The organism is Mesorhizobium sp. WSM4846, assembly GCF_055811415.1.
This window is the reverse complement of sequence record NZ_JBVVPZ010000054.1, coordinates 1-44,720: the sequence shown is the minus strand read 5'-3', so window position 1 is coordinate 44,720 and position 44,720 is coordinate 1. Positions and strand designations below refer to the sequence as shown.

Below are 44,720 nucleotides of genomic sequence, written 5' to 3'. Positions count from 1 at the left end.
CTCAGGCCGAGGCGCAGATCGCCACCTTGAGCAAGACGCTCGACCGTATCGACGCCCAGACCGAGGCGGCGCGCGCCGCGCGCGGGCAGGCGCACGCACAGCAAACCGCCCCCCACGCCCCCCCGCCGCGGGGCGGGGGGGGCGCGCCGCGCCGCCTTCGAGCCGCTGGCCAAGGAGATCCGCGCCACCGAAGCGCTGATGGACCGCATTCGCAAGCGCATCGACTTGATCGAGGACGAACTCGCCAATCCGGCGGTCTACGAAAAGGACCCGTCGACGGCGACGCGGCTGGCCAAGGAGCGCTCGCAACTGGCCCAGACACTGGCCGGCCATGAGGAAAAATGGCTGTCGATGTCGGCGGAGTATGAGGAAGGCACGGCGGAGTAGGGGAGAAGGGAAGGCGCGATCTGGCCCTACACGCCGTGTCCGGAACCCGCTAATCTCGCCCCATGAATCAGCACGCCAAGCTCAGGATCGGCCATTCGGCCTGTCCGCATGACTGCCCGTCGACCTGCGCGCTCGAGGTCGAGCTGCTCGACAGCAAGCGCATCGGCCGCGTCCATGGCGCCAAGGCCAACAGCTACACGGCTGGCGTCATCTGCGCCAAGGTCGCCCGTTATGCCGACCGCGTCCATCATCCCGACCGCTTGCTGAAGCCGCTGATCAGGGCGGGCGCCAAAGGTGAGGCCCTTTGGAAGGAAGCGAGTTGGGAGGCCGCACTCGACCTGGTCGCCGAAAAATTCATCGCGGCCGAGGCAAGATACGGCTCGGAGACGGTCTGGCCCTATTACTATGCCGGCACGATGGGACTGGTGCAGCGCGACGGCATCGAGCGGCTGCGCCACGCGAAAAAATATTCCGGCTTTTTCGGTTCGATCTGCACCAATCTGGCCTGGACCGGCTGGATGATGGGGGCCGGCGCGCTGCGCGGTCCCGACCCGCGCGAGATGGCCAAGTCCGACTGCGTGGTGGTCTGGGGCACCAATGCCGTGGTCACCCAGGTCAACGTCATGACCCACGCGATCAAGGCGCGCAAGGAGCGCGGCGCAAAAATCGTCGTCATCGACGTCTACGAGAACGCGACGATGAAGCAGGCCGATCTCGGCCTGGTGCTGAAGCCCGGCACCGACGGCGCGCTGGCCTGCGCGGTGATGCATGTGCTGTTCCGTGACGGCATGGCCGACCGCGCCTATCTGGAAAAATACACCGACGATCCGCATGGTCTGGAAGCGCATCTTCAGATGAGGACGCCGCAATGGGCGGCTGCTATCACCGGGCTTTCTCTCGACGAGATCGAGGCTTTCGCCCGTCTCGTCGGCACGACCAAGAAAACCTATTTCCGCCTCGGCTACGGTTTTTCGCGGCAGCGCAACGGCTCGGTCAACATGCATGCCGCCGCCTCGATCGCCGCGGTCACCGGCTGCTGGCAATATGAGGGCGGCGGCGCCTTCCATTCCAATTCGGGCATCTTCAAGCTGAACCAGGAACTGCTGGAAGGCACGCGGATGCGCGACCCGGCGGTCCGCCACCTCGATCATTCGCGCATCGGCCCGGTGCTGACCGGCGCTGAGGATGCGCTCTATGGCGGCCCGCCGGTGACGGCGCTGCTGATCCAGAACACCAATCCGGTCAATGTCGCGCCGGAGCAGCGGCTGGTGAAGCAGGGTTTTCTGCGCGACGACCTGTTCTCCTGCGTGCACGAGCAGTTCATGACCGACACCGCAAAACTCGCAGATGTCGTGCTGCCGGCGACGATGTTTCTAGAGCATGACGATGTCTACAAGGGCGGCGGCAACCAACACATCACGCTCGGTCCGAAGCTGATCGACCCGCCGGAAGGGCCGCGCAGCAACCATTTCGTCATCGAGGAACTCGGCAAAAGGCTCGGTGTTGGCGACAGGCCTGGCTTCGGCATGACCGAGCAGCAGCATATCGACATCATTTTGGGCAAGCGCGGGCTGGGCAGCTTTTCGAGCCTCAAGGAACAAAAGTGGCTCGATCTGCAGCCGGATTTCGAGGCCGCGCATTTTATTGATGGCTTCGGCCACGCGGACGGAAAATTCCGCTTTCGCGCCGACTGGACCGGGCAGGCGGCGCCCAACCGGCCGCCGAAAAGCATGGGCCTGTTCGGGCCGGTGGCAAGCCTGCCGGAATTTCCCGACCACGTCGACCTGATCGAGGTGGCGGATGCTGCGCATCCGTTCCGGTTGGTCACCTCGCCGGCGCGCAATTTCCTCAACTCGACTTTTTCCGAGACGCCGGTGTCGAAGGCCAAGGAGGGACGGCCGGAACTGCTTTTGCATCCGCACGATGCGGCAGCCTATGGGCTGGCCAATGGCGACCGCGTCGAGATCGGCAATACGCGCGGCGAAGTTGTGCTGCACGCAAGATTGTTCGACGGCCTCAAGCGCGGTGTCGTGGTGGCCGAAGGCATCTGGCCCAACAGCGCCCACGAGCGCGGCGAGGGCATCAACGTCCTGACCGGCGCCGACGCGCCGGCGCCCTATGGCGGTGCGGCGTTCCACGACAACAAGGTGTGGCTGCGCCCGGCAAAGTGAAGCGTCGGAACGATATGCCCAACCAGTGGAGACATGGTGATGGCAGAAGCGTTGGCAGCGCCGGCCCCGGTTGGAAGGACGCTCTCGCCCGGCGAACTGGTGACCACGATGGCGCATTTTCATCGCGCCGAGATTCTGCGCATGACGGGGTGGCGCGACCGCCTGGACCGGACGAGCAATTGGGCGATAACGGTTGTCGCGGCAATGTTGTCCATCTCGCTTTCGACGGCCACCGCGCATCACGGCGTGCTGCTTTTTGCCATGCTGCTTGTCCTGTTGCTGCTGTGGATAGAAGCGCGGCGATATCGCTTCTTCGACGTTTACCGGGCCCGCGTGCGCCAGTTCGAACGGCACTATTTCGCGCAGATATTCTCGCCTCAGCCGGACTTCGCGTCCGATTGGCTGTTGGTCGTCGGCGAAAGTCTGCGCACTCCAAAATTCCTCATTTCGCAACGAGCGGCGTTGGCGCGCCGTCTGCGTCGAAACTACATCCACATGCTGCTGATCCTGCTGTTGGCCTGGATCCTGAAACTGTCGACCCCCAGTCTTCTAACCGAAGGTGTCCGCATCGACTTCGTCAGTTCGGTGCGCGAGGCGGTTGCCGGCGCTGCTCTGGGGCCCATTCCCGGCCTGGTCATCGTCGTGCTGGTCGCCGCCTTCTATGCCGGCCTGCTGGTCACGGCGTTCATGACCGCCAGCGACGACGGCGAGCTCTCCTTTGGCGACGTGCACGTCTAGGGCGGCAGCGCAAACCGGTAGCTCTGCGATTTCATCTGCGCACGAAATCGAACCGATCGGTTCGTTTTTGTTGACGCGTTGTGCAAGACCAAGTGAACGTCGGCTTAGCAAATGGCCGGGCCACGGGGCAGAAATATTCGCCTAACGCATTGAGAGGAAAGTCAAAGATTGTGGCGAAGGAAGCCTTTTGGCGGATTTCAAGCACCCGGTTCAGGGGGTAGCCGGAACATCTTTGTGATTGGAAACTGCTGCATGGCCAACCCATCTCGGGGTGGTCCGAGCGACGCGAAATCCTCCCAAGGCACGCCACGAGATGGACAACAACACTGAAAGTATGAAAGTACTGGAGTACCTGAAATGACCAAGATTGCTCTTACCGCTGCCGCCATCCTCATTGCCACAGGCAGCGCCTTTGCCGGCAGCGACCATTATGGTTCGGACGGTGTCAACCAGCCGGCCGCGCCTGTTGGCAATGCGGCTGTTGGAAATATCGACAGCACGTTCACGGGTTCGATTCGCAAGCCGTTTACGCCGGAGCACAATACCGTCAATACCAACGCGACGACCCAGCCCGGCACGACTGAACCGGTCGTGCCTCAGTCCGGCCGGGGCAACTGGGGCCGCTAAATCCTCAAGCTGCGGAACGCAAAGAGCGGCGGGCTTGGCCCGCCGTTCTTGCTTTTGCATATCAAGTCACAGCCCTCGTTTAGCGCAGATCCTTCGGCCAGACGCAGTGTGTCAGCCGCGCATCGCCGAGGGCCAGCCGCGCCCAGTCACCGTCGAAAACGAAGCGGGCGAGGGCTGCCGTCGGGAATTTTTCTTCAAGCTTATTGAGTGCCGCGGCATCCGACCCGGCGCCGGCAAGTCGGCGCGCGAATTCCTCCAGGCCGGGATTATGGCCGAGCACCAAGAGACTGCTCGTTGCCGTATTTGCCTGCCGTACCTTGGCGAGAACGTCTGCCGCACTGGCCTCGTAGAGCGCCTGGACAAATTTGGCCGGCGTTTTCGCGGGCAGTTCCGCCGAAACCAGCCGCCATGTGTCGCGGCTGCGCAGCGCCGGCGATACCAGCGCCAGATCGGGCAGCCAGCCCTGGCTGGCCAGTTCGCGACCGACCAGCGGGGCGGCCTTCAGCCCGCGCCCGGACAGCGGCCGGTCGAAGTCGATAAGGTCAGGATCGTCCCAGCTCGACTTGGCGTGACGCAGAACAAGGAGTTGCTTCGTTGTCGCCATGCCGGCCTCCTCCTGCTCAGGGCGTGATGCGCGCCAGATGCTCGAGGTCGGTCTCCTCGCGCAGCGGATCGGGCGCCATGATCACGGAGGTGCTGTTGTCGGCATCGTCGGCGAAGTTGGCAAGCACGGTGCGGCCGCCTTCCATCCGCGCCTTGCCTTCGGCGACCAGCCCGAGCGCCAGCGGATAAAGCCGGTGCTCTGCCTTCAGCACGCGCGCGGCGAGCATGTCCTCATTGTCGCCGACCATCACCGGCACGGCGGCCTGGGCAATGATCGGGCCGTCATCCATGTCGAGCGTGACGAAATGCACCGTGCAGCCATGGATGCGCATGCCCGCGCGCAAGGCGCGCGCATGCGTATCCAGCCCCTTGAAGGCGGGCAGCAGGGCAGGGTGGATGTTGATCATCCGGCCCAGCCATTTCTCGACGAAGCGCGCGCCGAGAATGCGCATATAACCGGCCAGCGCCACGATCTCGGCGCCGAACGAGACTAGTGCGGCGTCGATCGCCCCGTCATGCGCTTCCTTGCTGCTATAGTCGGCCCGCGAAATCACCTTGGTGGCGATGCCGCGCGCCGCCGCGATGCCGAGACCGGCGGCATTGGCCCGGTCGGAAATGACGCCGACGATCTCAGCCGGATAACCCGGATAGGTGGCCGCGGCGATCAGCGCCGTCATGTTGGAGCCGCGTCCCGAAATCAGCACCACGGTGCGTATGCGCATGCTCATAGGCCGATCGCGCCCCGATAGATCACCCCGGCGTCGCGACGCGGCACGATGCGGCCGATCGGCGTCACGCTCTCGCCGGCCTCCTGCAGCACGGCCGCAACCTGTGCCGCCTGGCCGGAGGCGACGGCGAGGATCATGCCGACGCCGCAGTTGAAGGTGCGCATCATCTCGTCGGGCGCCACGCCGCCGGTCTTGGCCAGCCATGAGAACACGGCCGGCACTTCGATGGCGTCGAGGTCAAGCTCGGCCGAAAAATCCTTCGGCAGGACGCGCGGGATGTTTTCCGGGAAACCGCCGCCGGTGATATGGGCCAGCGCCTTGATGCCATGCGTGTTACGGATCGCCTTGAGGATCGACTTGACGTAGATGCGGGTCGGCTCGAGCAGCGCCTCGGCCAGCGTGGCTTCATCGTTGAAGGGCGCTGGATCGGTCCACGCAAGGCCGCTGGTGGCGACGATGCGGCGGACCAGCGAAAAGCCATTTGAATGCACGCCCGACGAGGCCAGCCCCAACAGCACGTCGCCCTCGACGATATCGTCGGTCGGCAGCAACTGGCCGCGTTCGGCCGCGCCCACGGCAAAGCCGGCGAGGTCGTAGTCCTTGCCGTGATACATGCCGGGCATTTCCGCCGTCTCGCCGCCGATCAGCGCGCATCCGGCCTGCCGGCAGCCCTCGGCGATGCCGCCGACGATCGCCGCACCGTGGTCGGGGTCGAGCTTGCCGGTGGCGAAATAGTCGAGGAAGAACAATGGCTCGGCACCCTGCACGACGATGTCGTTGACGCACATGGCGACGAGGTCGATGCCGATCGTGTCGTGCTTGCCCGCATCGATGGCGATCTTCAGCTTGGTGCCGACGCCGTCATTGGCGGCGACCAGCACCGGGTCGGTGAAGCCGGCGGCCTTGAGGTCGAACAGGCCGCCAAAGCCGCCGATCTCGCCGTCGGCGCCCGGCCGGCGCGTCGCGCGCACCAGTGGCTTGATCTTCTCGACCATGAGGTTGCCGGCATCGATGTCGACACCCGCTTCGGCATAGGTGAGCCCGTTCTTGCGCTTGCTCATCACTCTTTCCTGCTTTCCGGGGCTCTTCGCATGAACGGCTGCGCCTCGCAAGGATAACGGCTGGCTCAGGCATTTTCGGCATCACAAAATCGTGGACAGAGGCCTCGGGCAAATCTCCAACATTGGCGATGGCGAAGGCTTTGAAGATAGCCAATCTCTCCCCACGAGCGGAGACTGGCAGCTTCAGCGTCGCTCTCACTTGCCGTGGCCTCGCATCTTTATCATGTATCATCAAAACAGAAGCCACGGGACATGCGTTTGACCATCCCCAACATGATCACGATCATGCGTTTCGTGCTGGTCCCGGGCGTGGTGCTGGCCATGCTGCAGGGGCGCTGGGACTGGGCTTTCGCCGGCTTCCTGATCGCCGGCATTTCCGACGGCGTCGACGGCTTCATCGCCCGCCATTTCAACCAGTTTTCGCAGCTTGGCGCCTATCTCGATCCGATGGCCGACAAATTGCTGCTGGTCTCGGTGTTCGTGGTGCTGGGCTTCATCGGTGAATTGCCGCTGTGGCTGGTCGTCACCATGGTGTCGCGCGATGCGCTGATCGTCTGTGCCGTCGTTCTGTCCACCGTCATGACCCACCCGGTCGAGATGAAGCCGCTGTTCGTATCGAAGGCCAACACCGCCGTCCAGATCGGGCTGGCGGCGGTGGTGCTGGGCGAACTGGCCCTCGCCGTCGATCTCGATCCGCTCAGGCCGGCGCTCATATTGCTGTCCGGGGTCTTGACCGTGGCTTCGGCCGCGGCCTATCTCGTGGCTTGGCTGAGGCATATGAGCGGCTATGGCGAAGGCTCCAAACCGGATACCTGACCAGAACATCGACGCGGCAGCCGAAGCTGCCGCTGCCGATGCGGCCGCGTCTGGCGTGTTTCGGCGCCAAATCCGCTTCTGGCTGATCAGCGCCATCATCCTCGCGATCTTCCTCTATGTCTTCAGCGGCATCCTGCTGCCGTTCGTCGCCGGCATGGTGCTCGCCTACTTCCTCGACCCGGTCGCCGACCGGCTGCAGCGGCTCGGCCTGTCCAGGTTGATGGCAACGATTGTCATCCTGTTTGCCTTCATCGTCGTTCTGGTGCTGGCCTTCGTCATCCTCATTCCGGTGCTGGCTTCGCAGATGGCCGATTTTGCCAGCAAGCTGCCGGAATACCTGACCCGGCTGCAGAGCCTGATCACCAGCTTCGATCCGAGATGGCTGGAAGAGCAATTCGGCGTCGACGCCAATGGCCTGCGCGAAGGGTTGAACTCGCTGCTGACCTCCGGCTTCGGCCTGCTGACCACGGTGTTCACCTCGATCTGGAGTTCCGGCGTGGCGCTGGTCTCGGTGGTCAGCCTGTTCGTCGTCACGCCCGTCGTCGCCTTCTACATGCTGCTCGACTGGGATCGCATGGTGACGATTGTCGACAGCTGGGTGCCGCGCGATTATGTCCAGACCGTCAGGGCGATCGCCAACGACATCAACACCGCCACCGCCGGCTTTGTGCGCGGCCAGGGCACGCTGTGCCTGGTACTGGGCGCCATGTACGCCACCGGGCTGACCTTGACCGGCCTGAATTTCGGCATCCTCATCGGGCTGATCGCCGGGCTGATCTCCTTTATTCCCTATGTCGGCTCGCTGACCGGGCTGGTGCTGGCCGTCGGCGTTGCCTTTGTTCAGTTCTGGCCGGACTGGACCATGGTCGCGGCGGTGGCCGGCGTGTTCTTCGTTGGCCAGTTCATCGAGGGCAACATCCTGCAGCCGAGGCTGGTGGGAAAAAGCGTCGGCCTGCATCCGGTGTGGCTGATGTTTTCGCTGTTTGCCTTCGGCGCGCTGTTCGGCTTCGTCGGCCTGCTGATCGCCGTGCCGGCGTCGGCCGCTGTTGCCGTTCTGGTGCGCTTTGCCATCGCCCGCTATCTCGAGTCGCCGCTCTACAAGGGCCACAGCACCGAACCTGTGCCGCCGCTGCCGGCGCGTCGCCGCGGGAGCGGTGGGCCGCGCAGTTGAGCCAGATGCCGGACAACAAGATCGACCCGCCGCGCCAGTTGCCGCTCGATCTCGGCCACGGCACCGGCTATTCGCGCGACGAGCTCGTCGTCTCCGGCACCAACAGCCAAGCGGTGGCACGGGTCGATTGCTGGCCCGACTGGCCGTCGCCGGTGGTCGTGCTCGCCGGTCCGGCTGGCTGTGGAAAAACCCACCTGGCATCGATCTGGCGCGCCCGCGCCGGCGCAGTGAAGGTCGACGCCGGGCGGATCGGCGACTGCATGGCGAGCCTCGGCGCACGGCCGGCCCTGATCGACGATGTCGATGCCGGTCCGGTCGATGAAGAGGGGCTGTTCCATCTGATCAACGCGGTGCGCGGGGCCGGCTCGACCTTGCTCTTGACCGCGCGGCGCTTTCCGTCCGCCTGGGGTGTCAGGCTCCCCGACCTCGCATCGCGGCTGAAGGCGGCGGCGATGGTCGAGATCCACGAGCCCGACGATCTCTTGCTGGCCGGTGTCATCACCAAACTGTTCGCCGACCGCCAGGTCGAGGTCGAGCCGCATGTCGTGCAATATCTGGTGCGCCGCATCGAGCGCTCGCTGGCCACCGCGATGGGCGTGGTCGAGCGGCTCGACCGCACGGCACTGGAACGCAAGACGCCGATCACAAGGGCGCTCGCCGCCGAAACCGTCAGCGCCATGGATGAGGGGCAGGGCGAGTTCGAGATTTAGGCGGTGGGAGAACTTCCCTTCTCCTCTTGTTGTGGGAGAAGGTGGACGCGAAGCGGCCGGATGAGGGGTGCTGGAAGAAATGAGGCGCTGGCGATCCTGTCGCAGTGCGCCCGATTTTGGCCGAGGGTGTCCGCCAAGCTGGAACACCCCTCATCCGACCGAGCTTCGCTCGGCCACCTTCTCCCACAAGGGGAGAAGGAAAAAAGCTCCGGCTGGTGTCCCATTTCGGGAAAGGTTGACTGGCATCTCTCTTGCACCTGCAAGCTTGCCGGCTAACCCCGGTCCTGATGCGTATCAAATCAGGTTGTAGGCTCGCCGGGAGATGAGGCGGTTGGGGTTCTCTTCCCGGCGAGCTTGCCTTCAACGAGGTGATAACTCAGCTCCCTACGCCCACCACCGCCGCTCGTTCCGCGGCAAAGCGCCTGCGGTAATCGCCCGGCGCCAGGCCGGTTATCCTGGCGAAAACCTTGCGGAAGGAGCCGGGATCGTCATAGCCGACATCCCAGGCGATCTGGTCGATGGATCGGGTCGTCGCTTGCAGCATCTCACGCGCCTTGCCGACGCGCAGGTGCTGGCAATACTCGGTCGGCTTGAGGCCGGTTGCGTTACGAAAGCGGCGCAAAAAAGTCCGCTCCTCCAAGGCCGCATGCTCCGCCATGGTGGCAAGCGTTACATCGCGCGCGCCTCTCGCCCGGAGCCAGTGCTGCACCTTGAGGATGGCCTCGTCGCCATGGTTCAGCCTGGGAGCAAAGGGGCTGTAGAAGCGTTGCTCGCGTCCCGGCGGGTCGACCAGCATGAAACGGGCGGTGTCCATCATGACGGTCGGCCCAAGCACCCGGTCGACGAGTTTCAGGCCGAGGTCGGTCCAGGCCATATAGCCTCCGGCGGTGATGATGTCGCCGTCGTCGATGACCAGCTTGTCGGCATCCAGTGCGATGTCGGGAAAGCGTATCGCCAGCGCGTCGCGATAGGCCCAGTGCGTGGTCGCCGCACGACCCGACAGCAGGCCGGTCTCGGCAAGCACGAAGGCGCCGGCGCAGACCGAGCCAAGCGTCGCGCCCGCAGCGTGGCGGGCCCTGAGCCAGTCGGCATAGGGCGCAGCCGTCTCGCGAGCGATCGGATCACCCAGGGTCGGAGGCAAGATGACCATGGCAGGTCCATTGTCGGGGCCGGGCTCGCTGTCGAAGCTGCGGATGACGGTTTGGCTCGCCTCCTGCCATTGCCAATGGCTGACGCGAAGCCTCAACGCGTCCGGCGACCGGTCGGCAGCCAGCCGGTTGGCCAGTTGGAAGAGATCGGTGAGGCCCAGCACTGCCGCTTGCTGAACGCCGGGATACACAACAAGCCCGATTTCGACCCGATCACGCCCCGCATGCATCTGTCAATTTTGCCACGTTCAATGTCTGTTTTGCCAATACTCACCATGACTCCGTTGCAATAGCTTGTCCACAGAAGGAACGAACCTTCCCCCCACCAAGCCAGCCAACTGCAGCAAGGAGCACGACGATGAGCACATTCACCACCCAGGACGGCACCGAGATTTTCTACAAGGATTGGGGCACAGGCCAGCCAATCGTGTTCCATCACGGCTGGCCTCTGAGCGCCGACGACTGGGACAACCAGATGCTGTTCTTCCTCGACAAGGGCTATCGCGTCATCGCGCATGACCGGCGCGGGCACGGCCGCTCGACACAGACCGCGACCGGCAACGAGATGGACACCTATGCCGCCGACGTCGCGGCTCTGGTCGCGCATCTTGATCTCAGGAACGCCGTCCATATCGGCCATTCGACCGGCGGCGGCGAGGTGGCGCGTTACGTGGCCCGCTACGGTGGCGAAGGACGCGTCGCCAAGGCGGTGCTGATCGGCGCGGTGCCGCCGATCATGCTCAAGACCGACAGCAACCCCGGCGGCCTGCCGATCGAGGCCTTCGACGGCTTCCGTGCCGCTTTGGTCGCCAACCGCGCCCAGTTCTACAGGGATGTGCCGGCCGGCCCGTTCTATGGCTTCAATCGCGAGGGCGCCAAGGTTTCGCAAGGGGCCGTCGACAATTGGTGGCGCCAGGGCATGATGGGCGGAGCCAAGGCCCACTACGACTGCATCGAGGCTTTTTCCGAGACCGACTTCACGGAAGACCTGACGAAGATCGACGTGCCCGTCCTGATCATGCACGGCGATGATGACCAGATCGTGCCGATTGCCGACTCAGCCCTGCTTGCCGCCGAGTTGGTGAGGCACGGCACGCTCAAGGTCTACAGGGGCCTGCCGCACGGCATGTGCACCACCCACCCGGAGATCATCAATCCGGATCTCCTGGCGTTCATCCAGGGCTGACGCTTCGCAAGCTTCAGGCGGGCACCCCGGGAAGTCCGGGCTGCCCGTTGGTCGCTTGGGTGCTTCGTCAGTCGCAGATGCTGTCCGGCGCAGGTGCGCCGGCAGCACGGCCGATCATCGTGCCGCTGGACAGCAACCTGGGTGTCTGAGGTGGCACTGCCGCGAAACCGTTGCGCCGGCCGGCATTTCCCACCCCGCTCTCGACTCGGGCCTGCCGTTTGTTCCGTTTTCATCTTTTAGGGGTTGCGCAGCCAAGTCCGGAACCCTATACGCCGCCAAGGACTCGGAGTGTAGCGCAGCCTGGTAGCGCATCTGGTTTGGGACCAGAGGGTCGGGAGTTCGAATCTCTCCACTCCGACCATCCATTCACCACGCTGCCGTTAACCCGGATAAAACGTCCCCGCCGGGAAGATAACGCCCGGTGCGATCTCGGTCGTCCTGTCCACGGCCGTCACCTCGCGCCATCATCGTCGGTGGCCCGCCGTGAAGGGGTACGGCAGGCTCGGCCTTGCCGCCGGCAGCATTGCGCAGTAATGACGGGAATACAGCGGCGGTGCCGCTTGCACGTAGTAACGAGGTGTTCATGTCCGCGCGCATTTTCAGCCCAGCCAAAACCGCGATGCAGTCCGGCAAGGCCAAGACCGGCCACTGGGTGCTGGAATTCGATCCCGAGATGCGCAAGAAAATCGATCCGCTGATGGGCTACACCACGTCGGCTGACATGCGGAGCCAGATCAGGCTCACCTTCGACACAAGGGAAGAGGCGGTGGCCTATGCGGAGAAAGAGGGGCTGGCCTACCGCGTCGAGGAGCCGAAGGAATCAAAGCGCCGCCAGATTTCCTATGCGGAGAATTTCCGCTATGACCGCAGGACGCCCTGGACGCATTGACCGGCAAATGCCGGGCAGCCGTCCCAGCGCATGGATTAGCCGGCCCTTGGCGTCGGCAAGCGGTCCCGTAGCTCAGCTGGATAGAGCACCGGCCTTCTAAGCCGATGGTCACAGGTTCGAATCCTGTCGGGATCGCCAGCATTTTCGTTGTCCATTCCGGACTCATTGGATCGACGCTGATCGGCCCGCGTCCTCGCCAGGAGGCGCGGGCTTTCATTTTTCAGCCTGGTGCTAAGTGCGACTGGCTCCAGGTGCCTCGTCGAGGAGATTTGGCCCTTTGCTCACAGGCATCTGGCCGTCGGGAGTAAGCTTGTCCACCGCGTCGGGCAGTTCACTTGTGAGCCGGTCGAGAAGTTCCTCGCGGGACAAACCGGTTTGCTCCGCCAGATCGCTCAACGTTTGAGGGTCGATCGCTTTCTCGACTTGGTCGCGCGGAACGGGGCGATTCGATCCTGTACCAACCCAGGAATCGACTTGATCGCCCGCACCCGCATTCCTGAGACGCTCCAGGATGTCCCCGAGCCCGCCGGTGGAGCCAGCGTTTTTGGCATCTGTCGAGTTCCTGCCGGCGATTAACTCGCCGATCTTATCCTTATTCTTGTAGGCAAGCAGGCCAAGCAGGGCTATGGCGACTTTTCCTATGTCAAGGCTCATTTCGCACCTCCTTCCATGGAGAACGGACAAGGCATGCGGCTTTGAAAGGTTCCACGGTTATTTGCTGCTGGGCTGGTTTTCAGTTCGGTTAAGGGCGATGGGGCTTCCCGGACAGGCCTCGCGCGGGCGGACTTGGTCAGCCGTGATTGTGGACCACCCGCCAAAACTGAGGAATGGCGGGTAGTCCTTATCAGCGCAGGAAGGGACGTAGCTGCGCAGATCTCGGTTCATTCTTGGTCCAATCGTCAAAGTCCGGCCGGTTCCCTGGCTAACGACCGTTCGCCAGGAACGTGATGGAGACGGCGAAGACTGCAGCGAGTAACCAGCGGGCTTGGTGGACGCTATTTTCCATTGGCTCCTTGCGTGAGCTCACAGCTAGCAACTCCTACGAGCAGCCGCAGTTCCGGGTGGCGGGGTATCCGGGCTATTACGCAAAAACAGGTGAGACTTAGGTCCCGTCTCGAATCAGACCGAAGCCCAACCAAGGAACGTTTGCGGCTGCCTGAGGTTTGGTGAGCCTGGGCGCGAAGACGATGCCGTTCAGCGCAAGAGAGCTCACATCAAGGAGGCACTTATGAGTATGCGTCTTTCCACTGCAGCCGCTGGGTTTCTGTTGCTGGCCGGTATCGGCGCCGCTGCCGCTCAGGACGTAGTCATCGAGCCTGAACAGGAGACCGTCATCAGGGAATATGTCAAAAAGCAGCCGCTGGCATCGGTGAAAATCCCTGGAGTGGAGCTCAATATCGGCTCAACCTTGCCCGAAACCGTCGAACTTCATGAAGTCCCCGACACAAAATACCGTTACGTGGTGGTCGACAACCGGACCGTTGTGGTTGACCCGGGCACGCGCAAGATCATCAAAGTCATCGAATGAGCTAAGCGACTGGACCCGCCGTGCCGAAAGGGTGCGGCGGGAAGTCGAGCGACGAGGAATGTGATCACTATGTCGAACCGTGAGATTGGAGCGTCGCAGGCGCTGCGAATACGCGTGGCTGACCTCGCTGAGAGGATGCGCGGCGCCCGGATTACCGAAAACGAACTGAAGACCTTTCGAAAGGTCGCAGCAGTCCTGGAGGATGGCAAGGGTAGAATCGATGCCGACGATTTGATTGCCGCATCCTTCGTCGTCGATCCGCCGGACTGACAAGAAGTGCTGCAATGTCCCTGTCTCCCAGCCTATTCTCTGTTGGCCTGACTTTCCAATGCCCGCAGTGCAACTTCGCCGTCATCAAGAACGGCAGGTGGTTTCAGGTCGTTTCCCATTACAAGTGCGAGGGATGCGGACGCGAGATCCGGATTACCTATCCCGACAAGATTGCGATCTTCCACAAGCACGCGCACTTGGCCATGCCGCCGGGAGCGCGGTAGCTGCGGCAGATGTGCAGACCAACTCCTTCATTGCCAACTCCTTCATTGAAAGTGAGCTCGAATTGCCGGGCATGAGCGCGAGTCATGGCGACCTAGATAAACCAGGTCGCCACCAGCCCCAAAGACGCGGAAAAGATTGCGATCGTAGTAGCCCATCCCAGGGCGTTGGTTGTCCGGCTGTTGACCTTGTCTCCCATGATCCGCCGGTTGTTCGTCATCACCATGATAAGAAGAAGCAGTGGCGGCGTGGAAAAGCCCTGCACGATACCGGACCAGACGAGCGCCTTCATTGGGTTGAAACCCAGGAAATTCAGGCCAACAGCAATCAGCGTGAAGGCGCCGATAGCGATATAGAACTTTGGCGCCTCACGCGGCTTGGCATGAAGGCTGTGCTCCCATCCAACCGCCTGCGCCAGATCGTATGCCGCACCTGTCGTCATGACCGGAACGGCAAGGAACCCGACCCCGATCACGCCGGCCGCGAACAGTACGCCAGCGGCTGCACCAGCGAGCGGCTTGAGAGCTTCGGCTGCTTGAGCGGCGGTCTCGACGTCGTGCTCGCCGGCTTCATAGAGCGTAGACCCTGTCGACAGGATGATGAAGTACATGATGAGGTTGGAAAAAATCATGCCGATCAGGATATCGCGGCGGGAGCGGCGCAGTTCACCGTCGGTGGCACCCTTGCGCTTCTTCAGCGTCGTTCTCCCCTCGGCAATCTCTTCCTCCACCTCCTCATTCGACTGCCAGGTGTAGAGATACGCTGAAAGGGTGGTGCCGATGATGGCCACCAGTATGGACAGGAACTCGCGGCTGAACTGGATCTTCGGAACAAGGGTTCCCCACAGCACGGCTGCCGCATCCGGCTTCGCCATGATGGCCGAGCCGACATAGGCAAGCAGGGCCAGCGCGAGCCAGCGGAAGATGTTGCGTATGAGCGTGTAAGAGCCCCAAAGCTGGAGAGCAAAGATCGCGGCCGCGACTACAACCACAATGAGGGGAATCGGAACAGGAAGGAAGATGTTGATGGATGCAGCCATGCCGCCGAGATCGGCGGCTGCTTCGATCGTGTTGCCGATCAGCACGCCCACAAGAACAGCCCAGAGCAGCCACCGGGGGTAGAAGTCCTTGATCGCATGAAAGAGGCCGCGGCCCGAAACCTGTCCAAGCTTCGACGAGAGATACACGACAGTGTACATCATCGGCAGCGTTACAGGGGCGGTCCAAAGCAGGTCCGGGCCAAAGCGCGCTCCGGCACTTGCATAGGTACCGATCGCCGAGCAGTCGTCGTCAGCGGCGCCGGTGATAAGGCCGAGTCCAAGTGCTCGCCCTATGCCGTCCTTCTTGTCTTCCCGTGGTGAAGTGGCGTTACGATCGCGCTGCGTCATTGCGGCCACGCCGCGCCAGGAGCGTAATGCGCAAGCACGACCGAAACGCCGAGAGCAATCAGCCAATAAATGTACTGCAGCACGGGAGTAGATCTCATTCCGGCAAACCTCTACCGCCGTTCCAACTCCGCAATCGGCTGCTTGTTCCAGCGTCAGCAGGGTGTTCAGCGCTTCCCTTGGCCGAAGGCGCGTTCTTCGTCTTTGCTGGTCGGCCGGCCCAATGGTGGGGACAGTCTCGGTCTTGGCCATGATCGAGCCACGATTTCAATGAGCTTGGGCCTCTTCTAAGCCTTTCATCTTTTGACGGAACCCTACCCAACGTTTTACGAGATATTCTGCCGGTGTGATTGTCTGTTGGCCGATGGTGCGCCAGTCCAATGGTTCGACGCCGTGCGCGTCACATAAATGTTTGATGTTGCCAAAAGGCTTGCTCGATCGGATTGAGCTAGGGTGAGTATGGCGGCAGGAATCACAGCTTGCGCCGGCTGCCCTTATGGCCTTGGGCAGGGCGGATCTGAACGGGGCTTTTCCACGAATGACTTTGATGGGCGCGGCGGCACTGCTGATCCTGATCCTGACCTATGCCGGCGTCGCCGTCGGCAGGTTCCCCGGCTTGCGCCTCGACCGGGCAGGCATCGCGCTGCTCGGCGGTGCGGCGATGATCGCCATCGGCGCGCTCAGCCTGGAGGATGCCTACCGTGCCATCAATTTCGACACCATTACGCTGCTGCTCGGCATGATGATCGTCGTGGCGCATCTGAAAGTGTCGGGCGCTTTTCGCGCGCTCGGCGCCGTCGCCATCGAGCACGCGCACGCGCCGTTCATGCTGCTGGTGATGGTGACGCTGCTGACCGGCGTTCTGTCAGCGTTCCTGGTCAACGACGCGATCTGCCTGGTCATAGCGCCGATCGTCGTCCACGTTACCCGCGTCATCAACCGCAACCCTGTCCCCTATCTGATCGCTACCGCCACGGCGTCGAATTGCGGCAGCGTCGCCACCATCACCGGCAACCCGCAGAATATGGTCATCGGCGCGCTGTCGGGGATTTCCTATCCGGCCTTTTCGGCGGCCCTGGCGCCGGTCGCGCTGTTCGGCCTCGTTGCCGTCGTCGTCATCGTGCGCTTCGTCTATCGCGCCGAGTTCGCGCGCAAGGCCGAACTCAGCCCCGAAGTCTATCGCGGCCGCATGTTGCCCGGCCAGGTACTCAAGGCGGTGGTGGTCTGCATCGGACTGGCGATCGCCTTCTTTGCCGGCGTTCCGGTCGCCAAGGCGGCGCTCATCGGCGGGGCCATTCTTCTCGTGACCCGTGCCATAAAGCCGGCGCGCATCTACCGCGAGATCGACGGGCCACTGCTGTTCATGTTCGCGGGCCTATTCATCGTCGTCGCCGGCGCCGAGAAGACGCTGCTCACGCCCGACATCATAGCCTCGGCAAAAAGCCTCGGGCTGGGCGACGTCTGGCGGCTGTCAGGCTTCACCGCGGTGCTGTCCAACATCATGAGCAATGTTCCGGCCGTGCTGGCGCTGCGGCCGTTCATACCCGGCCTGGAAGACCCCGAGCGCGCCTGGCTGGTCGTCGCGATGAGCTCGACGCTGGCCGGCAATTTCACGCTGCTCGGCTCGGTGGCCAATCTGATCGTCGCTGAGTACGCGCGGGTCTCCGGCACGCCTCTGTCGTTCGCCGCCTTCTTCAAGGTCGGGCTGCCGCTGACGCTGGTCACGCTGCTTGCCGGGACGGCATGGCTGGCGCTTGGGTTTTAGCAGCAGGCAAGGCTGCTTCAGGTGCAGGCCTGGTCGGACTATTTGGCGTGCGTGGGCCAGAACGCCCAGATCAGCAAAGCTGCCAAAGCCAGCCAGAGCGCCACGACAATGAACATCCCCATCCTGCTTTGCGGCTGTTTTTCGAGCGCGGCAGCCCGCGCCCTAAATTCGGCCATCAGCGACGGCGGAACAAGCCTGATGGCCAGGACTACGCCGAGCGGAACGATGATCAGGTCGTCGATGTAGCCGAGCACCGGAATGAAGTCGGGGATCAGATCGATCGGGGAAAGCGCATAGGCGGCCACGATCCCGGCAACGAACTTCGCAAACCAGGGCACCCGAGGGTCGCGCGCGGCGAGCCACAGGGCGACGACATCAAGCTTGATGTCGCGCGCCCAGCGCTTTGCGGCTTCCAGCCAGGCTTTCATAGCGCTATTTTAGCACAGATTGTCCGCCGACACCCGAGCGACGGTTGCTGACTGGCAGGTTCGATCACGGTGAAGCCGTCAGCAACTTTTTCGAATCAGCTTGGCAAGCCTTAAGCGGCCGCCGCCGCGGCGAGGCCGCGCGCCAGATCGGCTGTGAGGTCCTCGACATCCTCGAGCCCGATCTGCAGGCGGATGAGCGGGCCGTCATAAGACCCCTTGGCGACGACGCGGTCGCCGAGGAAGACCGGCACCGCAAGGCTCTCATAGCCGCCCCAGGAATAGCCGAGGCCGAATATCCTGAGCGCGTCGAGGAAGGCATGCTGCTGTTTCTGGCCGCCGCCCTTGAGCACGATCGAAAAAATGCCGCTCGAGCCGCAGAAGTCGCGCTTCCAGAGATCGTGGTCGGGATGGCTGGCAAGCGCTGGATGCAGCACCCGCGCCACGCCCGGCTGGCCCTCCAGCCAGCCGGCGATCGCCAGAGCGCTGCGCTGATGGTGGTCGAGGCGCACACCCATGGTGCGCAGGCCGCGCAGCACCTGATAGACGTCGTCCGGCCCGGCGCAGCAGCCCATCGTGTAAAATGTCTCGCAAAGCTGTTTCCAGCAGGCCTTGTTGGCCGACGCCGTGCCGAGCAGCACGTCGGAATGGCCGGCCGGATATTTCGTCGCCGCATGGATCGAGATGTCGACGCCGTGGTCGAGCGGGCGGAAGTAGAGCGGCGTCGCCCAGGTGTTGTCCATCATCACGATCGCACCTGCGGCGTGTGCCGCGCTGGAAATGGCCGGTATGTCCTGCACCTCGAAAGTGTTGGAGGCCGGCGATTCGGTGAACACGACCTTGGTGTTGGATTTGATCAACGCCGCTATACCGGCGCCGACATGCGGATCGTAATATTCGACCTCGACGCCTAGCCGTTTCAGCATCGTGTCGGCGAAATTGCGGGTTGGGTGATAGACGGAATCGACAATCAGGACATGGTCGCCCGCCGACAGGAAGGCGAGCAGCGGCACTGTCACCGCCACCAGGCCGGAGGGCACCACAATCGTGCCGGCCGAGCCTTCCAGTCCGTCGATGGCGCTGGCAAGCGCGTCGGTGGTCGGCGTGCCGCGCGTGCCGTAGGTGTATTTCTGGCCGCGTGCCGCCATCGTCGCCGCGTTGGGAAAGAGCACGGTCGAGGCATGCACGACCGGCGGGTTGATGAAGCCGAAATAGTCATGCGGATTGTTGCCCGAGTGGGCAAGCCGCGTGTTGACGCCCATTTCATTGCCGTCTTTTGCCATTGCGCTTCGCCTCTGATGAAGCGCTAGCCATAGTGCGGCGGCATTGGCCGCGCAACCGTTCGCCAACCGCCAGCCGGCGGACTGGTTGTGCCAATCGCTCCGATGGCTTTCCGGCGCGGCGCTGCCTCCCCGAAGACGGATTTTAGAAGCCAGCTCCGATTCGCGTTGGCCGGACCTCGCAGTTGCTGGCTAATTTTCGGGCGCGTTTGTCTGCAATTCAGGCATTTGCGGCAAATGGTTTGAAACTCTTTGGGTTTCGGTCATTTTCCTTGACCTCACTGTGATAATCGCCTTCGATGCAGTTCGTGAATGGGAGGCAGCGCGTCGGTTGCGATGCGGGTTCCGGTAATGGGCCGGAACGGGAAGCTGCGTTCACACGGAAAAAAAAGTCAGGTTCGCCTGAAAAAAACAGAAAAGGGTCTGTGGGTTATGAAACACATTGCAATCGGCATTCTGGGCGCCGCCGCGCTTGGATTGGTGGCTTCGGCCGCGTCGGCGGCCACGCTCGACGACGTCAAGGCCAAGGGCTTCATCCAATGCGGCGTGTCGACCGGTCTGGCCGGCTTCTCGGCGCCGGACGACAAGGGCGACTGGCAAGGCATCGATGCGGACTTCTGCCGCGCTGTCGCGGCCGCCGTGTTCGGCGATGGCACCAAGGTCAAGTTCACGCCGCTCAGTGCCAAGGAACGCTTCACCGCACTGCAGTCAGGCGAGATCGACGTTCTGTCGCGCAACACCACCTGGACCATCAACCGCGATACGGCGCTTGGTCTGAACTTCGTCGGTGTCACCTATTATGACGGACAGGGCTTCATGATCAACGCCAAGAAGCTGCCGGGGGTGAATTCCGCGCTGCAGCTTTCGGGCGCGGCGGTCTGCGTGCAGAGCGGCACCACGACCGAACTCAACCTCGCCGACTACTTCAAGACGAACAAGATGGAGTACAGCCCGGTCGTATTCGAACAGCTGTCAGAGGTCGACGCGGCCTATGACGCCGGCCGTTGCGATGTCTACACCACCGACCAATCAGGTCTCTACGGCATCCGGCTGACGCTGGGCGCGCCCGCCGACCACGTCGTGCTGCCTGAGATCATCTCCAAGGAGCCGCTCGGACCGGCCGTGCGCCAGGGCGACGACCAGTGGTACCACATCGTCAAGTGGACCTATTTTGCGCTGCTGCAGGCAGAGGAACTCGGCATCACCAAGGCCAATGTCGAGGAAATGAAGGCCTCGGACAATCCCGAGATCAAGCGCGTGCTCGGCCAGGAGGCCGATACCAAGATCGGCACCGATCTCGGTGTCTCCAACGACTGGGTCGTCAACATCGTCAAGACCGTCGGCAATTACGGCGAAATGTTCGAACGCAATGTCGGGTCGGGCAGCCCGCTGAAGATCGCGCGCGGCATCAACGCGCTGTGGACCAAGGGCGGTCTGCAATACTCTCCGCCGATCCGCTGATCGAAATGTGATCCGGGAGGCAGATCGTCTGCCTCCCGGTTTCTCTTTCCAGGGGATGGTCGAATGGCATCGCAGGAAATTCTTCGCGAGGAGCCAAGCCGCGGCTCCTTCATCAATGATCCAAAGGTCCGCGGCATAGTCTTCCAGGCGGTGGTCGTCATCGTGCTGGTTGCGTTGGTCTGGTGGATCGTCCAAAACACCGTCGACAATCTGACGCGCCTGCGCATTGCGTCAGGCTTCGGCTTCCTCAGGGGTCGCGCCGGCTTCGACATCAGTGACAGCGCCATCGCCTATTCGTCGGATTCGACCTATGGCCGCGCCATCGTGGTCGGCTTTATCAACACCCTCATCGTTGCCGCCGCCGGCATCGTCACCGCCACCATCATCGGCTTTATCCTCGGCGTCGGCCGGCTTTCGCACAACTGGCTGATCCGCAAGATCTGTATGGTCTATGTCGAGGTCTTTCGCAACATCCCGCCGCTGCTGGTCATCTTCTTCTGGTATTCCGGCGTGCTTTCGGTGCTGCCGCCGCCGCGTGAAAGCATCAATTTGCCGTTCAGCTCCTTTCTCAACCAACGCGGCTTTTATTTTCCACGCGCCGTGTGGGGCGAAGGCTCCTGGCTGATCCTGGTTGCTTTGCTTCTCGGCATCGCCATGGCGTGGTTCGTCGCCCGCAAGGCGCGTCAGCGGCAGATGGCGACCGGCCAGCAATTCCCTGTGTTCTGGACATCGGCGGCTTTGATCATCGGCTTGCCGTTGCTGGCCTACGCGCTCAGCGGCTTCCCGCTGAGCTTCGATTATCCAAAGCAATCGACCTTCAACCTGACTGGTGGCTTTCAGGTCAAGCCGGAGTTCCTGTCGCTCTACCTGGCGCTGTCCTTCTATACGGCGGCCTTCATCGCCGAAATCGTGCGGGCCGGCATCATGGGCGTCAATAAGGGTCAGACCGAGGCAGCCGGTGCGCTCGGGCTGCGGCCGGGATCGATCCTGCGGCTTGTCGTCATTCCGCAAGCCATGCGGATCGTCATTCCGCCGCTGACCAGCCAATATCTGAACCTGACCAAGAACTCGTCCCTGGCCATCGCCATCGGCTACCCGGATCTGACGGCGACGACCGGCACGGTGCTGAACCAGACCGGTCAGGCTATCGAGTGCGTGCTGATCATGATGGTGGTCTATCTCGCACTCAGCCTGTTGACGTCGGCGGTCATGAACGTGGTCAACGCCAGAATGGCGCTGGTGGAGAGGTAGCGACATGCAGGAGCACGATCTTTCCTTCGTCCGCGTCGAAATGGCGCTGGCACAGTCGGCGCCTGCAAGCGAGCGCGGCCTGGGCGCCTGGATACGCAAGAACCTGATTGCGTCGACCGGTGACACGATCCTGACCATCATCGGCATCGTGCTGGTCGCGATGATCCTGCCGCAACTGATCAGCTGGGCCTTCATCAACGCCCAATGGACCGGCGCGGACCGTACCTTTTGCGCCACGGCGGCACAGGGCGGCGTCCAGCCGGACGGCTGGTCCGGCGCCTGTTGGGCCTTCGTCAACGCCAAGTTCGGCCAGTTCATGTTCGGCCGCTATCCGATCGATGAGCGCTGGCGGCCGATCCTGGTCGCCATCCTGTTCGTGGCGCTTCTGGTGCCGCTGCTCATCCCGAAGGTGCCGCGCAAGGGGCTGAACGCCATCTTGTTCTTCGGGGCGCTGCCGATCTTTGCCTTCATCCTGCTGGTTGGTGGCGTGTTCGGCCTGCCGCATGTCGAAACCCCGCTATGGGGAGGGCTGCTGGTGACGCTCACCTTGTCCTTCGTCGGTATTGCCGTGTCGCTGCCGCTCGGCATCGTGCTGGCGCTCGGCCGGCGCTCGAAGATGCCGATCGTCAAGATGCTGTGCGTCATCTTCATCGAGACGGTGCGCGGCATCCCGCTGATCACCGTGCTGTTCATGGCCAGCGTCATGCTGCCGCTGTTCCTGCCGGCCGGCGTCAGCTTCGACAAGTTCCTGCGCGCGCTGATCGGTGTTTCGCTGTTTGCCGCTGCCTATATGGCCGAAGTGGTGCGGGGCGGCCTGCAGGCGATCCCCAAGGGCCAGTATGAGGGTGCGGATTCGCTCGGCCTCGGTTACTGGCAGAAAATGGGCCTGATCGTGCTGCCGCAGGCGCTGAAGCTGGTCATTCCCGGCATCGTCAACACCTTTATTGGCATGTTCAAGGACACCAGCCTGGTTTCGATCATCTCGATGTTCGACCTGCTTGGCGTCGTCAAACAGAATTTTAACGACCCCAACTGGGCAACGCCGCAAACGGCCAGGTCCGGCCTGGTGTTTGCTGCCTTTGTCTTCTGGCTGTTCTGTTTCGGCATGTCGCGCTATTCGATGTTCACGGAACGCCGGCTCGACACCGGCCACAAGCGCTAAGAACAAAAAAGGGAACCTTCCATGACAATAGAAAATGCAGTCAGCGCGGAAGAGATCAAGGTCAATGCCGCCAAGATGCAGGTTTCCACCACCGATGTCGCCATCGACATCATCGCCATGCACAAATGGTACGGCGAATTCCATGTGCTGAAGGACATCAACCTGAAGGTGATGCGCGGCGAGCGCATCGTCATTTGCGGCCCTTCGGGCTCGGGCAAATCGACGATGATCCGCTGCATCAACCGGCTGGAAGAGCACCAGAAGGGCAAGATCATCGTCGACGGCAAGGAATTGACCAACGATCTTAAGAAGATCGACGAGGTGCGCCGCGAGGTCGGCATGGTGTTCCAGCACTTCAACCTGTTCCCGCATTTGACCATCCTGGAAAACTGCACGCTGGCGCCGATCTGGGTGCGCAAGACGCCGAAGAAGCAGGCCGAGGAAATCGCCATGCACTTCCTCACGCGCGTCAAGATTCCGGAACAGGCCAACAAATATCCAGGCCAGCTTTCCGGCGGCCAGCAGCAGCGCGTCGCCATCGCCCGCTCGTTGTGCATGAATCCGCGCATCATGCTGTTCGACGAGCCGACCTCGGCGCTCGATCCCGAAATGATCAAGGAAGTGCTGGAGACGATGGTTGGCCTCGCCGAAGAGGGCATGACCATGCTCTGCGTCACCCACGAGATGGGCTTTGCACGCAAGGTCGCCAACCGGGTGATCTTCATGGACCAGGGCCAGATCGTCGAGCAGAACACGCCAGCCGAGTTCTTCGACAATCCGCGCCACGAGCGCACAAAACTGTTCCTGTCGCAAATCCTGCACTGATTGCTCTCACGCGAATCAAAAGAGCCCGGCCGAAACCCTGCCGGGCTCTTTTGCGTCTGAGCCGTCAGCAGGCGATTGCGCCCCGATCTGCGAGGCCGTTCCTCATGAAAAAGCCGTCCCTCGTAAAAAACCTTGGGCGTTTTCTCGCCATTCTGGTGGTGGCAATCGTGCTTGCCGTGGTTCTGGGCACATTCATTCCACGGCCGCTCTTGCCGGCGGCCGCCGCCGATCCCGCCGCCACCAGGCACGTCCTGGTGCTGAAAAATCCGATCCACACTGATATCGCCATCCCGGTCGATGACGACGTGCGCAAGCGCTTCCATTTCCTGGTCGGTGGCGGCATTCCGGCCGACATGGCTGGGGTCCGCTACATCGTCTTCGGCTGGGGGGGCCGCGCCTTCTATCTGGAGACGCCGACCTGGTCGGAACTGAAGGCGGCGCCGGTGATGAAGGCGCTGACATTGGACGCATCGGTGATGCATGTCGATGTCGCCGGCAACATTGTCGAGCCGCACCCCGACGTCGCCGGCTTCGACATCAGCGAGCAGCGTTTTGCAGCGCTGCTCGACTTCATCGGGGCGAGTTTCCAGCAAGGGCCTAACGGTCCGATCCTGATCGAGAATGCCGCTTGTTCCAAGTTCGACCGCTTCTACGAAGCCAACGGCCATTTCAATGCGCTGGTTGGCTGCAACACCTGGACAGCGGCGGCTCTGCGTATCGCCGGCCTGCGGACAGGCTGGTGGAATCCGCTGCCGGCCTCACTCGACCTGTCGATGCGGATTTATAATTGATGCTCCGGGTAATCAGCGCCTCATTCCGGCGCGCCCCTCTGTCTTGCCGGACATCTCCCCCACAAGGAGGCACAAGGAGGGAGATATTCAGTTTCGGCGCCGCGCTTAATCCTGCAACGTTGGAGATTGGCAAAAGCCGAGGTGACGGCCGATCTCCCCCCAAGTGAGGGAGATGCCAAGTTTTTGGCAAAGAGGGCAGGACAGAGGGGGGCGCTGTCCCCCAACCGGTAGAGCTTTCATTGCCGATTGCTATCCGGCAGCCGCCAGCCATAGAGCCAGTCGAGATCGGCCGCGAGCTTTTCCGGCGAGCGCCACTTCAGGAACAGGTTGCGCGCGACGGCCACCGGCCCCGCTGCATGCCAGGCGAGCCGGTTGACCGCACCGCGGCGGGAGACCTTGGCGATGCGCGGGCGGCGCATCTTCTCCCAGGCGGCAAGCGCGCCCCACGGATCGGCGGGCGCGGCAGCGACAAAGCCGGCAAGGGTTGCGGCATCCTCGATCGCCATCGCCGCCCCCTGCGCCGCGAACGGCGTCATTGCATGCGCCGCATCACCGATCAGCGCGATGCCGGCGGGCGTCGTCCATGGCTGTGCCTGGTCGACCGTATGGATCGGCCACGCGGTCCACGGGCCGGCATCCTCGGCAAGCCGGGCCAGCGCTGCCGCCGTGCCACGCATGGCGCCGAGGAGGATATTGGGGTCGGCGTGGCCCGACCAGCGCTCGCCGATGATCTCGCCCCTGGTGAAGGCAGCCAGGTTGAACGCCGTGCCGTTGCTGACTGGATAGGCGACGAGGTGGAAGCCGGGATGCAGGAAGGTGGTCACGCAATTGGCGGCGCCGACCGCCGCAAGGGCTTCTCCTGCGACACTGCCTGCACTGATCGTAGCGCGCCAGGCAAGCTCGCCCGAAAACCGGCTTTTGGCCGCAAACCCGCCAAAAGCCCGGATCGCCGACCAGACGCCGTCGGCGCCGATCAGCAGAAAGCTGCCGGCTTCGACTGTCTTGCCAGCAATCTCGACTGTTGCCGTGGCATGGCGCGGTCCTGTGGCGATGCCGCCGACGCGCGCGCCGGTGACGAGACTGATGTCCGGCTGTTCGGCAAGGCGCGCCATCAGTGCGTCTTGCAGATCAGCCCGATGAGCGACGAGATAAGGCGCCTGCCAGCGCCTTTCGGCCGCTTCGCCAAGCGGCACCCGCGCCAGCTCACGCAGCGTGGCGGCGTCCTTGAGCACGACCGCTTCCGGCCGCACCGCCGCCGGCAACAGCCGGTCGAGAACGCCGAGCTGGCGAAGGATGCGCGTCGCGTTGGGTGAGAGCTGGATGCCGGCGCCGGCCGCTTCGAGGCGCGGCGCCTGTTCGAACAGCCGCACCAGATAGCCGCGCTCTGAAAACGCCAGTGCCGCGGTCAGTCCGGCGACGCCGGCTCCGGCGATAACGACCTGCCCGGACCGGGTGTCGTCCATCGGATGGTGTGCGCGTCAGGCGGCCTGGTGGATATAGAGGCATCCGGCAGGCTGCGTTTCCGTCGCCTTCAGCTTTGGCGAATAGCGATAAAGCGTCGAGCAATAGGGGCAGACCTTTTCATTGTCGTCGCCCATGTCGAGAAACACATGCGGATGGTCGAATGGCGGGTTGGCGCCGGTGCACATGAATTCCTTGACGCCGATGTCAATCGCCGCATAACCCGCATCGTTCTGGAAATGGGGAATGGAACCGCCTGCCATCGTCGTCTCCTATATTTGCCGCATGACCCCGGATCATGTGCAAAATCAAAATTCCACCGCGTCCTTTGCGCGTCCACAGGACGCGCCGCGCTGTACCTGGATTGCATCTGGATCATAAGCAGTCTCTTTGCAAGATCGATGAAATCAAACTGTCGTAAAAGCCTGTCACAGGATAAGCTAAGCCGGTTAAGGCATGGCCCCCAAACCGAATTCGGTTTTGCTGGGGATCATGCGTAGCTTAAGTGGCGGGAGCGTCCTTTTGCGCGTCTGCAAAGACGCGCGACGCTGTGGCCAACGGGTGCGAAACGAGCAGGACCATGAACGAACTAAAGCCGGTGCAGAGCGAATTCACCACTGTCGAGGTGGCGAGCCCAGAGGGCGGCAACCCGGACCGGTTCGTCAACCGCGAGTTTTCCTGGCTGCAATTCAACCGCCGCGTCCTCGAGGAATCGCTGAACGCCAACCATCCGCTGCTTGAGCGGGTCCGCTTCCTGTCGATTTCGGCCGCCAATCTCGACGAGTTCTTCATGGTCCGTGTCGCCGGTCTCGCCGGCCAGGTTCGCGAAGGCATCACGCTGAAGAGCGCGGACGGCCGCACCCCCGAACAACAGCTGGAACAATTGCTGCGCGAGGTCGAGCGCCTGCAGGAGGACCAGCAGAACAGCCTATCCGCTCTGATGCTGCTGCTCGACAAGGAAGGCATCGAGAGCATCAGCCGCGATGGGCTGACCAAGGACGAGAAGACCTGGCTCGAGGATCATTTCCAGGAGCAGGTGTTTCCGGTGCTCACACCGCTGTCGATCGACCCGGCGCATCCGTTCCCGTTCATTCCCAATCTCGGCTTCTCGATGGCGCTGCAGCTGCGCCACCGCAGGAATGGCGAGGAGATGAGCGCGCTGTTGCGTCTGCCGGTGGCGCTGAAGCGCTTCATTCGCTTGCCTGACCGCAAGCATCATGTCCGCTTCATTCCGCTGGAAGAAGCGGTCGGCCTCTATATCGGCAAGCTGTTCCCCGGCTACGAGGTCAAGGGCTCCGGTACGTTCCGCATCATCCGCGACAGTGACATCGAGGTCGAGGAGGAGTCCGAGGATCTCGTGCGCCTGTTCGAGACGGCGCTCAAACGTCGTCGTCGCGGCTCGGTCATCCGCATCGAATTCGACAAGCTGATGCCGGCCGAACTGCGCGAGTTCGTCGCCGGCGAGCTTGGCGTCTCGTCGAGCCGGATCAGCGTGCTCACCGGTCCGCTGGCGCTCAGCCAGATTTCCGAGATCGTCGCCATCGCCCGCGACGATCTCAAATTCAAGCCTTACAATCCGCGCTTTCCCGAACGCATCCGCGAGCACGGCGGCGACTGTTTCGCCGCCATCCGCGAGAAGGACATCATCGTTCATCACCCCTACGAATCCTTCGACGTGGTGGTGCAGTTCCTGCGCCAGGCGATGGCCGATCCGGAAGTGGTGGCGATCAAGCAGACGCTCTATCGCACCTCGAACGACAGCCCGATCGTGCGCGCTTTGGTCGACGCGGCGGAGGCCGGCAAGTCGGTGACCGCGCTGGTCGAGCTCAAGGCGCGTTTCGACGAGGAAGCCAACATCCGCTGGGCGCGCGACCTCGAGCGCGCCGGCGTTCAGGTCGTGTTCGGCTTCCTCGAACTGAAGACCCACGCGAAAATGTCGCTGGTGGTGCGGCGCGAGGACGGCAAGCTGCGCAACTATGTGCATCTCGGCACCGGCAACTACCATCCGGTCACCGCGCGCATCTACACCGACCTGTCCTTCTTCACCACCGCTCCGACAATCGCCCGCGATGTCGCCCAGCTGTTCAATTTTATCACCGGCTACGCCGAGCCGACCGAGGAGATGCGGCTAGCCATCTCGCCGTTCACGCTGCGCAAGCGCATCCTCAAGCACATTTCGGACGAGATTGGCCATGCGCTGGAGGGCAGGCCGGCCCGCATCTGGATGAAGATGAATTCGCTGGTCGACCCGATCATCATCGACGCGCTCTATGACGCCAGCCGCGCCGGCGTCGAGATCGATCTCGTCGTGCGCGGCATCTGCTGCCTGAGGCCCCAAGTGCCGGGCCTGTCGGAAAACATAAGGGTCAAGTCGATCGTCGGCCGCTTCCTCGAACACAGCCGAATCTATTGTTTCGGCAACGGCCATGGACTGCCGTCGGACGGGGCGATCGTCTACATCTCATCGGCCGATTTGATGCCGCGCAATCTCGACCGCCGCGTCGAAACCATGGTGCCGATCACCAATCCAACGGTGCATGAACAAGTCCTCGGCCAGATCATGCTGGGCAACATCATGGACAACCAGCAAAGTTTCGACGTATTGGCTGACGGAACCTCCCGGCGCGCCACGCTCGAGGAGGGCGAGGAACCGTTCAACGCGCAGGAATATTTCATGACCAATCCGAGCCTCTCCGGACGCGGCGATGCGCTGAAATCGCATGCGCCCAAGCGCATCGCGCAGTTCAAGCGCCGCAAGAAAAACGCCACAGCGACCGGCTGATGATTTCAACGTCCCAGGGCCGGCTTCAGGACCGCCGACCGCTGTCCATCATCGACATCGGGTCGAACTCGATCCGGCTTGTCGTCTATGAGGGGCTGGCGCGCTCGCCGACCACGCTGTTCAACGAAAAGATGCTGGCCGGCCTCGGTCGCGGCATCGTCTCGACCGGAAAGCTCGATCCGGAGGCGGTGACCCGTTCGATGGAGGAGTTTCGGCGTTTCCGCGCGCTGTCCGAGCAGGCCGGCGCCGAGCATATGTATGTGCTGGCGACTGCCGCCGCCCGCGAGGCGGTCAACGGCCCCGATTTCATCCACCGAGCCGAAGATGTGCTCAAGACCGAGGTCCAGGTGCTGAGCGGGCGCCAGGAAGCCCACTATTCCGCGCTTGGCGTCATTTCCGGCTTCCACCCGGCCAACGGCATAGCCGGCGACCTCGGCGGCGGCAGCCTCGAACTCGTCGACGTCGATGGCGAGGCAATCGGCGACGGCATCACGCTGCCGCTGGGCGGCCTGCGCCTGCAGGACATGGCCAAGAACTCGCTGGCCCAGGCGGCAAAGATAGCGCGCGACGAGCTCGCGAAGGCAAAGCTGCTGAAAGGCGGGCAGGGCAGGCCGTTCTATGCCGTCGGCGGCACCTGGCGAAACCTCGCCCGGCTGTACATGGAAATGACCAGCTATCCGCTGAGTGTCATGCATCACTACGATATCGGCATCGACAGCGCTGCGAACTTCCTCAAGCAGGTCGCCAAGGGTGACATCGAGAAAGTAAAGGGCATCGAAGGAGTCTCGAAGAACCGCCGCTCGCTGCTGCCTTATGGCGCCATCGTGCTGCAGGAGATCATGGCGGCGATGCAGCCGTCCAAGATCATCGTCTCGGCGCTGGGCGTGCGCGAGGGCTTTCTCTATTCGCTGCTCGACAAGGCCGAGCAGAAGGCGGATCCGCTGATCTCGGCCTCGGAGGAACTCGCGCGGCTGCGTTCGCGCTCGGTCACCCACGCGCATGAGCTTGTCGAGTGGACGGGCAAGACCTTCGCCGCCTTCGGCATCGAGGAGACGGTAGACGAGGCGCGCTACCGCCAGGCCGCCTGCCTGCTTGCCGACATCGGCTGGCGCGCGCATCCCGAATATCGCGGCAAGCAATCGCTCAACATCATTGCCCACGCCTCCTTCATCGGTGTCGACCATCCCGGCCGCGCCTTCCTGGCGCTGGCCAACGCCTACCGTCATGAGGGCATCTTCAACGAATCGATTGCGCCGGAAATCAAGGCGCTGGCGACGCCGCGCTATATCGAGCGCGCCCGTGTGCTGGCCGCGGTGATGCGCGTCGTCTACCTGCTGACGGCGGCAATGCCGGGCGTCATGCCGCGGCTGAAATGGGAGAGGCGTGGCAATGGCGTGCTGGCGCTGGTGCTGCCGGCGTCGCTGGCCGATCTTTACGGCGAGCGGCCGGCCGGACGACTGGCGCAACTGGCGAGGGTCACCAATCGCCGGCTGGTGCTGGCGGTCGAGGGCGGCCCCACTATTCCAGCCAAGTAGTCTGGCTCAGTCAAGTAATTCGGCTCGGTCAAATAATTCGGCTCAGTCCGGCAGTTGTGTCGGTCAAGTCGTTTCAGCGCCGATCCGAAGCATCCGCCCGTCGATCGAGTAGGCGCCGGCGCCTGCCATTGCCAGTGCCAGAAAACCGCCCGATATCGCGATGTCCTTCATCAGCATCTGCGAATGCATGAAGGTCAGCGTTGGATCGTCGCCGCCCTGGCCATAGTGGCCGATGAAGCCTGCCGCGATGCAGAAAGCGGCAAGCAGGAGCGCCACGACAGGCGTCTTGAGGCCGACGAGGATGAGCAGTCCGGCGATCAGCTCGAACAGGCCCGTCGCCCAGGCTGCGAGTGTCGGCAGCGGCAGGCCAAGGCCGGAAAAATAGCCCGATGTGCCGGCAATGTCGGTAAGCGCGTGAAAGCCGGACGGAACGAATAGAGCGGCGAGCAGCAGCCGCGAAAGCAGAAGCAGCGCATCGCGCGGCATTGGTCACCTCCGACGTCGCGGCGGTTGGCTTCACCCCGACACCTCATCCTAGCAGAAAGTCCGGCCGGCTGATCGACGGGCATAAACCGACAACGAAAAAGGGACGCGGAAAATTCCGCGCCCCTTGCTGCAAGTGGTTTCTGGACCGCTTCAGCCGCGCTTGGCGTCGACCGAATAGGCGCCGGCGCCCGAGGAAGCCAGCACGAGGAAGCCGCCGGCAATCGCCAGGTTCTTCATGAAGCTGATCATCTGCATCTGATCGGCCCAGCCGGTGTGGGCGACCAATCCGGTGGCGACGGTGAAGATTGCCAGCACCCAGGCGGTGATCCGGGTCTGAAAGCCGATGAGGATGGCGAGGCCGCCGAGCAGCTCGAGCAGACCGACGACAATCGCCGTCACGGTCGGCATCGGCAGACCCATGCTGCCGAAGTAACCGGCGGTGCCGGCGATCGCAGTGAGCTTGCCGAAACCGGAAAGCACGAAGATGACCGAAAGCAGGATACGGCCGAGCAGGATGCTGCCTGAGGCATTGGAAGCGGCGTTGGAAACGGTGCCGGAACCGGCAACGGACGTGTTGGTGGACATGATGGGCTCTCTCCGGAAGGGGTTGTGGTGCCCATCCACATAGAGTAGCGCGACTGTTCACCAAAGATGCAGATTTGGTTACAGATTGTTCACCGCAGGAAAGTTTTTGCGATCAGCGCAAGATCATCCCGGATGCGTCATCTCCTCCGGCCGAACCAGGCGGTCGTAGTCGGCTTCGCTGACCAGCCCGGTGGCAAGCGCTTCCTCACGCAAGGTTGTGCCGTTCTTGTGAGCGGTCTTGGCGATCTTGGCGGCGTTGTCGTAGCCGATGGTCGGCGCCAGTGCTGTCACCAGCATCAGCGAACGGTCGAGGGCGGCCTTGATATTGTCTTCCCGCGCCTCGATGCCGACGACGCAATTGTCGGTGAACGAGATGGAGGCGTCGGCGAGCAGTTGCACCGACTGCAGGAAATTGTAGGCCATCAGCGGATTGTAGACGTTGAGTTCGAAATGCCCCTGGCTGCCGGCGAAGGTCACGGCCGCATTATTGCCGAACACCTGGATGCAGACCTGGGTCATCGCCTCGCACTGGGTGGGATTGACCTTGCCCGGCATGATCGACGAACCCGGCTCGTTTTCCGGCAGCGACAGTTCACCAAGGCCGGAGCGCGGGCCGGAGCCGAGCAGGCGAATGTCGTTGGCAATCTTGAACAGGGCGCCGGCGCAGGCGTTGATGGCGCCATGCGAAAACACCATGGAATCGTGCGCCGCCAGCGCCTCGAACTTGTTTGGCGCGGTGACGAAGGCGATGCCGGTGATCGCGGCGATGCGATCCGCCACTCTCTCGGCAAAGCCGACTGGCGCGTTGAGGCCGGTGCCGACGGCCGTGCCGCCTTGCGCCAGTTCCTGCAGGCCGGGCAGCGTCATCTCGATGCGTTTGATCGAGGAGGCGACCTGCGCGGCATAGCCCGAAAATTCCTGGCCAAGGGTGAGGGGCGTCGCGTCCTGCGTGTGGGTGCGGCCGATCTTGACGATGTGGGCGAATGCTTTGGTCTTGGCCTCCAGCGCGGCGTGCAAATGCCTGAGCGCCGGCAACAAATCGTGCACGATGCGCTCGGCGCAGGCGATGTGCATGGCCGTCGGATAGGTATCGTTCGACGACTGGCTCATATTGACGTGGTCGTTGGGATGCACCGGTTTCTTCGACCCCATGACTCCGCCCAGCAGTTCGATCGCCCGGTTGGAGATCACCTCGTTGGCGTTCATGTTGGATTGCGTGCCCGAGCCGGTCTGCCAGACGACCAGCGGGAAATGATCGTTCAGCTTGCCGTCGATGACTTCCTGAGAGGCTTCGATGATCGCCTTGCCGATGGCCGGGTCGAGCCGCTTCAGCTCCATATTGGTTTCGGCCGCCGCCTGCTTGACGATGCCGAGCGCGCGAACGATCGACGCCGGCTGCTTTTCCCAGCCGATTTTGAAATTGCCCAGCGAACGCTGCGCCTGCGCGCCCCAGTAACGATCGGCGGCGACCTCGATGGGACCGAACGTGTCGGTTTCGGTTCTGGTCTCTGGCGCGCTCACATGTCTCTCCGGTCTGTCGAACCCGGCACCGGCGTATCGCGTTGCACAAATGGCTTCAAGCGGAGATTGCGGGCGACAAGGATGCAAATCGCTTGAAGGAGCGCCTCTCACCGCCCAAGCAGCGACTGTGAGGTTGGAGATAGGCGCAAGGTTTCGGTCGATCTAGCCAGACATGACTGGGCATCCCGCTCGAATGCCTGCCACTCAGGGGAACCGGCAAGGACTGCCTCGTGGCGGGCATGGGCGTCCGCGCTGTCGAAGGCGGCGACGCTGATGAAGACGTTTTCCCCTGATCGCACCGGCAGGCGGGGAAAGCTGTTTTCGGCATGTTCGGAGACAAACGCAGCAAGTGGCCACGCGCCATGTGCCGCCAACACGGGAATCGCGTCGGTTTCGAAGCGGCTGGCGAATCCGGCTTCGGCGCCGGGCCGCAGATGATGAATCTTGATAGCAACAATATCCGACAAGCGATTGTCTCTGCTTGGCTTTTCGTGACCCGACAAGGCCGCCCGTTGTGCGCGCGACAGATCGAAGCCGGCGCCCGGCCATGCCGGTTTCAGCAACAGCACGTCGTCGGAGGAGATCATCGTGGCGTTGGCGGCGTCGCGCCAGGCGGCCCAGACGGGCCCCTCATAGAACGCGGTCAGTGCATTTTTCCGCGCTTCCATACCCTCGAAGCCGCGCAGCCAGATGAACATGTCAGGCCGGTCGAGATCGCGAAACTGACCGATGATGGTCATGTCAGCCGCTTCCTGACCCTCGATGAGGTGACCGTCGAAGATTCCGATCAGCGTGTCGCGCCGGCCAGGTTTCAGCGTGTATTGCCTGAGCTCGACGACCGGCGAGGCGTTGAGGCCGGATTTGGACCGGGCATTCAGGGGCAGGCTCATCGCGCAATCTCCAAAACAGGGCGTTCATCCTGTTTTATAAACAGACCGGTTGTCCTGTTTTGTCAATCTGCTATCGTTAAAAAATGTCAGCAGAGATGACCGCTCGCCCAAAGGCGCAGCCCGGCAAACGCACCAACGACCCGGAAGGCCTGCGCAAACGCGTGCTTGATGTCGCCGAAGCCTCGTTTCAGGCGCGCGGCTACCATGCCTCCAGCCTCGGCGACCTGATGGCCGCGGCAGGCGTCACCGGTGGCGCGCTGCATCATCACTTCCCGACCAAGAAGGCGCTGGCCCTGGCGGTGATCGAGGAGCGGGTCGCCGCAGCCGTCGAAGCAACATGGATCGCGCCGGTGCAGGCGGCAGGCTCGGCGCGTGAGGGCGTGCGCAGCGTGTTCGAGGCCGTGGCCGCGGAACTGGAGCAACAGGGTTTCGTGCGCGGCTGCCCGCTCAACAACCTGGCGCATGAATTGTCGCTTGCCGATCCGGATTTCCGCACCGCCCTTGCCGGCATTTTTTCGGCGTGGCGCCAGGCGATCGCCGCCAAGGTCGGGGCCGACCAGCAAGCGGGCAGGGAGCAGGACACCGATCCGCAGCGTTTCGCGGCATTCGCGGTCGCCACCTATTCCGGCGCCATGTCGATGGCCAAGACGACGCAGGATTCTGCTGTGCTGCGCGATTGCCTGAACGCGCTGGAGCAGGGAATTTCCTCAGCAAGAGCGAAGCGACGTCGCAGGGTGCTGCGGCAGTACAAAGCCTTCTGATGCCGGAGCGCCAGTCGCCTTCTGCCCTGCCGGGAGTTAATTCGGCAGCGGTTTGATGACCTCGTAGCCGACCACGCTTTCGGCGTTGGTGCCCTCGTCATAGCGCCTGGCCAGAACGGCCTGCAGATCGGGCGCATAGAGCGCGGTGAATTCATCCTGGGTCTTGCCGGCCTCGCTCTTGATCGTCTGCCTGACCGCTAGCACGTTGTATTTGCAGTCGCCCAGGCTGAACGTCTCCTTGCCCTTGACGTTGATCTCGAGCGTCTCGGTGCCCTTCGGCTGCTTGTTTGCTGCGAGGCGGACGAAAACGGTCGTGCTCTTCGCCCCGGCCTTGAGCGGGAACAGCTTTCTGAGATCGGAAAACGGGATCATCGCAAGCTGACCGGTCTCGCTGTCGCGAAACACCTCGATCAGACCGCCGAACAGAAACTGCGTCTGCGGCGATTGGGATTGGTATTCGTTGGCGACCGACACCATTCCACCCCCCGCCGGTCGAAACTCGCTGTGGATGCCGGGCCTTTCGAGAATGAATCCGGCCTTGGCGGCTTTGGCGTCGATGCACTCGGCACCATGAGCGGCGCTCGCCAGGATGGTAAGTGCCGTTGCGATGGATATAGTCTTCATAGCGTTTGCCCGCGCAAGTTGAGTCCTGACCTGAAGCAATGCCAGACCTGCGGCAGCGTGTCGACATACCGTTCGCGGCAACTGGACGAAGAGGCGCCGGCTGTGCTGAATTTCACGCCATGAATCGCATCTCGGCAGGATCACTCTCCCGGCGCCGCTTCCTGACGCAGGGAGCAGGGTTGGCCGCGGCCGGCGTCCTTGCGCGACCGGCACTCGGACAGACCGGACAGCGCATTGCGCCTGTCGACGCCACCTTCCTGTTCGTCGCCGATGTCCATGCCTGCCGCATGGCCAGCGGGCTGAGCCCCAATTGCCAGCAGGAAGGCAAGACCGACGCCGCCTTGCTGCGCAGTGTCGCCGCGTTGAACGCCATTGGCGAGAAGCACTGGCCGGCCGAAATCAACGGCATCGCCACCAGCCTGCGCTCAGCCGGCAGCCGCATCGACACGCCGCTCGGCCTCGTCGTCGGCGGCGACATGACCGACGACGGCGGCGGCCAGGTCATCCAGCCCAGCGAAGGCACACAGTTGATCCAGTTCAGCCAGCGTTTCCAGCAGGGCGTAGGCCCCGATCGCGTGCATGTGCCGGTCTATGTCGGCCTCGGCAACCACGATCTCGACCAGAACGGCCCGCCAAACCACGTCGACTGGTACCGCCGCGAAATGCGGGACTATGTCGAGGTCAGCCATCGTGCCGGCGTGTTCTTCAAGCCGCCGGTGCCGGTGACCAGTTACGATGTCGACACCGACTGCTACTCGTGGGACTGGGGCGGCCTGCATCTCGTCCAGACGCACCGTTTCGCCGGCGACACCGGCCACGGCGCGGTCTCCGGCCTGCCATGGCTGAAGCAGGATCTGGCGACCTATGCAGCGGACGGCCGCCCCGTCATCCTGTTCCAGCACTATGGTTGGGATGTTTTCTCGATCGAACGGTGGGATGCCGCCAAAGGAACCTTCGACGATGAAGGCGCTGGTGCGCCGCACTGGTGGAGCGAGGCGGACCGGCAGGCGCTGCTGGCGGCGCTGAAGGGCTACAACGTCATCGGCATCTTCCATGGCCACCAGCACGAGACAGCGATGATCTACCGCGGCGATGGGCTCGACCTGTTCAAGCCGAAGGCCGCTTATATGGGCGGCTTGGCGCTGGCGCGGGTGAGCGGCGACAGCATGGACGTGGCGCTTGGCGAAGCCGTTGGCGACCATGGCGAGATCGCCTTCACAAACGCTTTCTCAAAGAGCCTGAATTTCTAACGGCAACTGAAGCAGACAGCGGACCGCTAAACCGCTTTTCTCATCGCTATCGAAACAGCAGCGCAGGGGTCAGATCACCTTCCTGAACTTGTCCTTGATGTCGCCATAGGCCTTCTGCATTTTGCCGGCGATCTTGTCGGCCACGCCTTCAGCCTGGACGCGCCTGTTGCCGGTGGCCTTGCCGGCGGCTTTCTTCACCGAGCCCTTGAGCTGCTTGGCTAGGCCCGCAATCTGACTCTTGTTCACCATGGCCGCATCTCCCGGAATCAATCTGCTGGCTGGGAAACGGGTGGCTGGGGTTTTCGGTTCCGGAGCCCTGCCTCGTCGGTCAATCAACAGGCCACGGCCTTTGGCCCTGACCGCCATGGCGATTGCTACTCGGCATAAAAAGAACGCCCCTCGCGCGTTTTATTGCACGGGAGGCGTCCTTTGTGTCAGCCTTTCCTGAGATTGCTCTCATGAACTGCTGGCGATATTTAAAATGCACGGATGCCAAGATGGTTCCCGGCATGGCGCGATTTTTTTTACATTTTTAACAGCTGGCGCTGGGCCCGGTTTTCGGCGTCAGATCCGCCGTCGAATTGCCTGCGCAGCCAGCGTGCCGCCATCGGCCCGCCGACGACGTAAGCACACGGCGAAAGCAAAAAATTGACACGGCGCCAAAAGAAGTCTAAAAGCAATTCGTCGATATTTGTTTGACCGACTTTTGTTATCCGCGTGTCCAGGCGCGCCTTTGACGAACTTCCCCCATCAAAATCGAGACAAACGCTGTTGTGCATTCGCATGACGGTGAACGAATATTTGCCACGGAAAGGGTTCGTTATGAGCACAGGCACAGTTAAATGGTTCAATGCCACGAAGGGTTTCGGTTTTATTCAGCCTGATGACGGCTCGGCCGACGTTTTTGTCCACATCTCGGCCGTAGAGCGCGCCGGAATGCGCGACATCGTCGAGGGCCAGAAGCTCGGCTACGAGATGGTCCGCGACAACAAGTCGGGCAAGATGTCCGCCGATCAGTTGAAGGCGGCCTAAAACGGAATTCAGCCTCGCCGGTGACCACGGATGTACTGGCACCGGTGAACGGCAAATTCCAGCGCATGACCCCGGAAACGTCAGTTTCCGGAAAGGATCATGCGCAGAATGAGCAAGTGCACGCGCGTTCAACCGGACGCGCGGCGCTCCAGCGGAGGTCAGGCAATGCCTGGCCTTTTGCGATTCGGGCGCCGCAAAAGTTCGAAAAGAGCACCGCGCGTTCGCTTGAACGTGCTAAGGATGCTCCAGCAATTTGAAATCGACTGCCGTATTGCTTTGTGCGTGGTCCTGGTCGAAAGACCGGTCTCGCCATTTTCGGCATTACGCTCCGAACCGGGAGAAAGACCTTGACCGCCACTTCGAAGAAATCCCGCGACCACGCCGAATCCATCTTCAGCAAGACGCAGACCCAGTCCATGTCGCTCAACCGCATTATTTCCGAGCAGGATGCTGTCAGCCAGGCCCGGGAAGCCAAGACCGCGCGGCTGCGCGAACTGCGCCTGGAAAAGGAAGCTGACGAGCTGGCTGCAGCCGCCTCGCTCGCTGCCGCGCCGAAGCGCGCAGGCAAACGCTGATGGCCACCAAACGCGTCCCGCAAGAGGCGATCGCCGCCGATTCGACCATCGCCGATGTCGTGGGAGCCCTCGACAAGCCGGTCGAGTATGTCCGGCGCGTGCTCGAAAAGCTCGAGCGCTGCAAGCGCGCCCATGGCGATGCCCAGGTCAGGCTCGGCGTGCGTGGCCGCTCCGAATGCCCGAACTATCTGATCGAGTATGTCCGTGAAAATGCCAAGACCCATGAGCGCGTCACCCATCAGGATGCCGCCTATAGCGGCAGCACGCATCGCGAACTGGCACCCCGGCACATCGAGGAGGCCAGGAACTGGTCGCCCGAGGAAATGAACATCACGGCGGTCTCGGCGCTGATCGGCCGGCTTCGCAACCCGAATGCGCCATCATCGCGTTTCTCCGACGAGGATTGATATGGCCATAAAATTTTCCGCCAAGGATCAGTCGGCAGCAGCCGCTGCCACCGCAAAGCTGGCCAAGCCGGCCGCCGCGCCCAAAGCCGATGTTGCCGCCGAGGCAGCGACCGACCTGTTCAAGTCGCCGGCGGACGTGGCGTCGCGCAAGACCAGGAAGAAAAAATAGCGCCCTTGCCGCGAAGCGCCGACCTGAATCCCGTAGCCTCAGGGCTGCTCGCCCTGGCGAGCGCCGGGGACTTTTCATCACTGGAGGAGCGCGCCGCGCCTCTCTTCGACTGCCAGAGCTGTGGCGCCTGCTGTTCCTATTCGGCCGAATGGCCGCGCTTCTCGACCGAAGATGACGCGCAGCTCGACCGGATCCCGCAAGACTATGTGGCTGCTGACGAGGCCGGCATGCGCTGCGAAGGCGTGCGCTGCTCGGCACTTTCCGGCGAGGTCGGCAAGTCGACCATTTGTGGCATCTACGACGTCAGACCGGACGTCTGCCGCGCCTGCATGCCCGGTGGCGACGACTGCCTGATGGCGCGCAAGGCACATGGTCTGCCCGCGCTGTGATAACGGGCCTCGATAGGTCTCATTTTGAATTTCCACCTCGGGTGGGAAGCGGCCATTCCTGTCGCTGCTGTGGAATTCCAGCGCTCTGCGGCCAGGCCATCGGATGCGTCGAGTAGAGACGGGCGGCTCAGTCGTTCCTCACTGAGTCAGCGTGTTTTTGTAGATCAGGCCGTCCTTCATGATGATTTTGAAGTTGTTGGCAGGATCGGCCACCAGGTCGAGGTTCTCCAGCGGATTGCCTTCGACGAGCAGGAGGTCGGCGAGCGCGCCCTCTTCGATCACGCCGAGCTTTCCTGGATAGGGATTGCGAAGGCCCGACAGCGCGAGCAGCTCGGCATTGGTCCCGGTCGCCATGACGAGCGCTTCGGCAGGCGTGTACCAACGCACAAGCGACGCCAGGATTGCTCCCTGCTGCTTCGCCAGCGCGCGGGAGAACAGGACATCGGTGCCCCATGCCGTCTTGATCTTGTATTTCTTCGCGAGTTCGTAGGTCCTGCCGATGCCCGGCCACACCTCATCGGCCTTGGCTCGCTCGACCGAACCCTCTCGGAGGCCTGTCCTCATCAATTCGGGAAGCGGCTGCAAGCTCAGCCAAACGTCCTTTTCGGCGATCAGCTTGGCGGTTGCCTCGTCCATGAGGAAGCCGTGTTCGATGCACTTGACGCCAGCCGCGACAGCCTTCCGGATCGCATCCGAGGTGAAGGCGTGCGCGGCGACGTAGGTGCCCCAATTCTCGGCAATTTCAACGGCGGCCCGCAGTTCGGGCTCGGTGAAGGTGGTGACGTCGAGCGGGCTGTGGGGTGACGACACTCCACCGCCCGCTGTCAGCTTCAGCAGCGCGGCCCCCTGCATGAATTGCTCGCGGGCACGCAAACGCACTTCGTCGGGGCTGTCCACGACTATGCTGCCGCCGTTCCTCTCCATGGGGGTGAACAAGCCGCCGATCGTCCGGGGCAAGTCGCTGAGCTGGCGGAAATCCCCATGCCCGCTGGTCACGGTGATCATGGCTCCGGACGGATAGATGCGCGGTCCCGCGATGATGCCTTGATCTATCGCGCGCTTGAGGCCGAACGCCGGCCCGCCCACGTCGCGAACGGTGGTGAAGCCGCGCATCAGCGTATCCATCGCCTCGTCGCCGGCCGCAAGATTGGCGAAGCCGACGTCGCCCATCGCCTCTGCCGGGGTGGATGCAATCAGCATTGCGTGCCAATGCGCATCAATCAGCCCCGGCATCAGCGTTCGCCCGTTGCCGGCAATGCGCTGCGCGCCCTCGGCCGCGATGGGACTTGTCGAAATCCGCGCGATCAGGTTGCCCTGCACCAGCACACTCGACGGAGCCGAAAGTGCGGCGCCCTTCCCGTCGAAGATGCGGACGTTTTCGAAAAGCACGTCATCGGCGCTCGCGCTGGCGCAAAGTCCAAGCAGGAGAGCCGCCGCAAGCATTTCTCTGCCAGAGCGAAGCATCGTGAAAACCGGGCGCGCAACAAAGAACAACACAGTGGCGCAGGACAGGGCATGCGCCACAACCTTGCCTATCGTCAGCTCCTGCGATCCAAAGGATTGGTGACACATGACGATTATCCCGCTTCAGGAGAGGTGGCCACGGCGCAAGGACAAGTTTGTAGCTTACACGGCATCGGGTCAAGAAGTGTTCCGGACTGGCACCGGACCGGCCTCGTTCGCAGCGAAGGTGGTGTCCAAAGTCAGGCCAATGCGATGATGGCAGGGCCAGCAGTGCAAGGTTTGCCTCAGGAAACGAGCTTACGAAACGTCGCCCACGGGAGTTGGATTAAAATCCCGCCGAGGGATTCCGCCTTGGGTCGTGACCCGAAATTCGAAATGAGGCACTACCGGTCCTCGGGCTGGCTTGTGCCCGCGCGTTTCGCTGGCTACCTTGCCGGCGGCAGGTCACCGGAGGACGCATCGTGAGCATCGAATTCTTGTTGACGTCGCTGATCGTAGTGGCTTCGCCCGGCACCGGCGTTCTCTATACGCTGAGCGCCGGACTTTCGCGTGGCGCGCGCGCCAGCATCATCGCGGCTTTTGGTTGCACGCTCGGCATTATTCCGCACATGGCGGCCGCCATCACCGGTCTGGCGGCGCTGCTGCACACCAGCGCGCTCGCCTTCGAGACGCTGAAATATCTGGGCGTCGCCTATCTGCTCTACATGGCATGGAACACGCTGAAGGAGAGCGGCAGCTTGAACGTCGGGCAGGATGTCGCGCCGCGCTCGGCCGGCAAGGTGATTACCTCTGGCATCCTCATCAACATCCTCAACCCGAAGCTGTCGATCTTCTTCTTCGCCTTCCTGCCGCAGTTCGTCAGCACCACCGAACCGCATGCGCTGTCGAAGATGCTGGAGCTCAGCTCCGTCTTCATGCTTTTGACCTTCATCGTCTTTGTCGGCTACGGCATCTTCGCCGCCTCGATCCGCAGCCATGTCGTGTCGCGGCCGATGGTGCTCACCTGGATGCGCCGCACCTTCGCCGGCGCCTTCGTCATGCTCGGCGCAAAACTGGCGCTGACTGAGAGGTAGACAGGGAGATCGCGGGCAGTCGTCGAAGCTGGCGCGCCCTCATCTGCCTGCCGGCATCTTCTCCCCGTATAGGGACGGGGAGAAGTGGCTTGCCGCAACCTTGGCGCACTTTCTGCAACGCTGGCAATTGGCGAAATCGTTCGCGAAGGTGCTTTCTCCCCGTCACTATACGGGGAGAAATGCTCGGCAGGGCAATGAGGGGCAGCGCCAAACCTATCCCTTTACATATCCCATCGCTTCGACGATCAGCCCGTCCGCTACGCGCATCAGATTGACGCCACGGATGGAGTTGCCGTCGGCAGGCCAGTAGCGCCAGCGGATTGTCGCCCGCTCACCGGCGACGAACGTTTCTTCAACGTCGAAGCGGGTGCCGGGTTCGCTGGCGATCGCCGATCACAGCCGCACGCATGCCTCCCGGCCGGCATGGCGGGCGCCATCCGGCGCCGGCACGGTGTTTTCGATGACGCAGTCTTCGGCCACCAGCTCGCCGAGTGCCGACGGATCATGAAGTTGGAACACGTCGTTGAAGCGCCGCATGATCTCGGCCGTCTGTCTGGATTGGTCGTCGGGATGGACAACGATGATGCTATCCCGTTTCATCTCGGTACCTCCTGATTTCATTTTTCCGCAGCGGCGGCCGTGACGAGGTCGGCCATGAGCCTGATTTCCGCCACGCCCGCCAAAGCCCGGGAGACGAGGCATGTTGCTTTCGCCGATTGGGCAAGGCGCTGGAATTCCTCGGGCGCCAGGCCCGGGACCTCGGCTTCCGTTTCGAGGTCGATGCGGGTGAGCGTCGGTCCGGGCGTGCTCGTGCCGAGATGCACCTTGGCGACGGTGTGAATCCCTACGGGGACATGGCCGCCGCTGCCCAGTATGGCGCTCAACGCCATTGAAAAGCAGCCGGCATGTGCCGCCGCAATCAGTTCCTCGGGATTGGTGCCGGGACCGTTTTCGAAGCGCGACGGGAAGGAATAGGCGCCTTCGAAGACGCCGCTGCCAAGCCGCAGACGGCCCGAGCCTTCTTTCAACGAACCCTGCCATTGGGCCTCTGCTTCACGGATGGTCATTTTGTCATCCTCCTCTTCGATGAAACGCGAATATATAGACTGATCTACATACTATATAGACCGATTGTCATATTCGGCGCAAGGCTATAAAGCTCACTCCTGACAGAGGTTGACATGGCGAACGACACTCGCATCCGCATGATCGAGGCGACGGCGCTGCTGCTGAGGCAGCGCGGCTATCACGGCACCTCGCTCAACGACATTTTGAGCGCCTCCGGTGCGCCGAGAGGATCGCTCTACTTTCATTTTCCGGGCGGCAAGGACCAATTGGTCATCGAGGTGACGCGCGACAGCGTGGACAAGGTGTCTCGATGGCTTGGCGAAGAGCTTGCTGCCGAAAAAGATCCGGCGGTGGCTGTCCACCACATCTACCAGTCGGTCGCACGCATGCTGGAGGACAACCAGTTCACGCTTGGCTGTCCGATCGCACCCGTGGTGCTGGACTCGCCGGCCGACGTGCCGGAGTTGGCCGAACTGTGCCGGTCGGCTTTCGAGCAATGGGTAGGCCTGCTGCAAGCGGCCTTCGTCAGGGCAGGGGTGCCCGAGCGCCGCGCCCGCGCCCTGGCGCTGCTTGTCGAATCATCGCTGGAAGGGCTGATGGTGATCGCGCGCGCCACCCGCGACCGCGCCCCGGTGCTGGCGGTGGCCGATGAAGTCGCCGCGCTGATAGAGAGTGCTTTGCCGGCCAAAGAAGTCGCTGTCACGGCGAACTGATACTGCTTGTCTGAGCTTGACAGGCTCGGCCCTCGCCAGCGCCCACGTCTGCACAATTAGTCAACAATCTCTTTGCGTGCGGCCGAAGCAAGGAAGGCGGAGCGGGTTTGTCCCCGTTCACGCGCCGCGGCATCGATAGCTTCAAGCAGGCCGAGATCGAAGGATACATTGATACGCGTTGTGGAACCACGGTCACGGATCAGCGGAACGACCGTCGTCATAGCGCCTTCGCGTACCTCCGCAAGTTCTGGATCATTTGCAATCGCATCGAAATCGCGAGGGGAAGGCACCGGATCGCCGTCGGCCTCCAGCATTCGCACATGACTGGAAAGCGCCTCGACAGCGTTGCGCACAGCCTCGTCTATCGTGTCGCCAGCCGAAATGCAGCCGGGCATATCGGGAAATTCGACGCCATAGACGCTATCAGGATCTTTGCGAATAAAGGCGATGTAGCGCATTTTCTTATCTTGCTTTGTTGAGCAGCCCGCGTGCTTCATCAGCGCCCGAACCGTGCCAATCGGTATGATCTTTACGAGGGTGGGGTCACTTTTCCAGGTTTCGTTGGATGCTTGAAATGATGATGCGAGCCGGTGATGCCGATCTCAAACCACCCGTCCTCCTCAAGCAGTTTGATCAGCTTCCGGCTGTCGCGTTCCATAAGAGCGCTCCGTGTAACATAATACACATTTTGGGGTGATTCAACGCCGCTTTTTAGTGATAGCACGTGAGTCTCGACCTTCTTGGAAGACCATTGGTCATATGAAAAGGGCGACCTCTCGGCCGCCCTTTCCGTAAATGAAGGCTGATGGATTTCTTAGAAATCCATGCCGCCCATGCCGCCCATGCCGCCGCCGCCCATGCCGCCTGGCATGCCGCCGCCAGCCGACTCCTTCTTCGGAGCCTCCGCGATCATGGCTTCGGTGGTGACCAGCAGGCCGGCGACCGAGGCCGCGTCCTGGAGAGCCGTGCGCACGACCTTGACCGGATCGACGATACCCATGGCGATCATGTCGCCATATTCGCCGGTCTGGGCGTTGAAGCCGAAGGTCGGGCCCTTGTTCTCGAGGATCTTGCCGGCAACGATCGATGCTTCCGCACCGGCGTTGGCCGCGATCTGACGGGCCGGAGCCTGCAGCGCGCGACGCACGATGGCGATGCCAGCGGTCTGGTCGGAATTGGCGCCGACAGCCTTGATGCTCAGCGAAGCGCGCAGAAGTGCGACGCCGCCGCCGGGAACGATGCCTTCTTCGACGGCCGCACGGGTCGCGTTGAGGGCGTCATCGACGCGGTCCTTCTTTTCCTTGACTTCGATCTCGGTCGCACCGCCGACGCGGAT

Annotated in this window: 49 protein-coding genes, 2 tRNA genes and 2 pseudogenes; 30 read left to right on the top strand and 23 right to left on the bottom strand. The window is 62.6% G+C overall.

Annotated features, from left to right (window positions below):
- Positions 1-135: 135 nt before the first annotated feature.
- The 4 genes and pseudogenes from AC0L15_RS29640 to AC0L15_RS29625 all read left to right on the top strand — a co-directional run.
- Positions 136-387, top strand: a pseudogene (locus AC0L15_RS29640) (ABC transporter ATP-binding protein); the annotation flags it as partial.
- Positions 388-449: 62 nt separating this feature from the next.
- Positions 450-2,558 carry a molybdopterin-containing oxidoreductase family protein gene (locus AC0L15_RS29635; RefSeq protein WP_287244018.1) on the top strand — a complete coding sequence of 703 codons (2,109 nt, stop codon included), beginning with the start codon at positions 450-452 and terminating at the stop codon, positions 2,556-2,558.
- A 39-nt stretch (positions 2,559-2,597) separates the two neighbouring features.
- The gene (locus AC0L15_RS29630; RefSeq protein WP_287244017.1) at positions 2,598-3,296 is read left to right on the top strand and encodes a DUF2270 domain-containing protein; all 699 of its coding nucleotides are present in this window, start codon (positions 2,598-2,600) and stop codon (positions 3,294-3,296) included.
- 357 nt (positions 3,297-3,653) lie between these two features.
- Entirely contained in the window at positions 3,654-3,923 is a 270-nt protein-coding gene (locus AC0L15_RS29625; protein ID WP_287244016.1) for a DUF680 domain-containing protein, read from the top strand.
- A 79-nt stretch (positions 3,924-4,002) separates the two neighbouring features.
- On the opposite strand, the gene AC0L15_RS29620 is transcribed toward AC0L15_RS29625, so the two are convergent.
- Genes AC0L15_RS29620 through purM form a run of 3 tightly spaced genes read right to left on the bottom strand, consistent with a single transcriptional unit; the run spans position 4,003 to position 6,315 of the window.
- Positions 4,003-4,527 (bottom strand): SixA phosphatase family protein, encoded by a 525-nt coding sequence (locus tag AC0L15_RS29620; protein ID WP_287244014.1) that lies wholly within the window; start codon positions 4,525-4,527, stop codon positions 4,003-4,005.
- A gap of 16 nt (positions 4,528-4,543) precedes the next feature.
- A complete protein-coding gene (purN, locus tag AC0L15_RS29615; protein WP_287244012.1) occupies positions 4,544-5,254 on the bottom strand; it encodes a phosphoribosylglycinamide formyltransferase in 711 nt (236 codons plus the stop codon).
- Positions 5,251-6,315 carry a phosphoribosylformylglycinamidine cyclo-ligase gene (gene purM, locus AC0L15_RS29610; RefSeq protein ID WP_287244010.1) on the bottom strand — a complete coding sequence of 355 codons (1,065 nt, stop codon included), beginning with the start codon at positions 6,313-6,315 and terminating at the stop codon, positions 5,251-5,253. The genes purN and purM overlap by 4 nt, the downstream gene beginning before the upstream one ends.
- Positions 6,316-6,573: 258 nt before the next feature.
- Between purM and AC0L15_RS29605 the strand changes: the two genes are divergently transcribed.
- The 3 genes from AC0L15_RS29605 to hdaA are packed head-to-tail and all read left to right on the top strand — an operon-like array spanning position 6,574 to position 9,012.
- Positions 6,574-7,131, top strand: a complete 558-nt coding sequence (locus tag AC0L15_RS29605) for a CDP-alcohol phosphatidyltransferase family protein (protein ID WP_027152619.1) — start codon at positions 6,574-6,576, stop codon at positions 7,129-7,131.
- The gene (locus AC0L15_RS29600) at positions 7,103-8,302 is read left to right on the top strand and encodes an AI-2E family transporter (RefSeq protein WP_287244007.1); all 1,200 of its coding nucleotides are present in this window, start codon (positions 7,103-7,105) and stop codon (positions 8,300-8,302) included. The genes AC0L15_RS29605 and AC0L15_RS29600 overlap by 29 nt, the downstream gene beginning before the upstream one ends.
- 5 nt (positions 8,303-8,307) lie before the next feature.
- Positions 8,308-9,012: a DnaA regulatory inactivator HdaA gene (gene hdaA / locus AC0L15_RS29595; protein WP_473497957.1), complete on the top strand. Its 705-nt coding sequence runs from the start codon at positions 8,308-8,310 to the stop codon at positions 9,010-9,012.
- Between the two features lie 376 nt (positions 9,013-9,388).
- Here hdaA and AC0L15_RS29590 read toward each other — a convergent pair whose 3' ends face one another.
- A complete protein-coding gene (locus tag AC0L15_RS29590; protein WP_287244002.1) occupies positions 9,389-10,390 on the bottom strand; it encodes a GlxA family transcriptional regulator in 1,002 nt (333 codons plus the stop codon).
- A gap of 128 nt (positions 10,391-10,518) precedes the next feature.
- On the opposite strand from AC0L15_RS29590, the gene AC0L15_RS29585 reads away from it, so the two are divergent.
- The 4 genes from AC0L15_RS29585 to AC0L15_RS29570 all read left to right on the top strand — a co-directional run bounded on the left by AC0L15_RS29585 (position 10,519) and on the right by AC0L15_RS29570 (position 12,373).
- Positions 10,519-11,346, top strand: coding sequence for an alpha/beta fold hydrolase (locus AC0L15_RS29585; RefSeq protein ID WP_473497955.1), 828 nt, complete (start codon positions 10,519-10,521; stop codon positions 11,344-11,346).
- A 284-nt stretch (positions 11,347-11,630) separates the two neighbouring features.
- A tRNA-Pro gene (locus AC0L15_RS29580) sits at positions 11,631-11,707 on the top strand.
- A 222-nt stretch (positions 11,708-11,929) separates the two neighbouring features.
- Positions 11,930-12,235 carry an ETC complex I subunit gene (locus tag AC0L15_RS29575; RefSeq protein ID WP_023800638.1) on the top strand — a complete coding sequence of 102 codons (306 nt, stop codon included), beginning with the start codon at positions 11,930-11,932 and terminating at the stop codon, positions 12,233-12,235.
- Positions 12,236-12,296: 61 nt separating this feature from the next.
- Positions 12,297-12,373: transfer RNA gene (locus AC0L15_RS29570), tRNA-Arg, on the top strand.
- A gap of 93 nt (positions 12,374-12,466) precedes the next feature.
- On the opposite strand, the gene AC0L15_RS29565 is transcribed toward AC0L15_RS29570, so the two are convergent.
- Entirely contained in the window at positions 12,467-12,889 is a 423-nt protein-coding gene (locus tag AC0L15_RS29565) for a YidB family protein (protein ID WP_128185518.1), read from the bottom strand.
- A 574-nt stretch (positions 12,890-13,463) separates the two neighbouring features.
- On the opposite strand from AC0L15_RS29565, the gene AC0L15_RS29560 reads away from it, so the two are divergent.
- Together AC0L15_RS29560 and AC0L15_RS29555 are read left to right on the top strand one after the other, a co-directional pair.
- Positions 13,464-13,763: a DUF1236 domain-containing protein gene (locus AC0L15_RS29560; protein WP_023800634.1), complete on the top strand. Its 300-nt coding sequence runs from the start codon at positions 13,464-13,466 to the stop codon at positions 13,761-13,763.
- 69 nt (positions 13,764-13,832) lie between these two features.
- On the top strand, positions 13,833-14,033 hold the full coding sequence (locus tag AC0L15_RS29555) for a hypothetical protein (RefSeq protein ID WP_023800633.1): 201 nt from the start codon (positions 13,833-13,835) through the stop codon (positions 14,031-14,033).
- A 316-nt stretch (positions 14,034-14,349) separates the two neighbouring features.
- On the opposite strand, the gene AC0L15_RS29550 is transcribed toward AC0L15_RS29555, so the two are convergent.
- Positions 14,350-15,891 (bottom strand): Nramp family divalent metal transporter, encoded by a 1,542-nt coding sequence (locus AC0L15_RS29550; protein ID WP_473497953.1) that lies wholly within the window; start codon positions 15,889-15,891, stop codon positions 14,350-14,352.
- Positions 15,892-16,177: 286 nt separating this feature from the next.
- On the opposite strand from AC0L15_RS29550, the gene AC0L15_RS29545 reads away from it, so the two are divergent.
- Positions 16,178-17,404 carry an anion transporter gene (locus AC0L15_RS29545; RefSeq protein ID WP_287243997.1) on the top strand — a complete coding sequence of 409 codons (1,227 nt, stop codon included), beginning with the start codon at positions 16,178-16,180 and terminating at the stop codon, positions 17,402-17,404.
- A 38-nt stretch (positions 17,405-17,442) separates the two neighbouring features.
- On the opposite strand, the gene AC0L15_RS29540 is transcribed toward AC0L15_RS29545, so the two are convergent.
- Positions 17,443-17,832, bottom strand: coding sequence for a YkvA family protein (locus tag AC0L15_RS29540; protein ID WP_287214969.1), 390 nt, complete (start codon positions 17,830-17,832; stop codon positions 17,443-17,445).
- A 110-nt stretch (positions 17,833-17,942) separates the two neighbouring features.
- Positions 17,943-19,112, bottom strand: coding sequence for a cystathionine beta-lyase (locus AC0L15_RS29535; RefSeq protein WP_287243994.1), 1,170 nt, complete (start codon positions 19,110-19,112; stop codon positions 17,943-17,945).
- 429 nt (positions 19,113-19,541) lie between these two features.
- On the opposite strand from AC0L15_RS29535, the gene AC0L15_RS29530 reads away from it, so the two are divergent.
- From AC0L15_RS29530 to AC0L15_RS29510, 5 genes are all read left to right on the top strand, one after another.
- The gene (locus AC0L15_RS29530; protein WP_023800623.1) at positions 19,542-20,570 is read left to right on the top strand and encodes an amino acid ABC transporter substrate-binding protein; all 1,029 of its coding nucleotides are present in this window, start codon (positions 19,542-19,544) and stop codon (positions 20,568-20,570) included.
- Positions 20,571-20,633: 63 nt separating this feature from the next.
- Entirely contained in the window at positions 20,634-21,821 is a 1,188-nt protein-coding gene (locus tag AC0L15_RS29525) for an amino acid ABC transporter permease (protein WP_287243991.1), read from the top strand.
- 4 nt (positions 21,822-21,825) lie between these two features.
- Positions 21,826-22,983, top strand: coding sequence for an amino acid ABC transporter permease (locus AC0L15_RS29520; protein ID WP_027155356.1), 1,158 nt, complete (start codon positions 21,826-21,828; stop codon positions 22,981-22,983).
- A gap of 21 nt (positions 22,984-23,004) precedes the next feature.
- Positions 23,005-23,808 (top strand): amino acid ABC transporter ATP-binding protein, encoded by an 804-nt coding sequence (locus AC0L15_RS29515; protein WP_023800620.1) that lies wholly within the window; start codon positions 23,005-23,007, stop codon positions 23,806-23,808.
- 104 nt (positions 23,809-23,912) lie between these two features.
- Positions 23,913-24,599, top strand: a complete 687-nt coding sequence (locus tag AC0L15_RS29510) for a TIGR02117 family protein (protein WP_287243989.1) — start codon at positions 23,913-23,915, stop codon at positions 24,597-24,599.
- Between the two features lie 236 nt (positions 24,600-24,835).
- Here the strand turns inward: AC0L15_RS29510 and AC0L15_RS29505 are convergent, their stop codons facing one another.
- Both AC0L15_RS29505 and AC0L15_RS29500 read right to left on the bottom strand, forming a co-directional pair.
- Complete coding sequence (locus tag AC0L15_RS29505; RefSeq protein WP_287243987.1) at positions 24,836-26,062, bottom strand: FAD-dependent monooxygenase; 1,227 nt, start codon at positions 26,060-26,062, stop codon at positions 24,836-24,838.
- Between the two features lie 15 nt (positions 26,063-26,077).
- Positions 26,078-26,323 carry a zinc-finger domain-containing protein gene (locus AC0L15_RS29500; RefSeq protein ID WP_091590655.1) on the bottom strand — a complete coding sequence of 82 codons (246 nt, stop codon included), beginning with the start codon at positions 26,321-26,323 and terminating at the stop codon, positions 26,078-26,080.
- A gap of 317 nt (positions 26,324-26,640) precedes the next feature.
- On the opposite strand from AC0L15_RS29500, the gene AC0L15_RS29495 reads away from it, so the two are divergent.
- Both AC0L15_RS29495 and ppx read left to right on the top strand, forming a co-directional pair.
- Positions 26,641-28,842: an RNA degradosome polyphosphate kinase gene (locus tag AC0L15_RS29495; protein ID WP_027155360.1), complete on the top strand. Its 2,202-nt coding sequence runs from the start codon at positions 26,641-26,643 to the stop codon at positions 28,840-28,842.
- Entirely contained in the window at positions 28,842-30,377 is a 1,536-nt protein-coding gene (gene ppx, locus AC0L15_RS29490; protein ID WP_473497949.1) for an exopolyphosphatase, read from the top strand. Before AC0L15_RS29495 ends, ppx begins: the two co-directional genes overlap by 1 nt.
- Before the next feature lie 63 nt (positions 30,378-30,440).
- Here the strand turns inward: ppx and AC0L15_RS29485 are convergent, their stop codons facing one another.
- The 4 genes from AC0L15_RS29485 to AC0L15_RS29470 form a co-directional block, all read right to left on the bottom strand.
- The gene (locus AC0L15_RS29485) at positions 30,441-30,863 is read right to left on the bottom strand and encodes a DoxX family protein (protein ID WP_287241152.1); all 423 of its coding nucleotides are present in this window, start codon (positions 30,861-30,863) and stop codon (positions 30,441-30,443) included.
- 150 nt (positions 30,864-31,013) lie between these two features.
- Positions 31,014-31,448 (bottom strand): DoxX family protein, encoded by a 435-nt coding sequence (locus AC0L15_RS29480; RefSeq protein WP_287243980.1) that lies wholly within the window; start codon positions 31,446-31,448, stop codon positions 31,014-31,016.
- 123 nt (positions 31,449-31,571) lie between these two features.
- Positions 31,572-32,969 carry a class II fumarate hydratase gene (gene fumC, locus AC0L15_RS29475; protein WP_128185477.1) on the bottom strand — a complete coding sequence of 466 codons (1,398 nt, stop codon included), beginning with the start codon at positions 32,967-32,969 and terminating at the stop codon, positions 31,572-31,574.
- Between the two features lie 107 nt (positions 32,970-33,076).
- Positions 33,077-33,859 (bottom strand): NIPSNAP family protein, encoded by a 783-nt coding sequence (locus AC0L15_RS29470; RefSeq protein ID WP_287243978.1) that lies wholly within the window; start codon positions 33,857-33,859, stop codon positions 33,077-33,079.
- Positions 33,860-33,954: 95 nt separating this feature from the next.
- Here AC0L15_RS29470 and AC0L15_RS29465 point away from each other — a divergent pair, with 95 nt between their 5' ends.
- A complete protein-coding gene (locus AC0L15_RS29465) occupies positions 33,955-34,620 on the top strand; it encodes a TetR/AcrR family transcriptional regulator (protein WP_287243976.1) in 666 nt (221 codons plus the stop codon).
- Between the two features lie 36 nt (positions 34,621-34,656).
- On the opposite strand, the gene AC0L15_RS29460 is transcribed toward AC0L15_RS29465, so the two are convergent.
- Positions 34,657-35,244 (bottom strand): hypothetical protein, encoded by a 588-nt coding sequence (locus tag AC0L15_RS29460; protein ID WP_287243973.1) that lies wholly within the window; start codon positions 35,242-35,244, stop codon positions 34,657-34,659.
- 119 nt (positions 35,245-35,363) lie between these two features.
- Between AC0L15_RS29460 and AC0L15_RS29455 the strand changes: the two genes are divergently transcribed.
- Positions 35,364-36,494, top strand: a complete 1,131-nt coding sequence (locus AC0L15_RS29455; protein ID WP_473497946.1) for a metallophosphoesterase — start codon at positions 35,364-35,366, stop codon at positions 36,492-36,494.
- A 69-nt stretch (positions 36,495-36,563) separates the two neighbouring features.
- Here AC0L15_RS29455 and AC0L15_RS29450 read toward each other — a convergent pair whose 3' ends face one another.
- Positions 36,564-36,743 (bottom strand): CsbD family protein, encoded by a 180-nt coding sequence (locus tag AC0L15_RS29450; RefSeq protein ID WP_091590669.1) that lies wholly within the window; start codon positions 36,741-36,743, stop codon positions 36,564-36,566.
- Positions 36,744-37,018: 275 nt separating this feature from the next.
- Positions 37,019-37,273, bottom strand: a complete 255-nt coding sequence (locus tag AC0L15_RS29445; protein WP_287243971.1) for a hypothetical protein — start codon at positions 37,271-37,273, stop codon at positions 37,019-37,021.
- Between the two features lie 43 nt (positions 37,274-37,316).
- On the opposite strand from AC0L15_RS29445, the gene AC0L15_RS29440 reads away from it, so the two are divergent.
- The 5 genes from AC0L15_RS29440 to AC0L15_RS29420 all read left to right on the top strand — a co-directional run bounded on the left by AC0L15_RS29440 (position 37,317) and on the right by AC0L15_RS29420 (position 39,066).
- Positions 37,317-37,526 carry a cold-shock protein gene (locus AC0L15_RS29440; protein ID WP_010915421.1) on the top strand — a complete coding sequence of 70 codons (210 nt, stop codon included), beginning with the start codon at positions 37,317-37,319 and terminating at the stop codon, positions 37,524-37,526.
- A 347-nt stretch (positions 37,527-37,873) separates the two neighbouring features.
- Positions 37,874-38,101 carry a hypothetical protein gene (locus AC0L15_RS29435; protein WP_287243968.1) on the top strand — a complete coding sequence of 76 codons (228 nt, stop codon included), beginning with the start codon at positions 37,874-37,876 and terminating at the stop codon, positions 38,099-38,101.
- Positions 38,101-38,508 carry a hypothetical protein gene (locus AC0L15_RS29430; RefSeq protein WP_027155370.1) on the top strand — a complete coding sequence of 136 codons (408 nt, stop codon included), beginning with the start codon at positions 38,101-38,103 and terminating at the stop codon, positions 38,506-38,508. Before AC0L15_RS29435 ends, AC0L15_RS29430 begins: the two co-directional genes overlap by 1 nt.
- Position 38,509: 1 nt before the next feature.
- Positions 38,510-38,677, top strand: coding sequence for a hypothetical protein (locus AC0L15_RS29425; RefSeq protein WP_287243965.1), 168 nt, complete (start codon positions 38,510-38,512; stop codon positions 38,675-38,677).
- 53 nt (positions 38,678-38,730) lie between these two features.
- The gene (locus tag AC0L15_RS29420) at positions 38,731-39,066 is read left to right on the top strand and encodes a YkgJ family cysteine cluster protein (protein ID WP_287241175.1); all 336 of its coding nucleotides are present in this window, start codon (positions 38,731-38,733) and stop codon (positions 39,064-39,066) included.
- A gap of 138 nt (positions 39,067-39,204) precedes the next feature.
- Here the strand turns inward: AC0L15_RS29420 and AC0L15_RS29415 are convergent, their stop codons facing one another.
- A complete protein-coding gene (locus AC0L15_RS29415; RefSeq protein WP_287245579.1) occupies positions 39,205-40,509 on the bottom strand; it encodes a metal-dependent hydrolase family protein in 1,305 nt (434 codons plus the stop codon).
- Between the two features lie 482 nt (positions 40,510-40,991).
- On the opposite strand from AC0L15_RS29415, the gene AC0L15_RS29410 reads away from it, so the two are divergent.
- On the top strand, positions 40,992-41,603 hold the full coding sequence (locus AC0L15_RS29410; protein ID WP_287241161.1) for a LysE family translocator: 612 nt from the start codon (positions 40,992-40,994) through the stop codon (positions 41,601-41,603).
- A gap of 213 nt (positions 41,604-41,816) precedes the next feature.
- Here AC0L15_RS29410 and AC0L15_RS29405 read toward each other — a convergent pair.
- Together AC0L15_RS29405 and AC0L15_RS29400 are read right to left on the bottom strand one after the other, a co-directional pair.
- Positions 41,817-42,203, bottom strand: a pseudogene (locus tag AC0L15_RS29405) (nuclear transport factor 2 family protein).
- A gap of 17 nt (positions 42,204-42,220) precedes the next feature.
- Complete coding sequence (locus AC0L15_RS29400) at positions 42,221-42,670, bottom strand: OsmC family protein (protein WP_287243962.1); 450 nt, start codon at positions 42,668-42,670, stop codon at positions 42,221-42,223.
- A gap of 114 nt (positions 42,671-42,784) precedes the next feature.
- On the opposite strand from AC0L15_RS29400, the gene AC0L15_RS29395 reads away from it, so the two are divergent.
- Entirely contained in the window at positions 42,785-43,384 is a 600-nt protein-coding gene (locus tag AC0L15_RS29395; RefSeq protein ID WP_287241166.1) for a TetR/AcrR family transcriptional regulator, read from the top strand.
- A gap of 56 nt (positions 43,385-43,440) precedes the next feature.
- Here AC0L15_RS29395 and AC0L15_RS29390 read toward each other — a convergent pair whose 3' ends face one another.
- The 3 genes from AC0L15_RS29390 to AC0L15_RS29380 all read right to left on the bottom strand — a co-directional run.
- On the bottom strand, positions 43,441-43,842 hold the full coding sequence (locus AC0L15_RS29390) for a type II toxin-antitoxin system HicB family antitoxin (RefSeq protein ID WP_473497942.1): 402 nt from the start codon (positions 43,840-43,842) through the stop codon (positions 43,441-43,443).
- A 71-nt stretch (positions 43,843-43,913) separates the two neighbouring features.
- Positions 43,914-44,042, bottom strand: a complete 129-nt coding sequence (locus AC0L15_RS29385; protein ID WP_287243955.1) for a type II toxin-antitoxin system HicA family toxin — start codon at positions 44,040-44,042, stop codon at positions 43,914-43,916.
- Positions 44,043-44,198: 156 nt separating this feature from the next.
- On the bottom strand, positions 44,199-44,720 hold a 522-nt coding region (locus AC0L15_RS29380), incomplete at its 5' end, for a TCP-1/cpn60 chaperonin family protein (protein ID WP_473497941.1).

Excerpts from the sequence above, each read along its gene's own strand:
- AC0L15_RS29635 (WP_287244018.1), top strand. The coding sequence starts at position 450 with ATGAATCAGCACGCCAAGCTCAGGATCGGCCATTCGGCCTGTCCGCAT.
- AC0L15_RS29630 (WP_287244017.1), top strand. The coding sequence starts at position 2,598 with ATGGCAGAAGCGTTGGCAGCGCCGGCCCCGGTTGGAAGGACGCTCTCG.
- AC0L15_RS29625 (WP_287244016.1), top strand. The coding sequence starts at position 3,654 with ATGACCAAGATTGCTCTTACCGCTGCCGCCATCCTCATTGCCACAGGC.
- AC0L15_RS29620 (WP_287244014.1), bottom strand. The coding sequence starts at position 4,527 with ATGGCGACAACGAAGCAACTCCTTGTTCTGCGTCACGCCAAGTCGAGC.
- purN (WP_287244012.1), bottom strand. The coding sequence starts at position 5,254 with ATGAGCATGCGCATACGCACCGTGGTGCTGATTTCGGGACGCGGCTCC.
- purM (WP_287244010.1), bottom strand. The coding sequence starts at position 6,315 with ATGAGCAAGCGCAAGAACGGGCTCACCTATGCCGAAGCGGGTGTCGAC.
- AC0L15_RS29600 (WP_287244007.1), top strand. The coding sequence starts at position 7,103 with ATGGCGAAGGCTCCAAACCGGATACCTGACCAGAACATCGACGCGGCA.
- hdaA (WP_473497957.1), top strand. The coding sequence starts at position 8,308 with ATGCCGGACAACAAGATCGACCCGCCGCGCCAGTTGCCGCTCGATCTC.
- AC0L15_RS29590 (WP_287244002.1), bottom strand. The coding sequence starts at position 10,390 with ATGCATGCGGGGCGTGATCGGGTCGAAATCGGGCTTGTTGTGTATCCC.
- AC0L15_RS29585 (WP_473497955.1), top strand. The coding sequence starts at position 10,519 with ATGAGCACATTCACCACCCAGGACGGCACCGAGATTTTCTACAAGGAT.
- AC0L15_RS29575 (WP_023800638.1), top strand. The coding sequence starts at position 11,930 with ATGTCCGCGCGCATTTTCAGCCCAGCCAAAACCGCGATGCAGTCCGGC.
- AC0L15_RS29565 (WP_128185518.1), bottom strand. The coding sequence starts at position 12,889 with ATGAGCCTTGACATAGGAAAAGTCGCCATAGCCCTGCTTGGCCTGCTT.
- AC0L15_RS29560 (WP_023800634.1), top strand. The coding sequence starts at position 13,464 with ATGAGTATGCGTCTTTCCACTGCAGCCGCTGGGTTTCTGTTGCTGGCC.
- AC0L15_RS29555 (WP_023800633.1), top strand. The coding sequence starts at position 13,833 with ATGTCGAACCGTGAGATTGGAGCGTCGCAGGCGCTGCGAATACGCGTG.
- AC0L15_RS29550 (WP_473497953.1), bottom strand. The coding sequence starts at position 15,891 with ATGGCCAAGACCGAGACTGTCCCCACCATTGGGCCGGCCGACCAGCAA.
- AC0L15_RS29545 (WP_287243997.1), top strand. The coding sequence starts at position 16,178 with ATGACTTTGATGGGCGCGGCGGCACTGCTGATCCTGATCCTGACCTAT.
- AC0L15_RS29540 (WP_287214969.1), bottom strand. The coding sequence starts at position 17,832 with ATGAAAGCCTGGCTGGAAGCCGCAAAGCGCTGGGCGCGCGACATCAAG.
- AC0L15_RS29535 (WP_287243994.1), bottom strand. The coding sequence starts at position 19,112 with ATGGCAAAAGACGGCAATGAAATGGGCGTCAACACGCGGCTTGCCCAC.
- AC0L15_RS29530 (WP_023800623.1), top strand. The coding sequence starts at position 19,542 with ATGAAACACATTGCAATCGGCATTCTGGGCGCCGCCGCGCTTGGATTG.
- AC0L15_RS29525 (WP_287243991.1), top strand. The coding sequence starts at position 20,634 with ATGGCATCGCAGGAAATTCTTCGCGAGGAGCCAAGCCGCGGCTCCTTC.
- AC0L15_RS29520 (WP_027155356.1), top strand. The coding sequence starts at position 21,826 with ATGCAGGAGCACGATCTTTCCTTCGTCCGCGTCGAAATGGCGCTGGCA.
- AC0L15_RS29515 (WP_023800620.1), top strand. The coding sequence starts at position 23,005 with ATGACAATAGAAAATGCAGTCAGCGCGGAAGAGATCAAGGTCAATGCC.
- AC0L15_RS29510 (WP_287243989.1), top strand. The coding sequence starts at position 23,913 with ATGAAAAAGCCGTCCCTCGTAAAAAACCTTGGGCGTTTTCTCGCCATT.
- AC0L15_RS29505 (WP_287243987.1), bottom strand. The coding sequence starts at position 26,062 with ATGGACGACACCCGGTCCGGGCAGGTCGTTATCGCCGGAGCCGGCGTC.
- AC0L15_RS29500 (WP_091590655.1), bottom strand. The coding sequence starts at position 26,323 with ATGGCAGGCGGTTCCATTCCCCATTTCCAGAACGATGCGGGTTATGCG.
- AC0L15_RS29495 (WP_027155360.1), top strand. The coding sequence starts at position 26,641 with ATGAACGAACTAAAGCCGGTGCAGAGCGAATTCACCACTGTCGAGGTG.
- ppx (WP_473497949.1), top strand. The coding sequence starts at position 28,842 with ATGATTTCAACGTCCCAGGGCCGGCTTCAGGACCGCCGACCGCTGTCC.
- AC0L15_RS29485 (WP_287241152.1), bottom strand. The coding sequence starts at position 30,863 with ATGCCGCGCGATGCGCTGCTTCTGCTTTCGCGGCTGCTGCTCGCCGCT.
- AC0L15_RS29480 (WP_287243980.1), bottom strand. The coding sequence starts at position 31,448 with ATGTCCACCAACACGTCCGTTGCCGGTTCCGGCACCGTTTCCAACGCC.
- AC0L15_RS29470 (WP_287243978.1), bottom strand. The coding sequence starts at position 33,859 with ATGAGCCTGCCCCTGAATGCCCGGTCCAAATCCGGCCTCAACGCCTCG.
- AC0L15_RS29465 (WP_287243976.1), top strand. The coding sequence starts at position 33,955 with ATGACCGCTCGCCCAAAGGCGCAGCCCGGCAAACGCACCAACGACCCG.
- AC0L15_RS29460 (WP_287243973.1), bottom strand. The coding sequence starts at position 35,244 with ATGAAGACTATATCCATCGCAACGGCACTTACCATCCTGGCGAGCGCC.
- AC0L15_RS29455 (WP_473497946.1), top strand. The coding sequence starts at position 35,364 with ATGAATCGCATCTCGGCAGGATCACTCTCCCGGCGCCGCTTCCTGACG.
- AC0L15_RS29450 (WP_091590669.1), bottom strand. The coding sequence starts at position 36,743 with ATGGTGAACAAGAGTCAGATTGCGGGCCTAGCCAAGCAGCTCAAGGGC.
- AC0L15_RS29445 (WP_287243971.1), bottom strand. The coding sequence starts at position 37,273 with ATGCACAACAGCGTTTGTCTCGATTTTGATGGGGGAAGTTCGTCAAAG.
- AC0L15_RS29440 (WP_010915421.1), top strand. The coding sequence starts at position 37,317 with ATGAGCACAGGCACAGTTAAATGGTTCAATGCCACGAAGGGTTTCGGT.
- AC0L15_RS29430 (WP_027155370.1), top strand. The coding sequence starts at position 38,101 with ATGGCCACCAAACGCGTCCCGCAAGAGGCGATCGCCGCCGATTCGACC.
- AC0L15_RS29425 (WP_287243965.1), top strand. The coding sequence starts at position 38,510 with ATGGCCATAAAATTTTCCGCCAAGGATCAGTCGGCAGCAGCCGCTGCC.
- AC0L15_RS29415 (WP_287245579.1), bottom strand. The coding sequence starts at position 40,509 with ATGCTTGCGGCGGCTCTCCTGCTTGGACTTTGCGCCAGCGCGAGCGCC.
- AC0L15_RS29400 (WP_287243962.1), bottom strand. The coding sequence starts at position 42,670 with ATGACCATCCGTGAAGCAGAGGCCCAATGGCAGGGTTCGTTGAAAGAA.
- AC0L15_RS29395 (WP_287241166.1), top strand. The coding sequence starts at position 42,785 with ATGGCGAACGACACTCGCATCCGCATGATCGAGGCGACGGCGCTGCTG.
- AC0L15_RS29390 (WP_473497942.1), bottom strand. The coding sequence starts at position 43,842 with ATGCGCTACATCGCCTTTATTCGCAAAGATCCTGATAGCGTCTATGGC.
- AC0L15_RS29385 (WP_287243955.1), bottom strand. The coding sequence starts at position 44,042 with ATGGAACGCGACAGCCGGAAGCTGATCAAACTGCTTGAGGAGGACGGG.